The following is a 57,671-nucleotide window of genomic DNA, read 5'->3' as shown; positions in this document are numbered from 1 at the left end:
CTCACGGTCCAGGCCGGGCAGCAGACCTCACGCGGTGTCGAACTGTCCGGTCGCCTCCAGGTAACGCCGAAACTGCTGGCCGAGGCCAACTACGCCTATGTCGATGCGCAGTACGATGAGTTCAACGAGGCAGTAAACGGCAAGTCGGTGTCACGCAAGGGCAATGCACCGACCAACGTGCCGGCCAATGTCGCCAACCTGTGGCTGACCTACAGCCTGTCGTCGGCATGGTCGGTGGGCGCAGACGGGCGCTACGTGGGCTCGGTGTATGCCGACAACGCCAACAGCCTCAAGGCCCCGGCCTACACCCTGTTCGGCGCGTTCGCCCGCTACCGGCTGGATGAGCACACCACGCTGACCGGGCGGGTGCGCAACCTGACCGATGAGGTGTATGCCAAGCAGGCCTACAACAGCCAGTACTACATGGGGCCGCCGCGCACCTTGGAGCTGGCGCTGGACATGCGCTTCTAACCGCAAACCCGGTTCACTGTGGGAGCGGGCATGCCCGCGAACACCGGCGCAGCCGGTGCCATCTATCGCGTCGCCTGCTTCGCGGGCTTGCCCGCTCCCACAGTGATCGCGCCAGCTTCAGGTTTTGTGCAAGGCATTTGCGCCCACATTTCTCCACACAAACCATATAAAGCTCCCACGCATTTCGAGTAATAATGTTGGTTCTCATTACCGCCGGCATTGATGCACGGCTCAATCACATCAAGGAAGTTTCTGTGTTCAAATCGTTGTCTCCGGCAATCGTGGCCGCCGCACTCATCGCCATGGCGGGCTGCCAGAACCGGCCTGCCTCCGAGGCGGACAAACAGGCGCGCCAGACATTCGTCAGCGACATGCAACAAGCCCTGAAGCTGGGCATCGCCACAGCAGACACGGACAAGCAGATCGGCGTGGTCATGCTGGATGTCAAACTCGACCAGCATTCCGCGCCCATCAGTTGCAAAGCCAGCAAGGCACCGATCAAGTACGAAACCGTGCTGCCTGCCGACCTGCCCCGCTCGGACTTCAAGTCGCTGACCAGCGTGGTCGAGGCGCAATGCTGGAAAACCATCTATCCCGTGGTGCCCAAGTCGCTGCGCGACGAAGACGGCACGGTGGAAGTACGTGCGCCCCTGTTCGTGGTGCTGCCCGCTGCGGCCCAGGCGCCTGAAACAGCGCGGCGCAAGGCCAATGCACAACGTGAATTTTTCTGGCAGCACCTGTTCCGCGACCAGCCGGTAGACAGCATCGGCAGGGCCTCGCTTTATTATGAGGCGAATGCGCAGGGCAAGGTCCAAGGCTGCCTGGTGCAGATCTATCCCCACCCGAACCGGCCGGATGACTTTCGCCTCGATGGCAAGCTGCAGGCCGAAGTCAACAGCCGCTGCATGGCGCTTGACCTGAGCACGCTACCAGGCTTCAGCGCCGACGAGCACGGCCAGGCCAAGGGTTACAGTGAAATGGAATACGCCCCCTGGAAGGTGGGCCGGCTGTAAACCGCAACAGCGGTTGAATCAGGTATCCCGAGGTCGCCCTCGACAAAGCACCGTCCTGCGCCCGGTTATCTACTGGCAAGCACAACAATGATGGCGCGGCCCGACCGCGCCACTTTCATCATGGCTGCCAATGGAACCGGAGAGCCCCCGCATGTCCGCACCTCATGAGGTATCCCCCGCCACCCTGCGCAGGGTGATCGCCGCCTCGGCCATCGGCAATTTCGTCGAATGGTTCGACTTCGCCGTGTATGGCTTTCTCGCCACCCTGATCGCCAGCCAGTTCTTTGCCAGCGAAGACGCCAGCGTGGCTTTGCTCAAGACGTTCGCGGTGTTCGCCGTGGCCTTCGCCCTTCGCCCGCTGGGCGGGATCGTGTTCGGCGCGCTGGGCGACCGTCTGGGGCGCAAGCGCATCCTGTCGCTGACCATCCTCTTGATGGCAGGTTCCACCACCCTGATCGGCCTGCTACCGACCTACGCCAGTATCGGCCTGGCAGCCCCCGTGCTGCTGACCCTGGCGCGCTGCCTGCAAGGTTTTTCTGCCGGCGGCGAGTACGCGGGGGCCTGCGCCTACCTGATGGAGCACGCGCCCAACGACAGGCGTGCCTTCTACGGTAGCTTCGTGCCGGTCTCGACCTTTTCCGCCTTCGCCTGCGCCGCCGTGATCGCCTATGGGCTGGAAGCCAGCCTGTCGGCCGAGGCGATGAATGCCTGGGGCTGGCGCGTTCCTTTCCTGATCGCCGCACCGCTGGGGTTGGTTGGCCTGTACCTGCGCTGGCGCATGGAAGAAACCCCGGCATTTCGCGAAGCCGTCGCCCAAGGCAAGGAGCATGAGCATTCGCCGCTCAAAGACACCCTGCGTCACCATGGCCGGGTCATTCGCAACCTGGGGGCGTTCATCTCGCTGACCGCCTTGTCGTTCTACATGTTCACCACCTACTTCGCCACGTACCTGCAACTGGTGGGCAACCTGACCCGCGCGCAGTCGCTGCTGGTGACCACCGTGGCGCTGCTGTTCGCCGCCGTCGGCTGCCCGCTGGCCGGGGCATTTTCGGACCGGGTGGGGCGGCGCAAGACCATTGGCTTTACCTGCCTGTGGGTGATGCTGTGCGTGTTCCCGGCGTACTGGCTGGCCAGCTCGGGCTCGATGTCCGGCGCACTGCTGGGGGTGATCCTGCTGGCGGTGGGGGCCTTGTGCAGTGGCGTGGTTACCGCGGCGTTGCTGTCGGAGAGCTTCCCAACCCGCACCCGCTATACCGCTTCGGCGATTACCTACAACGTGGCCTATACGCTGTTTGGCGGCACCGCGCCGCTGGTGGCGACCTGGCTGATCGGGCAGACCGGCAGCAGCCTGGCACCAGCGTTTTACCTGGTGGTGATTGCGCTGGTGGCGTTGGTGGGCGGGTTGGCGTTGCCGGAGACTTCGCGGATTTCGTTGCATGATGAGGTGGGACCGGATGCTGTACGGCCTGGAGTCCGTAGTACCATCTGAGATTTTTGGGGCTGCTGTGCAGCCCATCGCGACACAAGGCCGCTCCTACAGGGACCGCGTCGGCCGGAAGATGACGCGGTCCCTGTAGGAGCGGCCTTGTGTCGCGAAAGGGCCGCAAAGCGGCCCCAAATTCTCAGCCCTCCTGCTGCTCTTCCCGCCGATACGCCCACTGATACAACGCCGGCAACACCAGCAACGTCAACGCGGTAGAAGACAAGATCCCGCCAATCACCACCGTCGCCAACGGCCGCTGCACCTCCGCCCCGGTCCCGGTCGCCAAGGCCATCGGAATGAACCCCAGCGAAGCCACCAGCGCCGTCATCAGCACCGGTCGCAAGCGCGTCAGCGCGCCCTCCTCCACCGCCACCCGCAACGGGCGCCCTTCTTCGCGCAGGCTACGGATAAAGGCGATCATCACCAGCCCATTGAGCACCGCCACCCCCGACAAGGCAATGAACCCCACACCTGCAGAAATGGACAACGGAATGTCCCGCAGCCACAGCGCCAGCACCCCGCCGGTCAGCGCAAACGGAATGCCGGTGAACACCAGCAGGCCATCCCTGAGGTTGTTGAACATCATCAGCAACAATGCCATGACCAGCAGCAAGGCCACCGGCACCACCACCTGCAGGCGCTCGGTTGCCGACTGCAACTGTTCGAACTGGCCACCCCAGCGCGTCCAGTAACCCGGCGGAATCTGCACCTGCTGGATCAGGGTCTGCTCGGCATCCTCCACAAACGAGCCCAGGTCACGCCCTCGTACGTTGGCACTGACCACCACCACCCGCTTGCCATCCTCGCGGCTGACCTGGTTAGGCCCCAGTTGCAGGTTCAACGTGGCCACCTGCGACAGCGGGATAAAGCCGATTTGCGCAGCGCCCGCGGCGGCACTGGCCGGTACCGGAATCAGCAGGCTGGAAAGCCCGTCCACATCCGTACGCAAGGTTTCGGGCAGGCGCACCACCATGTCGAAGCGCCGGTCGCCTTCATACAGCGTGCCTGCCGTGCGGCCACCCACGGCAATCGCGATGGCGTCCTGCACGTCGCCTACGTTCAGGCCATGGCGGGCCGCCTTGTCGCGGTCGATGTCGATGGTCAGCACCGGCAGGCCGGTGGTCTGCTCGACCTTCACCTCGGACGCACCCGCTACACCCTGCAGGCTGCTGGCGATCTGCGCGGCGGTGCGGTTGAGCACGTCCATGTCATCACCGAACAACTTCACCGCCACATCGCTGCGCACCCCGGAAATCAGCTCGTTGAAACGCAACTGGATCGGCTGCGACAGCTCGTAGTTGCTGCCCGGTACGCTGGCCGCAGCACGCTGTACCTCGGCGATCAGTTCGTCACGTGGCTTGCCCGGGGCCACCCACTGCTCGCGTGGGCGCAACATCACATAGGCGTCGGAGATGTTAGGGGGCATCGGGTCGGAGGCGATCTCGGCGGTACCGGTACGGGCGAACACCCGCTCCACTTCCGGCACCTGGGCGATGATTGCCTGCTCCAGGCGCTGCTGCATGTCTACCGACTGCGTCAGGCTGGTACCGGGCACGCGCAGGGCCTGCAAGGCAAAGTCGCCCTCGCTGAGGCTGGGGATGAACTCGCTGCCCATGCGGCTGGCCATGACCCCGGACAGCACCACAAGCGTCGCCGCGGCGGCAAACGCCAGCTTGCGCCGGCCCAGCACCCAGGCCAGCACCGGGGCATAGCGCTGACGCGCGGTGCGCATCACCAGGCCTTCTTCTTCCTTGACCTTGCCGGTGACGAACAGGGCAATGGCCGCCGGCACGAACGTGACCGAAAGAATCATGGCGCCGAGCAGGGCCATGACCACGGTAAAGGCCATGGGGTGGAACATCTTGCCCTCGACCCCGGTCAGGGCAAAGATCGGCAGGTACACCACCATGATGATCAACTGCCCGTAGATCAGCGGCCGGCGCGCCTCACGGGCGGCGGCGAACACTTCATGGAAGCGCTCGCTGCGGGTCAGCATGCGGCCGTGGCGCTGCTGGGCATGGGCCAGGCGGCGGATGGCGTTTTCCACGATCACCACGGCGCCGTCGACGATGATGCCGAAGTCCAGTGCCCCCAGGCTCATCAGGTTGGCGCTGACCTTGTTGCTGAACATGCCGGTGAAGGTGAACAGCATCGACAGCGGGATGACCATGGCGGTGATCAGTGCGGCGCGGATGTTGCCCAGGAACAGGAACAGCACGGCGATGACCAGAATGGCGCCTTCGATCAGGTTCTTCTTCACCGTGGCGATGGCTTTTTCCACCAGGTTGGTGCGGTCGTACACGGTCACCGCTACCACACCCTTGGGCAGGTTGCGGTTGATCTCGACCAGTTTGGCGGCGACTGCCTGGGACACCGCGCGGCTGTTCTCTCCAACCAGCATGAACACCGTGCCCAGCACCACTTCCCGACCGTTTTCGGTGGCCGCGCCCGAGCGCAGTTCTTCGCCCAAGCCAACCTCGGCCACATGGCTGACGCGGATCGGCGTGCCATCAGCGCTGGAAATGACAATATTGGCGATGTCTTCGGCCGAGGCCAGCTGGCCCGGCGCCCGGATCAGCAACTGCTCGCCATTGCGTTCGATGTAACCGGCGCCGACGTTACCGTTGTTACGCTCCAGCGCCGCGATCAGGTCGTTGAGGGTGAGCTTGTAGGCCGCCAGCCGCTTGGGCTCCGGTGCAATCAGGTACTGCTTGGCATGGCCGCCGATGCTGTTCACTTCGGCCACCCCCGGCACATTGCGCAACTGCGGCTTGATGATCCAGTCCTGGATCACCCGCAGGTCGGTCAGGGTGTATGGGGTGCCATCCTCCTTGAGTGCGCCCTGTTCGGCCTCCACGGTCCACAGGAAGATTTCGCCCAGCCCGGTGGAGATCGGCCCCATGCCCGCCTCCATGCCCTCGGGCAATTGCTCACGGGCCACTTGCAGGCGCTCGTTGACCAGCTGGCGGGCAAAGAACAGGTCGGTGCCGTCCTCGAAAATCACCGTGACCTGCGACAGGCCCGAACGCGACAGCGAGCGGGTCTGCTTCAGCCCAGGCAGGCCGGCCATGGCGGTTTCGATGGCAAAGGTGATGCGCTGCTCGGTCTCCAGCGGCGAGTAGCCGGGCGCGGCGGTGTTGATCTGCACCTGGACGTTGGTGATGTCCGGTACAGCGTCGATCGGCAGTTTCTGGTAGCTGTGAATACCCACCGCGGCCATCAGGACCACGGCCAGCATCACCACCAGGCGCTGCTCGATGGCAAATTGGATCAGGCGTTCGAACATGCAGGTGTCCCCGTGATCAATGGCTATGCTCGGCCGAGCCTTTGCCCAGCTCCGACTTGAGGACAAAGCTGCCGGCGGCGGCCACCTGGGTACCGGCCGCCAGGCCGCTGGTAATTTCTACATGGCCGGCGTCGCGGCGGCCGGCCTTCACCGGGCGGGCCTCGAAGCCTTCCTCGGTGCGGGCAAACACAACAGTCTGTTCTTCCCAGGTTTGCAAGGCGCTTTCCGGCACCACCACGGCCGCATTGAAGCGCTCGACGCTGACCGCGATATTGACGAACAACCCGGGGCGCCAGGCGCCATTGGGGTTGGCCAAAGTGGCGCGCACCGTGGCGGCGCGGTTCTGCTCGCCGAGCAGGCTGCCGACGTAGTTGACCTTGCCCTCGACCTGGGCGCCCAGGTCCGGTGCGCTGACCGTGACATTGCGGCCGGTCACCACCTTGTCCAGGTCACGCGGGGCCACGGCGAAGGTGGCCCAGACCCGGCTCAGGTCAGACAAGGTAAAAGCGTTGCTGCTCTCGTCGACCACCTCGCCCACAGTCAGGTGCTTTTCCACCACCACCGCATCGAACGGTGCACGCAGCTCAAAGCGGTTGCCTGCGCCGGCCGGGCCCACGGCGGCGACCTTCTGCCGGGCGTTGGCCAAGGCAATTTCGGCCTCCTGCAGTACCTGGCGCGCCTGCAGGTAATCCTGCTCGGCGCTGATGCGCTCCTGCCACAGCTGCTGTTCACGCTGGAAGGTCAGGCGCGCCAGCTCCAGGCGGCGCTGGGCGGCCTGTTGCTCGCTGCGCAGGTCAGAAATCTGCTGGCTGGCGATCACCGCCAGTACCTGGCCGCGCTTCACCGACTGGCCCAGTTCGGCTTGCACTGCCTCGACCACCCCGGGTACACGCGGCACCACGTGAGCCGTGCGGTCTTCGTCGAAGCGGATTTCCCCCGGGAAGCTGAAGGCGGTGCCCAACTCACGAGGGCCGGCGGCAGCCAACTGCACGCCGGCGGCCTCGATCTGGGCGATGGACAGGTGCAGCTGGCCCTCTTCTTCGCCGTGACCTTCCTCTGCATGGCCTTCGGCGGCCTTCTCGGCAGCATGACCGTGGCTGTCTTCGCCATGGTCGTCGTGCCGTGCCTGCGCATTCGACGGCTGGCCGAGGTTGCCGGTCCAGGCCAGCCCACCCAGGCCGAGTGCGGCCATGGCGGCGACCAGAAGGGCTATCTTGCGTGGGTTAGTCATTGTTGCTCCTGCTGTTCAAAGGGGTGCTCAGGGCATCGAGGTCGCCATAGATCCGCTCGACCTGCGCCCGCGCGTCGGTCGCCGCAGTCAAAGCCTCGAGGTACAGCCCGCGGGCCTCGATCAGCGTGCGCTGGGCGTCGAGTACATCGAGGAAGGCGAACTTGCCCATTTCGAAACCACGGGTGGCGGTGTCCACGGCCTGTTGCGCAGAGGGCAGGATGGTGCGGTCGTAGGCGTCCACCTCCTGCATCGCCGTGTGCCACTGGCTGACGGCGCTGCGGGTTTCACTGCGCAGGCGCAGCTCCACGGCATTACGCAGGTCACGCGCCTGGTCGGCACGGCGTGCAGCCGCCAGCACGTTGCCCTGGTTGCGGTCGAACAGCGGCAATGGCATGGACAGGCCAACCACATTCACCCGCTCGCGGTCCTCGCGGCTGTACTGGCTGCCGAGGCTGACGGTGAGGTTGGGAATACGCTGGGTCTTTTCCGAGCCCAACGACGCATCGCCGCGCTCGACCTGGGCAGCAGCCAGGCGCCATTCGGCCGTATGTTCGACCCGGTCGAGCAAGGTGTCGGCGTTGGGCGCGACGCCAGGCGAAAGGTTGGCGGCCTGCAACGGGTCGAAGCTTGCCAACGGGCTACCGGTCAGGCGTGCCAGCGCCTGGTAGGCCACGCCGCGCTGGGTTTGCGCACGCCGCACTTCAGCCTGGGCCTGGGCCAGTTGCACTTGGGCACGGGTGGCCTCCACGGGCGAGGACTGGCCAGCGGTCACCCGCCCCTGCACCACGCGCAGCCCGCGCTCGGTCAATGCCTGCGACTGCTGCGCCAGCTCCAGTGCGGTCTGCGCGCGCAAGGCTGCGTGAAAGGCCTGCACCACATCGGCACGCAGGCCATTGCGCTGGCGCTCCAGGCCAAGCTGGGCAATGGCCTGGCCGGTACCGGCCACGGCAATACGTGCGCCACGCTTGCCGCCCAGTTCCAGCGGCTGGCTGAGGGTGACGGTGGTGGTGCTGGTGTCGCGGCGGGTGTCCTCGACCTCCCAGGAGAGCTCTGGGTTGGGGATCAAACCGGCCTGACGCCGCTCGCCGTCGGCAATGCCGATTTCCCGGCCGGCTGCGGCCAGCTGCGGGTTTTGCGCAAAGGCGGCGGCAAGCGCCTGGGGCAGACTCAGGCTCTGACTGGCTTGAGCGCTGCTGGCACTGGCCAGCACCAGGCAGAGCAAGGCGATCTTGCGGGGGATAGGCACGAACAAATCCTCGTCGACGCGTGTAGGCGAGGCACTGTAGAAAGCCGTGGTTATCGTGGTGGTGGCGGGAAAATTACAATTCTGTAATGCACGCGTAGAGACACAGATCACTTGTAGGAGCGGCCTTTCAAGAGTTCGATAATCGCCCACTTTCCCGGTACGACGTTTTAGGCCAATTGACTAAACTAACCAGTCGGTACAAAACTAGGTGCATCCAACAACAACAAAGCGATGTCCGTCATGAAGCCCCTTATTCTCGTGCTCAACGGCCCCAATCTGAACATGCTGGGTACCCGCGAGCCTGCCCAATATGGCCACGAAACCCTTGCTGACCTTGCCCAAAGCTGTGCCGATACTGCCCATGGCCACGGCCTGGAAATCGAATTCCGCCAAACCAACCACGAAGGCGAACTGATCGACTGGATCCACGCCGCCCGCGGCCGCTGCGCCGGTATCGTGATCAACCCTGGCGCCTGGACCCACACCTCGGTGGCCATCCGCGACGCCCTGGTGGCCAGCGAACTGCCGGTCATCGAAGTGCACTTGTCCAACGTGCACAAGCGCGAGCCGTTCCGCCACCTGTCATTCGTATCGTCCATCGCCGTCGGCGTGATCTGCGGCCTGGGCAGCCATGGCTACCGCATGGCCCTCAGCCACTTCGCCGAAATGTTCCAGGAGCGCACGGCATGAGCCAGCACGCCATCCTCGCCGGCCTGATCGGCCGCGGCATCCAGCTGTCGCGTACCCCCGCCCTGCACGAACACGAAGGTGACGCCCAGGCCCTGCGCTACCTGTACCGTCTGATCGATGCCGACCAGTTGCAACTGGAGGACAGCGCCCTGCCCGGCCTGCTCGACGCCGCGCAACACACCGGCTTCACCGGGCTGAACATCACCTACCCGTTCAAGCAGTCGATCCTGCCGCTGCTCGACGAACTGTCGGACGAAGCCCGTGGCATCGGTGCGGTGAATACCGTGGTGCTCAAGGACGGCAAGCGTGTCGGCCATAACACCGACTGCCTGGGCTTTGCCGAAGGCTTGCGCCGCGGCCTGCCTGACGTGGCTCGGCGCCAGGTGGTGCAGATGGGTGCCGGTGGCGCCGGTTCGGCTGTGGCCCACGCCCTGCTGGGTGAAGGGGTCGAGCAACTGGTGCTGTTCGAAGTGGATGCGGCACGTGCGCAAGCGCTGGTAGACAACCTGAATGGCCATTTCGGCGCTGGTCGCGCCGTGCTCGGCACCGACCTGGCCACGGCCCTGGTCGAGGCGGACGGGCTGGTCAACACCACGCCGGTGGGCATGGCCAAGCTACCCGGCACACCGCTGCCGGTCGAGTTGCTGCATGCGCGCTTGTGGGTGGCGGAAATCATCTACTTCCCGCTGGAAACCGAACTGCTGCGCGCGGCTCGGGCACTGGGTTGCCGCACGCTGGATGGCAGCAACATGGCGGTGTTCCAGGCGGTAAAGGCGTTCGAGCTGTTCAGCGGTTGCGAGGCGAATGCGGCGCGGATGCAGGCGCACTTTGCCAGTTTTTCCTGACTGATCGGTGTTGGCTTTTTCGCGGGCTTGCCCGCTCCCACAGGTATTGCGCAATATTCACTGATTGCGCATTCCCTGTGGGAGCGGGCAAGCCCGCGAATAGGCCGGCACAGGCAATCACCCTTTCTCATCCAGCAGCGCCTGTATCACCTGTTCCTGCCCGCGATAATCCCCCTCGCCAAAGTGCACATGGCGCACCTGCCCCTTGCGGTCGACAAAGTAATGCGCCGGCCAGAACTGGTTGCCCCAGGCATCCCACACCTTATGGTCGTTGTCCACCGCCACCGGGTAACCGATACCCAGCCCGGCCACCTTGTTGCGCAGTGTGCCCACTTCACGTTCGTAGTCGTACTCCGGGGTATGCACGCCCACCACCACCAGCCCCTGATCGGCATAGCGCCGCGCCCAGTCGTTCACATGTGGCAGGCTGCGCTGGCAGTTGATGCAGTCCCAGGTCCAGAAGTCCACCAACACCACCTTGCCCTTGAGCGCTGGCCCATCCAGCGGTGTCGAGTTGATCCACTGGCTGGCCCCCGACAGCGACGGCATCGCGCCGTAGCTGTCACGGGCCATCAGGTGCCCTGCCAAACCCAGCCCCGTCAGGGCCAGGGCAATACCACCCACCTTCAGCATCAGGCGGCGATCAATTCTCATGGCAACCGCCGGTGGCGTAGGTGCGGTACTGCACGCTCTGCTGATGACCCTTGGAATCGAGGTAGTCCATGCGGGTGTTCACCAGCCCGCAGCCGTTGCTCTGGTCGTCCTGTACCGACAGCACTTTCTTCACATCCAGATGCTCACCGTAGCGGTACTGCATGGCACCGGTATCGCCCATGGGTGCGCTGGCGGCCTGGGCGGCAATGGCGCCGAAGCTGAGCACGGCGAACAGGCTGGCGCTGGCGAGGGTCTTGAAGTTCATGGCATCTCTCCTGTGTAACGCTTGGCGGTGGGGGGTGTTGTCCCCGGTCGAGAGCCATTTGACGCCTGCCAAGTATCCCTTATGTGTCGCTCACCACGCTCCTGTGCGTCCTCCTGTAGCTGCACGCCTGTCGGCCAAACCTCGTCAAATCCTAAAAAAGCTTTTGTAAGCAGGTAGTTAAAAACAAAGAAGGCGCCCACGAAGGGCGCCCGACTTGTACAAAGGGATACAATAGACTCAGGCAGTGATGGATGCATTCCAGAAAAATGTGCCAGCGCCCCGAATGAACAGGCAAATTGTTCTGAACATTGCCAAACAAACCGAAGTCATATCGCCCCCTCATGGCGCATCAAGGAAAACTGAAACCGACTTCGCCAGCGAAACAAACTAGCGCTTCTTGTCACTCGCAGGCTCAACTTTATCGTGACGGCTATATAACTCTGCCCTCGAAGCACGCTCTGTAAGCGCTCCTCTATTTTCACCCTTGCTGGAATTCTGAGTGGATTTATTGTCGCCATCACCCGAGCAGTTACCGCTTTGCGCGGTTTGCTTATCTTTCATAAATACCTCGATAGAGCCACCTGTTTCATTGGCTCATCATAGTTTCATCGATATGTGAAACGCAGCGCAAAGGGCTAGTGCAGCCAGGCGCTTCTCCAGGGGGTATGAGGGCCGTCAGAATGGCGACTGAATCTGGATGCATTTGAGGCCGAAGGCTTTTCCGCAGGCACTGGCTCAACCTCAGGAATAGTATCAGGATCAATGTAATCGTCCTGATCATCAGGGGTGGACTCAACAAAACTAGCATTGCCCAACGCTTGGCGATCCTGATCCATTTCCGGATCACTCTCCGGCGAGCCCGGTCCTGTCTGGTTTTTACCGTACATAGGCACCTCTCATAGGCCCAGATAATCTGAGCCCATTGAGTATGCGCCCTGCCCGAAGATTAAAAACAGGTATCAGACCACCGGGCACTCGTTACCACCGCTTCTGTAAATACTGGGAAATAACAAAGCCCGAACTGCGCCTGTATTTACTATCCTCATGATTCAAGTTCGCTTGCCAGACGGGCATCGCCAGGCGCTCGCGAGGCCTTCAACAATAAAGTAAAACTTCCGGTAAGCTGATGACGAAGCTCTTTGGGCATGATGAAAGCGAAATGCACGAGCCATGACCCGTCCCCGAGCAGAAAGCTCTCCCGGCGGTATTGAGTCACTTGTTGTTCAGAAATACCTATGCAAACGGCGATCACGCAGTCGCTTGGTTCTTCGGTCACGGGCGTGCCCCTTCAAAGTGGGTACTGAAGCGCTCGAATGCTGGTGCGCTCAGGAAGCAAAGCCGGCCATCACGGCTTGGCGGTACGCTCTTTGTGCCACTGAACTTTGGATACGCCATCCGGGGAACCGGTGACACCGCGTGCTACTTGCTGGATATGGCCGCCTTGCTGGAGGAACGCTTCGATCTGTTCGCAGAGGCGGTCGTGGGCTCTATGGGCTGGGCTGGGGTATGTCTGGTACATGCAGGCTACTCGGTAATGAGCCACTGAAATACAGTTACCCGAGGCGCCATTGTACGCTCTGCGCTGAAATCAGACGCTAAACCGGAGTAAAACCCGGCTTTTATCGGCCAGGCGGTCAATGCTCACCGTTTCGCTGCCTGCCCGAGCCACTCCAAACCACCTCATGCAGGGTCGTATGTCCCTGCCAGATACACTGCAATACAAACCCCGCAGGCAAGTGCGAATACGCCGGGTACACTGCGCCAACCCATTTGAACAGGAACGCTGCGCATGGAACACGTCGATCACATCCTGATCGTCGACGACGACCGCGAAATCCGCGAACTGGTCGGCAACTACCTGAAGAAGAACGGCCTGCGCACCAGCATCGTCGCCGACGGCCGGCAGATGCGCGCCTTCCTCGAAGCCAACAGCGTCGACCTGATCGTCCTCGACATCATGATGCCCGGCGACGATGGCCTGCTGCTGTGCCGCGAACTGCGCGCCGGCAAGCACCGCAACACGCCCGTGTTGATGCTGACAGCCCGCAACGATGAAACCGACCGCATCATCGGCCTGGAAATGGGCGCCGACGATTACCTCACCAAGCCGTTCTCGGCCCGCGAATTGCTGGCCCGTATCAATGCCGTGCTGCGCCGCACGCGCATGCTGCCACCCAACCTCACCATCAGCGAAAGCAGCCGCCTGCTGCGCTTTGGCCAATGGCGGCTGGACACCACCGCGCGCCACCTGCTCGACAACGAAGGCACCCTGGTGGCCCTGAGTGGCGCCGAGTACCGCCTGTTGCGGGTGTTTCTCGACCACCCGCAGCGGGTGCTCAGCCGCGAACAGCTGCTCAACCTGACCCAGGGCCGCGAAGCCGACCTGTTCGACCGCTCCATCGACCTGCTGGTCAGCCGCCTGCGCCAGCGCCTGGGCGACGACGCCCGCGAACCCAGCTGCATCAAGACCGTGCGCAGCGAAGGCTATGTGTTCTCGCTGCCGGTGCAACTGCTCGAGTCGCCGTCATGAAGTGGCCACGCACCCTGGCTTCGCGCCTGGCGCTTATCTTCTTCACCGGCCTGGTGCTGGCCTACGGCTTGTCGTTTGGCCTGCAGGCCTACGAGCGCTACATCAGCAGCCGCTCGATGATGCTCAGCAACCTGGAGCAGGACGTGGCCACATCGGTGGCCATACTCGACCGCCTGCCCGCGGCCGAACGTGCGGCCTGGCTGCCGCGCCTGGAACGGCATACCTACCGCTACCGTCTCGACCAGGGCCTGGCCGGCGAGGCGATGCCCGGCAGCGACCCGCCCATGGCCGCCGAGTCGATCGTCAAGGCCATCGGCAGCGACTACCGCCTGACCTTCCAGGACATCCCCGGCCCGAATGCCCACTTCCAGGTGCACCTGAGCCTGGCCGATGGCGCACCGCTGACCATCGATGTCACTCCATCGCCGTTACCGGTGGCCCGCTGGCTGCCCACGGTGTTGCTGATCCAGCTGGCCGTCTTGTTGTTGTGCACCTGGTTGGCAGTGCACTTGGCCATAGGCCCTCTCACCCGCCTGGCCCGCGCGGTGGACAACCTCGACCCAGACAAGCCCGGCGTACAGCTGGATGAAAGCGGCCCGCGCGAGGTGCGCTACGCCGCCGTGGCCTTCAACGCCCTGCAAGCGCGCATTACCGCCCACCTCAAGGAGCGTATGCAATTGCTGGCGGCCATCTCCCACGACCTGCAAACGCCGATCACACGCATGAAGCTGCGTGTCGAAGTGATGGACGAAGGGGTCGAGAAGGACAAACTGTGGAGCGACCTGGGCGAAATGGAGCACCTGGTCCGCGAAGGCGTAGCGTACGCACGCAGCATGGATACCAGCACTGAAGCCCCGTGCCGGGTCAACCTCGATGCCTTCCTCGACAGCCTGGTGTTCGACTACCAGGACAGCGGCGCCCAGGTGGAGCGCCATGGCAGCAGCGGCAGCCTGCTGGAAACCCGCCCGCATGCCCTGCGCCGGGTACTGGTGAATCTGGTGGACAACGCGCTCAAGTTTGCCGGTGCTGCCGAGCTTGAAGTGTGCCGCGAGGGCGGGATGACCGTGATCCGTGTGCTCGACAACGGGCCTGGCATTCCCGACGACGAGCTGGGCGAAGTGCTCAAGCCGTTCTACCGCGTAGAAGGGTCACGCAACCGCAGCACCGGTGGCACCGGGCTGGGGCTGGCCATTGCTCACCAGCTGATCCAGGCCATGGGCGGTCGACTGACCCTGAGCAACCGCGTCAGTGGCGGGCTTTGCGCCCAGATCGAACTCTCATGACAGGCTTTTGTGGGAGCGGCCTTGTGTCGCGATAGGGCTGCGAAGCAGCCCCAGGCTTTCAGCTTCGCAGCATGAATTGCCGGGGCCGCGTTGCGGCCCTATCGCGACGCAAGGCCGCTCCCACAAAGAAAGCGCGGATCGCCTGAGGCATGAGTACAAACCGATACACAACGCCATCTCCCCCGACACACTGCAGATACCCCACCCCGACACACTCCCGGTCACACAACCACTCCCCGGGAAACACATGACTACCTTGACCCGCACCCTGACCACCTTCGACCGCTTCGGCAGCTGGAGCGGCGACCTGCCGTTACGGCTGTTCCTGGCTTGGGAATTTTTCGAATCCGGCCTGGAGAAATTCAACGGCAGCAACTGGTTCGCAGACCTGCAAGGCAGCTTCCCGTTCCCGTTCAACCAGCTGCCAGCCGAGCTGAACTGGCAGCTGTCGATGTGGGCGGAACTGATACTGCCGTTGCTGCTGTTGCTGGGCCTGGGGACGCGGCTGGCATCATTGGGCCTGATGGTGGTGACCGTGGTGGCAATAGCGGCGGTGCACTGGCCGGCGCACTGGTCGAGCCTGGCTGAGCTGGCCCAGGGATATGCCATTACTGACCAGGGTTTTGGCAATTTCAAACTGCCCTTGATCTACCTGGTAGCGTTGTTGCCACTGCTGCTGAAAGGGGCTGGGCGATTGAGCCTTGATCATTGGCTTGCAATGCAGTTCAGCAGGTGATCGCCGGGGCTGCTCTGCAGCCCATCGCGACACAAGGCCGCTCCTACAGGTACAACGCCGCCAGTGATGCTGCGCCATACCTGTGGGAGCGGCCTTGTGTCGCGAATGGGGCGCAAAGCGCCCCCAATGCCCTCAAACTGTACCGATGATGACGCCCTGCTCGCGCAACCCCTCCAGCAATACCAGCCCCTGCTGCAAATCCCCTCCCAACGCCTCCAGCCGCGCCCGACCGATGCCCTGCTCCAGCGCCAGCAACCGATACGCCAGCGGCGCCAACCGCGCAAAGCGCACCTGCAACCCGGCATCGCGATAAACCAGCAGCAAGGTAGGCGTCTCGGGTGCAATCGTTGGCTGATAGTCCGCCCCAATGCGCTCCACCGGCCAACGATAGGCCAGCACCCGCGCCACACAAGACAACAGCGGCTCCCCGTTCAGCAGGTCACCCGCAGGGTCATGCACCTGGTCCTCGGCATCGCTCAAGTAGAGCTGCGACTCGATCCACTCATAGTGGGCCAGCTCCAACTGCCAGGGCGCATCCAGCTCGACGCTTTGCAGATAGTCGACGAACACTTCGGCAATCTCGGTAAACAAAGGGGTCTGGCTACGGTAGCTGGCATAGAAATCACGCACACGGGCATGCCAACGCTGTTCGCCCAAGGCCTGGCGCATCACCGGAAAGCTCCCGCCCAGCAGGCCCTCGATCGCACCATAGAACAACTCACGGTAAACCTTGAGGCGACGTGCCTCCACGCCGGGCGGCGGGGCATTGTGCTGTGGGTCGCGCAGGTACCGGGCCAGGGTGTGTTGCTGTTCACGCAGGGTCTCATTCATCCACTTCGCCTCCCGAACGATGCTGTATATCGCGGATACGCGCCGCCTCGGCCAACAACTCGGCCAGTGGCGGGTAGTTGAAGTCACGTTCGAGCACAGTCGGCTGCACACCAAAGCGCGCACAGGCGACCGCGTACAGCCCCCACACATCTTCCTTGACCGGCGCGCCATGGGTATCCACCTTGAGGTCCGGTGCTTCATCGTAATGACCAGCCACGTGCATGCCGGTAACCCTCGCCGGGGGCAACCCTGCAAGAAAAGCCCTGGCGTCGTAACCGTGATTGCAGGCATTGACGAAGACGTTGTTGACGTCCAGCAGCAGGTCGCAGCCCGCTTCATCGAGCACTGCCAGGAGGAAGTCGAGTTCGCTCATCGCCTGGTACGGTGCGGCGTAGTAGCTGATGTTTTCCACGGCAATGCGCCGTTCCAGGTGCTCTTGCGCCTGGCGTATACGCGCGGCCACATGGCGCACGGCTTCATCGGTAAACGGAATGGGCATCAGGTCGTACAGGTGCCCGTCATCACTGCAGTAGCTCAGGTGTTCGCTGTACAACTGCACCTGGTGCCGATCAAGAAACTGGCGGGTCTGGTTGAGAAGGTTCCTATCCAGCGGCGCACTGCCCCCCAGCGACAACGACAACCCGTGGCAGGTAATGGGAAAACGCTCGGCCAGCTGGGCCAGGCCTTTGCCATAAGCACCGCCAACGGCAATCCAGTTTTCCGGTGCACATTCGAGAAAGTCCACTGCACTGGCATTCATCGCCAGCAATTCAGGCAGCAGGCCGCGACGCAGGCCAAGCCCGGTATTCAACGTCGTAAGGTGCATAAACAGGCCTCCAACAGGCACAACGCCCCGCCTGACCAGCAGGAGGGACGTTGGGTCACGTCAAGGTAAGTGGGTCAGGGTTTGCCGGCCAGGTGACTGAACAGCCCCTCGGGCATGGCCTTGCCGTTAGCCTGGTAGATCGCCTTCAGGTGATCCGCCGCTTCCTGTTCAGAGATGAAGCCATCATGGTTATGGTCGATCTTGTCGAAGTCACCGGCACGGTCCTTGGCCACCGCGAGAAACTCTTCCCGCGAAACCTTGCCATCGTGGTTGCTGTCGGTCTTGGCGAACGAGGCGTCGCCGCATTTGCCCTCTGCCCCCGCCTTGGCGCTGGCACCGCATTTACCCTCACCGCATTTGCCTTCACTCTGGGTGGCCTTGCCGCTGCCGCCGCATTTGCCTTCACCACACTTGCCCTCACCGGCCACCTTGGCCGATGCCAGTTGATAACCCTGGGCCAACGGTTCAACTGCGAATGCACTGCTGGTCAAGGCCATGCTGCCGATCAGGGCGGCGCCCAGCAGGCCGATGGCGTTTCGTACTTGAGTCATGATGCAGCTCCACTGTGGTTGGAAAGTGGAGCCATTAGGCCGTTGCGCTGTGTCGTGGTTGTATCGAGCAGCCTGCGGTTTTGTATGGGAGTGGGTCTGTGGTGCAGCCGGATACAATGCAATACACACCACTGAAAGGCAGCCCCGGGGGCACCGGGGCCGATGCAGGGGTTCAGTCTTCCAACGGCTTTGGCGGCGCAGCCGGCTTGGCAGGCTTGGCTGGCTTGCTTTCCTTGGCCTTGGGTTCCGGCGCCGCCGCTAGTGGCTCAGGTGCGGCCACGGCCTTTTCGGTTGCGGGCAGTTCATCGACCGCCTTCAGGATCGCCTGCGGGTCGATGGCCTCGCCAGACTCGTCGTCCTTGAGTATGTGCCGCTCGCCGTCCTTGCCCACCAGGATCACCTTAGTGCCCTTGCTCGCGCCCAGTTTCAGCTCACGAATCAGCGCCATGGTGGTCTGTTGTTCGAGATTCTTGTCCTCGCGCTTGCCCATCATGTTGGCGACGCTGTACAGCACCAGGTTGCGCTCCTTGAAGGCGGCCTGGGTGGCCGGGTCCTCGAGGGCCTTGTTCAATCCGCGCAAGGTTGGGTCTGCGCTGCTGGGCGCGATGACCACCAGGGGCCTGGCCTTGCCCACTTCCTTGGCCAGCGGTGCGTCACTGTCGGCCGCCAGCAGCGGGCCGGCGACAGCGAGCAAGGTAGCGAGGGTCAGTGACCGGACGAGCATGCGTATCTCCTTATTCTCTCGATAAACCAAAGACTACAGATCATGGAGAAAGATCCGACGCGGGAGCCTAAACCAACAGCCACAGACGTGCTCGGCACAAAGGTAACTTCCGATTTCCATGACCGGCCGGCAATATCTGCGCAAAAATCACCGCACAGTCTGAGCATAGCGCAAAGCCGCTGGCGCTACGCGGGTCTGACCAAGGTCTGAACAGCTAGGGGAGCAGACGCGGCGGCGAATGCCTGTCCAGCGCTTCCAGCGTCAACTGCAGCAACACCGCGTGCTCCCGTTGCTGATTGCTGATGTGCAGCCGTGCGATTTCCTCCTCCCGGCCACCCAAGGCCATCAGCCGTTCCAGCTCAGCGTGCAGATGACGCGGCACTTGCAGGCGAACCGGGAAGGTCTTGTGCAGGTAATCCTGCCAGAACCACTTCCGTGACAGATACTGAGCAATGCCTTCCCGGGTCTGCCCCGCCAGGACGGTTTCACGGGCCACGCGAACGTCCTGGTTGCTCAGCGCAGCAATACCTGGATAGAGCATTGCGTCTGGCTGAGCGGGTAAGTCCAAAGCCCTGCGCAAGGCGATCCGGTATGCCAGGGCGAATTCGATCGACTCGTTGCCCGCACCCAGCCGCTGGGCATGTTCAGCGGCAATCTGGTCGAGCAACGCCAACCGCCACAACCGACCACCGAGCCATAGCAATGCCCGCTCAGGCTGCCGGGCAAACTCGCCGCGTCGCGCACGCCATATCATCATCCGCAGTTCCAGGTCAGCGAAACGGGCAGTGGCGTTATCCTGGCAATCGGTGGCTGCTGCATGTTCGAACAGCTCACGCTTGAGCGCGTCATCCTCATTCATCGCACGGAACATTGCGAGCACACGGGAAGCGAGGTCGGACGCGGTCGACGAGAACCTGAATGCTCCCGATGCCGTCAGCACCGACAGGGTGTTGAAGAAGTCAGTCGATTGTTCCTCTGCTTCAAGATGGACCCACAGCGCGGCCATTTCGTCTCGATCCCCGACTGCCAATACGTCCAGATAACGCAGCCGGTAGGGAACGCGGCTTGCCTCAAGCCAGTGCCACGCAGAAAGCGCCTCAGGCGCAGCCGCCAGCAGATTGCCGGAAAGCTCGACCCTGCCAGAGCGCCACAGTTGAGACCGGTGAAAACCCTCGGGCAACTCGGTAATACTGTTGCGGCAAAGGTCCAGCGTGTGCAGATCTGGCACCTCCATAACCCCGTAAGGAAACTCGGGCATCTGGGTGTGTGACAGGTGCAGGGCATTGAGCTCGGTCATGGCGAAGACCGAAAATGCCCTGCCCAAAGGGTTGTCCGAAAGGTTCAGATACACCAGCGAACGACAACCCGCCAGGATCAGCGCCTGGCTTTCGTCGAGAACGATCTGGTTACCCGACAGATCAAGCACTTCCAGCCGTTGGGCAAGCATCAGAGGCAAAGGCAAACGCCTGAGGCGACACTGGGTGATTTCCAGGTTGCGCAAGTTGGGAAATGCCCGCAGAAACTCATCCGGAATCTGCTCCAGGCGCATGTCACGCAAGGCCAGGATCGAGACGTGGGGAAAAGTTACTTGCGCCGGCAGTGCAGGCAGTTGCTGCAAGCGGCTGCGGGTCTGGGTCAGCATGAAGCGTGCCCCCTCCACCGTCATATCCTCTTGAAGTTCGGGGACAAGGCAGCGCCAGCAGTCGACAAGGCCCTTTCTGAACTCACGCCGGGCGGCCAGTTCCGGTGTGGGAAAAGCATTGCGTACCCATCTGTTGAGGTGGGTGCTGAGCAGTGCGTATTGCTGTTCCAGCATGCGCAACCTGGCCTGCGCGTTGTCTGACGCCAGCCAACGGCCGATCTGTTCATCACTGAGGGCTGGGTACAGGTCTCGAAGCCGTGCCTGAAATGCCCTCGGCCTGGACAGCCCCAGCGCGGCCCATAACCTGCCGCCAGCCAGGGGGTAGCCAATCCGGCCATCATCGAGCCGTTGCGGCGCGAGAAACGAGCCACTCGGCCGATCCAGCCTGAGCACATTTACCACCGCCTGCCTTTGGCCACTTGCAACATGTGCCAGGGCCTGGCGCAGTGCAGGCACGAAAGCGTGACCCTGGCCGATGGCCGCCTGAGACGGGTCGTCATAAGCCGCAGCCAGCGTCTCGAACAACTCGCCCGCCTCACTGGTCAATGACCGCGAAGGATCACGCAAGCGGAACACCCCATGCTGGTGAAGCAGGTCAAACGTCTGCCCCGCGCCCTCGATCGTGAGCAGCGGTTCGCTGGCATCACCGTCGAACAAGTGCCACCCGGGCCCGCCTGCCCCCCGCACGTGGACCAGCAGGTTCAGTACCACCCGCGCCAGGTCGAGGTTTTGCGGCGTATCGATGCTCAGCGCCTCATACACCCTCGCGATGCGAATCCGCGCGACCTGCAACCTTGCCGCCTCGGCCATGAACAGCGGCACGCGCCCGGTCTCGCGAAGCTGCTGCAGCTCATCCTCGCTGACATCGCGCAGCACCTCATCCGCCGCCAGGCGGTGCAGGCTGGCAAAAGCCCGGCGCAAGGGGCGGCCAGTTTCCGTATCGGGGTTCTGCTCTTCGTACAAACTCTGGAACAACTCCCGTCGCCCTGCCCAGGCCACATCGGCCAGCGCTGTCCCGCCCTTGCCGGCTGCCTGGGGTAGATTCATCACCCGCTCCAGCAGCTGCGGATCGGCGGTGGCCACGCCCTCACGCAACTGGTTGGCCAAGGTGCCGATCCGGCCGGCGAGGACCACGCGGTCGACGGTGTCGACCAGCACGGCTTCCGGCGGCCGGCCATACACATGCCATGCCCGCAAATGCTGGTCGTCAAGACCCTGAATCGCCAGCGACCGGTCGATCTGGGCGTCATCGAGGCCGCTGAATGGCCTGCCCAGGCGACGGAACAGCTGGTGGGTGTCATCCCACTCGGCTGGCTGCTCGCACCACAGCCGCCATGCACCGGCACCATTGTGACGTAGCGGCGGCGCGTAGCCCTGATAGGGGAGCAGTTGCCACTGTTCATCGGCATCGCACCAACCCACCTCATACCAGTGACCATCCATGCTGATCCAGCGACGCTCGCCCAGGTGGTACACACGCTCCATGTCCCGCGTTGCCGTGTCCGGCGGGCTTTCGCAGCGATAAGGCTTGAGGTCTGCGTTCCACAGTTTTTCCTCGCCGCCAGCCAGCTGCGCCGGTACCAGCTTGTCCACCTCGCTCCAGGCGCGACGGGCCGTAGCGACTACAGCAACGGTTGCCCCGACAGCCAGCAGCCCTTTGCCCACATTCAGCAGATGCGCCAGCGCCGCATTGCGCTCGTTGTCCTGCCAGTCCCCTACAGCCTGAAACGTCTGCTCAAGCAGCTCCCAGGCCATCACCCCCAGCAACACCGCGCCGATACCGGGCACGAAGAACCCTGCAATACCCAAAAGGGTCCAGCCTTCAGCACGCAGACGGCGGCCATGCTCGGCCTGGACCTCGCGATCAAGCTGGCCCACCGGTGGGGCAATGATCGCAGCATCATCCTTGATCCGGGCGACCCAATCGTCAGCGAGGTGTTCGAACAGCGGCAAGCTGTAGGCGAAGGTTTGCTCATCGAGGTCCCTGGTTGCCCAGGCGGCAATGTCATCAAACCGCTCGCTGACCGCAGAGAAGAATCGCTGGCTATCGCGACGAAGCACGAAGCGGTTGAAGAAACGCCGGTAGTCATCTTCGCGCAGGCGCTTGCCAAGTACCCGGCGGGCATAATCTTCCAGGTCGCTGCGCACGCTCCAGGGGCCGTGCGGGTCCCCCGGCACATAGACCAGCACGCGCTTGCTGGTGTTGTACAAAACACCCTCATCGACCACGTCCAGCACCACGATCTGCTGCAAACTGCAACCGAACAACGCCAACTGCCGGACGCGAACAGGTGCGCCTTCGAGCTGGCCCAGGGTACCCTGAAGGCACAACTGCACCACCCACTGCATCTGGCCTGCGCTCAATACGCCTTGCGCCCTGGCCTGCAGGGCATCCACCAGCATGCTGTAGCGTTCCCGTCGCGCCAACAATCCCCTGACTTCGGGCTGCAGAACAGAGTCCAGATGCGCCTGGTACTTCTGGCCAAGGTCCAGCTCTCGACACAATTTGGCGAAGCGTGGTGCGGACAGTTCACTACGCAGTGCGCCGAGCTCATCGACCAGGCAATTGCCACGGGGCTGGTCGCGCTGCTGTTCTGCTGTGAAATTCCCCAAAGCGGCTTCGAGCACCGGGAGGTCGTAGTAGTCGCTGTCGACAACGGGAAGCCTGCTGGTGACATAACTGACAGTGGGCGAGGTGAAGGTGTACCACTGGCGAAAGAACAGGCGATCAACGTCGAGTTCGCCGTGGGCGCCAAGCGCTTCGTGCAACAAGGGCCGGGTAAATGCATCCAGGTTGTCTAGCCGCGCCAACGCTGCCGACAAGCCTTCGCGGCAGGCCAACAGTTCCATCAGCGCACCGCTCAGGAGGGTGAATTCTGCCACGCTCAGCCGCATCATCCAGGACGGCAGCCGCTGCGCGATGTACTGGTCCTGGCATGCTTGCGCCATGCTAAGGGTGTCGGCCGCAGCCGCTTGTTGACTGCTATTGTTGAGCATCTCTGCCTCCGCGATGACGTGGAGGTGCGAGTCTGAAGATTGTTGCGTCGTGCTGACGCCTAGCTATCTACTACCCGTTCAGAACAGCAGCAACTGATGGTCGGTAAGACGAGCAAAATCATCGCCGACAAAGGGCAGGATGGCATCTGCCACCGGCTGTAGCTGACGGCTGATGTAGTGATCGTAGTCGATCGGTGCCTGCAGGTTTTCCAGTGGCTCAGGGCCGACGGTGGTGATCACGTAGCTGATCCAGCCGCCGCGCTGGTATTGCAGGGGGCGCTTCAGGCGCTTGTTGTATTCGTCGGCAAGGCGTGCGGCACGCACATGCGGCGGCACGTTGCGCTGGTAATCGGCCAGCGGCCTGCGCAGGCGCTTGCGATACACCAGCAGCTGGTCCTGCTCGCCCGCCAACGTCCGCCGCACATACTCGCAGACATAATCACGGTAGGGTTCGCCGCGAAACACACGGCCGTAGAGCGCCTGCTGAAACTCCCGGGCCAGCGGCGACCAGTCGGTGCGTACCGACTCCAGGCCTTTGTAAACCATCTCTTCAGAACCATCAGCCCGCTGCACCAGGCCGGCATAGCGCTTCTTGCTGCCTTCATCGGTGCCGCGGATGGTTGGCATCAGGAAGCGCCGGTAATGCACCTCGAACTGCAGTTCGAGAGCGCATTGCAGGTTCATGGTTTCGTGCAGGTGTGCTTGCCACCATTGGTTGACCTCGGCCACCAGCTCGCGGCCGATGCGCGCCGCGTCTTCCTCGGCATGGGCACCCTTGAGCCAGACGAAGGTGGAGTCGGTGTCGCCATAGATCACGTCAAAGCCGCGAGCCTCGATCAGCGCCCGGGTCTGGCGCATGATCTGGTGCCCACGCATGGTGATGGACGAGGCCAACCGGGGGTCGAAGAAGCGACAACCACTGGACCCCAGCACGCCGTAGAACGCGTTCATGATGATCTTCAATGCCTGCGACAACGCCGCGTTGCCGTCACGTTTGGCGGCTTCCCTGCCCTGCCACACCCGCTCGACGATGGCCGGCAGGCAATGCTGGCTTCGCGAAAAGCGCCCACCGCGAAAGCCTTCCACCGAATGCTCGTCATCGGGAACGCGCAAGCCTTCCACCAACCCCACCGGATCGATCAGGAAGGTACGAATGATCGACGGGTACAGGCTTTTGTAGTCCAGCACCAGCACCGAGTCGTACAGGCCAGGGCGCGAGTCCATGACGAAGCCACCGGGGCTGGCTTCGTCGGGGCGGCTGCCAAGGTTGGGGGCAACAAAGCCCATACGGTGCATCTGCGGCATGTACAAGTGGCAAAACGCAGCCACCGATCCGCCGCTGCGGTCTACCGCCAGGCCGGTGACCGACGACCGCTCCAGGAGGAACTCGAGCAGACGGGTGTGGGCAAAGATGCGCGTAACCAGCTCACAGTCCTTGAGGTTGTAACGCGCCAGGGCCAGTTTGTCCTCGGCGAAGCGCCGGTTGATCTCGTCCATGCGCTGGTAAGGCGTGTCGATGGCTTTGCCTTCACCGAGCAACGTCTGCGCAACGCTCTCGAGGCTGAACGACGGGAAGCTCCAGGTTGCCGAGCGCAGCGCCTCGATGCCGTCGATCAACAGTCGCCCCGGGGCGTCGGCGAACACGTGGCCACCACCGGCATGGCTACGCAATGTCATAAGCGCACCTTTACGCCCCAACGCCAGCGGCACCTGCAGCGCTTTGGCGTGTTCATGCAACAGGCGCAGGTCGAACTGCACCAGGTTCCAGCCGATGACTGCATCCGGGTCATGTTCGGCCATCCACTGGTTGAGGCAGGCCAGCAGCGCAGCGCGATCGGCGCAGTAGTGCAGGTCAAAATCGAGGCCGTCGGCCGTGCCATTGGCCGGGCCGAGCATGTACACCTGACGCTGGCCACAGCCTTCAAGGGCGATGCTGTACAACTCGCCGCGCTCGCTGGTTTCGATGTCCAGGGACACCAGGCGCAGCGGCGGGCGATAACCTGGTAAGGGCTTGAGCTGGGCCTCGCAGAGGACGCCCTGGGCGTCGGGTTGGCCTGTGAACTGGACCGGGGCAGTGATGAAGCGCTCCATCAGGTAGCGTTCGGGTGGGCGGATATCCGCTTCGAACACCTCGATACCCGCCGTGCGCAGGCGTTGTTCCAGTTGCATCAGTTGCCGGTGCTGCCGGCAGTACAACCCCAGCACCGGGCGCTGGTCGAAGTCTTTCAGGCGCAGTGGCCGCAGCTCGACGCCGGGCTCGTTGGCCAGCAACACCCGCGCATGCGCCTCATGCGCCTGCGGGATGAACGCCACCGAAACCTGTGGCGCCAGGCGTAGCTGCCGTGGCCCCTGATCGGTTGCCAGCCAGAATTCCACGCAGGTGCCTTCGGGCGTGTCATGCCAATGACGGGTCAGGACAAAACCCTGCTGCAACTCCACTGCGTCGACCTCTGCTGAAAAACGCAATTCTACGCTAGCGCGCTCCTGCCACGAAGCCACTTCTACGTGCTACCAAGGCCAGCAGCCAAGCCATCGCGATCAACACCAGCACTACCCCGCCAAACTTCCACCCCCGCCCCGCTCAGCAGCAATCCGCCAATGATCCCGCCCAGGGCAATGGCGCTGTTCCACACGGTCACCAGCATCGACTGCGCCACATCCCCGCCCTCACCCGCCGCATCGGCACAGGCGGTCTGCAGCAGGGTCGGTGCGCCACCGTAGGTCAAGCCCCACAGGGCGATGCTCAGGTACATCAACCACGACGACGCCTGCCCCAACGCCAGTGTGGCCAAGGCAAAACCGGCCAGGCTCAGCAACACCAGCGTGCGCAAATACCGATCGACCAGCAGCCCCACCAGGCCGATCCCGGCCAGCGCCGAAATGCCAAACACCATCAGCACCGGGCCAATGTCCGCAGCCATGCCGGCCGCCGCCAGCAGCGGCACAATGTAGGTGTAGAGGATGTTGTGGCCAAGGATCCAGGTCAGGATCACCAGCAGCACGCTCAACACCCCCGGCGTGCGCAGCACCTGCATGGCCGCCGGGCGCCTGCCAGCGGCATGCCCCGGGTACTCCGGCACCGACCGCAGCACCCACACCACCAGCAGCAACGCCACCAGGGTGACCAGCACAAACGTTGCACGCCAGCCCAGCCCTGCGCCCAGCCAGGTGGCAATGGGCAGCCCGAGCGACAAGGCAATCGGCTGCCCGAGCATGGCCAACGCCATGGCCCGGCCCTGCTGCGCCACCGGCACCATCCGCCGGGCATGGCCCGCAATCAGGCCCCAGGCCAGCCCGGCGGCAGCGCCGGTGAAAAACCGCAGCACCAGGGTCAGGCTGTTGGAGGTCGACAAGGCCGTCAGCCCGTTGAACAGCACAAAACCGATGATCGCCAGCAACAGAGCCCGCCGGCGATACCAGCCCTGGGTCAGGGTCACCAGCGGAATTGCCGTCAGTAACGAGCCCAAGGCGTAAGCCGTGACCCACTGCCCGGCCATGGCCTGGCTGATGTGCATGCCGTCGGCAATCTGGTCGAGCAAGCCCGCCGGCAGGGTTTCGCTAAGGATGGCGATAAAGCCGGTCATGGCCAGTGCCAGCAGCCCGCTGAGGGGCAGGCGTTCGCTACTGGTGTCCAGCAACGGTGGGGAGGATGTCTGGGACATTACAATTGCCTTGAGTGGGAAAACAAGGCGGACAGTCTGCAAGCAAGGCCACTGCGGAAAAAGACGGTTACAATGCCGCTCACCCAGGACATTTATGTCCGCAATCAGGAATACAACATGGACAGCCTCAGCGGCTTCGTGGTGTTCAATCGGGTGGCCGAAACCCGCAGTTTCGTCGCCGCCGGCCAATCGCTGGGCATCACTGCCTCGGCCGTGGGCAAACGCGTGGCGCGCCTGGAAAGCCGCCTGGGTGTGCGCCTGTTCCACCGCAGCACACGCAGCATTACCCTTACCGCCGAGGGCACGCTGTTCCTCGAGCGCAGCCGACGCATCCTGGCCGAAATCGAGGCCACCGAGCAGGAGCTGTCCCAGGCCAGCGAAACCCCGCGTGGCCGCTTGCGTGTCAGCATGCCGCAGGTCACAGCGCTGGTGATGCCGGCGCTGGCCGAGTTCATGGCGCTGTACCCGCAGGTGGCGCTGGACCTGGACTTTTCCGACCGCATGGTGGATATCGTCGGCGAGGGCTTCGATGTGGTGATGCGCGGCGGGCAGCCAGTGGATTCGCGGCTCAACGCCAAGTTCCTGGGGCACTTCCAGCACCGCCTGGTGGCCTCGCCCGAGTACCTGCGCGAACGCGGCACACCCCTGCACCCGCGCGACCTGGCGGCACATACCTGCCTGCACTATCGCTTCCCCAGCAATGGCAAGCTGGAAACCTGGCCGCTGCGACAGGAGCATCCCGAGCAAGCCTATGACATCCCCATCTCGATGGTCTGCAACCACGTCGAAACACGCGTCTGCTTTGCCTTGAACCACCGCGGCATTACCTGTCTGCCGGACTTCAACGTGGGCCGTGAATTGGGCAATGGCTCGCTGGTCAGTGTCCTCGACGACTTCATGGAACGGCGCGGCAGCTTCTATCTGCTGTGGCCGTCCGGGCGGCAGATGCCGCCGAAGTTGCGGGTGTTCATCGATTTCATGCTCGAGCGGGTGTTCAACCGTACAGGTAGTTGATGTCCTTGTAGGCCAGCGGTGGAACCTGGCCCAGCAGGAAGTCACGCAGCTTGTGCATTTGCCGCGCTTTTGGGCTGGCCTTTAGCCAGGTCATGTAGTAACCGTCGCCGGTGGCCACGGCATGCTTGAAGGGCGTGACCAGGCGCCCGGCGGCCAGGTCGGTGCTGGCCAGTACCAGATCGACCACTGAAATGCCCAAGCCTTGCTGGGCAGCCGAAATACCCTGGTCGAGGGTATCGAACACTTGCCCCTGGTCGATGCTGATCTCCAGTGCGTCCATCCGCGCCAGCCAGCGCCGCCAGTCGCGTCGGTCGGGTGACGGGTGCAGGAACTCGCATTGGGCCAGGTCGGCCAAGGCCGGTTGAGCCTGTGGCATGTAATCCGGGTGGCACACCGGGATCAGCCATTCATCGAACAGCTTGAAACTTTCGATATCGGCGGGGAAACGCCCGCTGGCCAACAGAATGGCGCAGTCGTAGGGCTCGGAGTAGAAGTCCACGCTGTCGATGTCCATCCACACGCTGGACAACTGCACGCTGCAGTTGTCATCGGCCTTCTTGAACGCATCCAGCGCCCGCAACAGCCAGCGCATGGTGAGCGTTGACGGCGCCTTCAGGCGCAGGCCGTAGCGGTCCTGACGCAGCAACGCGCAGGCATTTTCGATGATCTTGAAGCCAACCTTCAGCTCTTGCGACAGCAGGCGCCCGTGCTCGGTCAGGCTCAGTTTCGGGCCACGCCGCTCGAACAGGTCGCAGCCAAACAGGGCTTCCAGGGTCTTGATGTGATGGCTGACCGCCCCTTGGGTCAGGGCCAGTTCTTCCGCCGCACGGGTAAAAGAGCCATAGCGAGAGGCCACCTCGAAGGCACGCAGGGCGTGCAAGGCCTGAATCCGTTCCGACATGGCGACGTCCCGAGCATGAACAAGACTAATAGTAGGTCATAGTTCCACGCGTTTTACAACGTCGAGAGCGTCTCGGAAAATGCAGGTAAATAATAAACATAACCAAGATCCTGCCTGCATATGACTGGAACGTTCACTTAATTAACGCCTGGGGAAATCATGTTTACGGGATATGGAAATTGCTATCGCCTGGATGCGCTAGAGCTGGCCGTTGAACATGGATGCAATACGCAACACTGGACCTTCAAAACCATAGAACACTTTCGCAGTATCCTCGCCAACCCCGACTTCCCTTGCCTGTTCGGCCGCAAGGCGGTCAACGGCGAAACCTGTCACATACTCTTCGCCCGCGCCGAGCAACTGGCCGATGACATCGCCCAGGGCCTTGCCGACTACGTGTGCACCGTCGCCCCGATCACACCCAAACAACGCATCGGCAGCCCACTGGTGGTGTTTCTCGAAACCGCCACCGATTACACCCTGGCCGAACAACAGGCACTGGCCTGGAAGGTGTTGCGTGGCGTGCATGCGCGCGACCCGCACCCCTGGCCGCAGGGCATCCCCACCGACCCCGACGACAACGGCTGGTCGTTCTGCTATGCCGGCATGCCCTTGTTCATCAACATGAACTTCCCCGGCCACCAGCAGATGAAAAGCCGCAACCTGGGGCATCACATCACCTTCGTCATCAATCCACGGGCGAACTTCGATGAAGTGGCCAACGCCAACACCGAGAGTGGCAAACGCATCCGCGAGCGCATTCGCGAGCGCGTGCACCACTACAACGACGGCGTCATGCCCGACACCCTGGGCTTTTTCGGCGATACCGACAACTACGAATGGAAGCAGTACCAACTGCAGGAAACAGGCTCGCTCAACCCGTCACGCTGCCCGTTCCACGCACATGCCGCACATGCCGCACACCCGGCTACACCCGACTTACTGATCGAGAACTGACCGTGAATACCGCACTCACCTTCACCTACGCCCTCACCGTCCTGCTGCTCATCGCCACCCCCGGCCCGGTGGTGGCATTGATCGTCAACACCGCGGCTGCCTCCGGCGCGCGCAAGGCCATGTTCACCGCCGTCGGCACCAACTGGGCCTCACTGGTGCTGATCGGCGCCGCAGCCTGGATCATCCTCACCAGCGCCGCCATCGACAAGGCATGGCTCAGCACCATGAGCCTGCTGGGTTGCCTGTTCATCGGCTACATCGCCGTGGGCACGCTGAGGGACGCCCTGCAGGCGCCAGCCACGAAAGCGGCGAGCGAGGCCCCCAAGGCCGGGCGTGGCGGGCTGCTGCAAGGCTTCATGGTGGGCATTTCCAACCCCAAGGACATCATTTTCTTCATCGCCTTCTTCCCGCAGTTCATCCAGATCACCGAGTCGTTCGGCAAAAGCATGGTGGTGCTGTCGCTGCTGTGGGTGGCCATCGATTTCGCCGTACTCAGCCTGTACATCTTCGCCATCGGCAAGATCGCCTCGCAGCGCAGCAACCGCGTGATCAGCCTGGCTTCGGGCGTCGCCCTGCTGCTGATCGCCGCCGGCGGCCTGCTGTACAACTTCAACGAACTGGCGGCCTGAGCTTGATGCGAAGCGCCTGGTGCAACAGAAGGAAAGACCATGACAGCGACTGATACGAGCCCGTCTCCTTCGCCGTTGCAACAGGACTACCAGCGCTTTCTGCTGCTGGGCAGCCGCCGAGCGCCACACACCGTGCACGTGCATGAAACCGGCTACCGGTCTGGCACCATCAACACCGATGCCCTTGGCCTGCGCTACAGCCATTGCGCCGGCAAGCGCTTTTCGGCGGCCGAACGCGGCGGCGCTTCACGTATCAACCTGCTGGTCGGCGGCTCCACGGCCCTGGGTATCGGCGCCAGCTCCGACGAACACACGGTGGCCTCGCACCTGTCGGCGCTCACCGGCGAGGTCTGGCTGAGCCTGGCCGGTTGCGGGCTCAATGCCGGCCAGGAACTGCTGATGTTTCTGACTCACCAGCACCGCCTTGGCCAACTCGGCCACGTGGTGGTGCTCAGCGGCCTCAACAGCCTGGCCCACGAAGCGCTGTGCGAAGTCCTCGCCAGCCCCAACGACCCACAGCACGCCAAGGCCTACCAGGCCTTTCTCAACAGTTTCAGCGAAGGCATGCAGCCTGCCGCACCACCCCGCCGGCAGTCACTCTGGCGGCGCATCGGCCAGGCCTTGAGCACGCCTGCGGTCGAAGCCCCGCTCAGTTGGCCGCTGTCGCCGCCGGAAAAGCGCCTGGCTCGCGCTGCCGACAGCATTGGCCGAACCTTGCGTCAGTGGGACCGGCTGCTGGCAGACAGCCACGCCACCCTCACCTTCATCCTGCAGCCGTTGCTGCCCTGGTGCCGGGATACCCTGCCGGCTGGCGAGCAGGCCATGCTGGCCGCGCTGGAGCAGCAACCGGCCAACTTCGACCGGCTGCTGGACGGCGCATTCGACAGCCAGTTGCACTCGGCCTTTTTCCGCCGCATCAAAAGCCAGGCCGACCCGGTGCCCTGCTACGACATGAACAGCATGCTCAGCAGCTCGCCGGTGTTCGGCGCAGACCTGTTCATCGACCGCCTGCACCTCAATGATTTGGGTAACAACGCCCTGGCCAAGGTGATTACCGCCAAGCTTGGCCTGGCCCAGGAAAAACACGCTCAACGCAAGGTCACGCCGATCAAGCTCGTCTGACAGTTGTCGACTGGTCTTCCGGCCACCCCCCTTGGGTGGCTAGAATAGGCCGTCGTTCCGATTTTCCCGAGGCGTACGCTTGACCGCGATTAACATCGAAACCGTCCATCTTTGCCTGGCCGCCCCTGGGGCTTGCCTGTGAGCCGCATGCGACGCCTGCCCCCGCTGTTGGTCGCCCTGATGCCGCTGGCTGCGCACGCGCTGGAGGTGAGCATCGACCCCCACGCCGACCTGCTCTACCGCCAGGCCTTGCCGCTGCTGGAGCAGGCCGACAACCAGGGCGCCGATACCAGCACCCTGCGCACCGCCGTAGGCGCCGACCCCGAGCTTAGCCGCCAGGGACAGGCCATGGCCCACACCCTGCCGACAGCGGTTGCGCTGTTGAAAAAGTCGGTAGAGCTGGGCCACCCGGTCGCGCAGTACCGCCTGGCGCTGTACTACATGACTTACCTGCCCGCCGCGCAAATTCCGGATGCCGCCTGCCCGTTGCTCGAAGCCAGCCTCAAGCAAGGCTTTGCCGCACCCGCACCCGCTATCGCCACCTGGTGCCGGCCCTACAGTGCCAGCAGCGAGTACCGCGAAGCGCTGGAGGCCATCCCCAGCATGGCCACCGTGTACGCCCCCTACTACCCGCAACCGGCCACCCGCCTGGCCTGCAGCCGCAGCCGGCCACAAGGCCTGGAAATGCTGTGGGGGCGCCAGCGCGACTACCAGGCCGAGGTGTACCGCCTGCTTAGCGACCTGGACCCAGCGCACCGCCTGAGCCTGCTGCAGAAAGCCGTGGACATCAACGGCTGCGTGACGGCGCAACAGCATCTGACCCGCCATCCGTAATACACCGAGCTAACGCGCCCCCTGTGTAGGAGCGGCCTTGTGTCGCGATCGGGGCGCGCAGCGGCCCCAAGATTTGAGCTTCGCAGCCAATATTGCCGGGGGCGCTATGCGCCCCGATCGCGACACAAGGCCGCTCCTACAAGGGACTGCGCTCGACAGCCCACAGATCAGCAAGATCGTTCAAGCCATCCCCCGCCCCGTCTGGCATGCTGGCCTGCCTCGTACACGCATTGCAGCCATCATGCCCCACATCGCTCGCCAAGCCTTCCTCCACGGCGCCATCGCCATCATGCCGTTGTCCCTGGCCGTCGCCCCCTGGGGCCTGCTGGCCGGGTCCATGGCCATCGAGGCCAACCTCAGTGCCTGGCAGGGGCAAGGGCTATCGGCCATCGTCTTCGCCGGTGCCGCGCAACTGGTTGCCATTGGCATGCTCAAGGGCGGCGCCAACCTGGCGTCGATCCTGCTCACCACCCTGCTGCTGACCTCGCAGCACCTGCTGTATGGCCTGTCGATGCGCCCGGTGCTGTCCAGCCAGCCATTGCGCTGGCGGTTGGGCCTGGGCTTTCTGCTGACCGACGAGTTCTTCGCGTTGACCAGCAAGTACGACCAGCAGCAATTCAACCGCTGGTATGCCCTGGGGGTAGGCCTGACGTTCTACGTCGCCTGGAACCTGTTCACCCTGGCTGGCATCCTGCTCGGCCAAAACATTCCCCACCTCGATCAACTCGGCCTGGACTTTTCCATCGTCGCCACCTTCGTCGCCCTGATCGCGCCGCTGGTGCGCAACCTGGCTACCGTGGTGTGCGTAGCCGTGTCGCTGTTCTGCTCGGTGCTGTTCAGCTACTGGCATTGGGAGGCCGCCCTGGTGGCCGCAGGCTTGCTGGGCATGAGCGCCGGGTTTATCTGCCAAAAATTTGCCGGAGCACGTACATGACCTGGATCCTGATTTTCGCCATGGGCGCCATCGTGTTCCTCAACCGCTACGCGTTCCTGGAGCCACGCCTGCCCTTGCGCCTGAGCTCCAATGCCCGGCAGTTTCTCGGCTTTGCCGTGCCCGGCATGCTCACTGCCATCTGCGGCCCGATCATCTTCATGCCCGACCACCAGCTCAACCTGAGCCTGCTCAACCCCTACCTGCTGGGTTCACTGGTGGCCATCGCCCTGGTGCTGTTGACCCGCAGCGTGTTGCTGAGCATGCTGGTGAGCATGTTGATCTTCTTCCTTCTGCGCAGCTGGCTGGCATGACCACGCCCCTGCGCGAGCAGACACACCTCTGGCAAGCGCCGGCCCTGGGCGACGTCGAGATGCTGCACGCGCGCTACTTCCAGCAGCGCTTCGCCCCGCATGTGCACGAAGGCTATGTGTTCACGGTGATCGAATCCGGCGCCCAGCGCTTCTGGCACCGCGGCAGCGAGCACCTGGCGCCGGTCGGCAGCATGGTGCTGATCAACCCCGACGAGCTGCATACCGGCGCCACCGCCCATGAGGCGGGCTGGCGTTATCGCGGCTTCTACCCCGAGCACGAGCGGGTCACCGGTGTACTGGACGAACTGGAACTGGGCCGCCACGGCATGCCCAGCTTCAAGGACAGCGTGATCCACGACCCGGCCCTGGCCATCGCCTTCAGCCAGCTGCATCAGTTGTCCGAAAACGGCGCCAGCGCCCTGCAGCAACAGACCGCCTGGCGCCAGGCAGTGCTGGCCCTGGTGCAACGCCACGGGCAATGCGCCGAACCCTCGGCCCCCGGCCACGAACCACTGGCCGTGGCCCGCGCCCGTGAACTGCTCGAAAGCCAACTGGCCGACCCGCCCTCGCTCGAAGCGCTGGCGGCGGCCGTCAACCTGTCGCCCTTCCACTTCGCCCGGGTGTTCCGCCAGGCCACCGGCCTGCCGCCACATGCCTGGCTGAAGCAGCGGCGCCTGGCACGCGCCCGGGAAATGCTGAAAAGCGGCCTGGTTGCTTCGGAGGTGGCGTTCGACCTTGGTTTTGCCGATCAGAGCCATTTGAGCCGACAGTTCAAACAGGCGTATGGGGTGACGCCGGGGGCGTATCGGCAGGCATGCGCTCAATCTGTATTACCCGCCTGAAGCCTTCACCTCTAGAGCAGCCAGCTGTCGTAACGCCCCTTGCAAAGGCAGCAGGAGCCCCGCCTACCCTCTGCTACACTGTCAAGGCTGAATGGAGGATCCTGCCATGTCCGAAAGAGAGCTCACCACCCTCCTGTCGCTGATGAACCAGCGCCAGGCCTGCCTGAACAGTGCCTGCAAGGAGATTGCCGACTGGATCGACCGGCAGGGCGATGTGCCCGCCGCCGGCAAGATCCGCGCCAGCCTGAAGGCACTGGAGGCCGATGAGGCCCAGGTTCGAAAGACCCTGACGTCGCTGACACTCGACAGGCCGCTGCCGCGCTTTCGTAGCTGAAAGACGCAGCTGAAAGGCACAGCTGAAAAAGAAAAGGGCCGCTAAGCGCGGCCCTTTGGTCTGTCAGTGCTTCATGTGCATGTGGTCATGCCCACCGCCAGCCTCGGCGTTTAGCGGTCGCACTTCTGCCTGCACGTCCAGTGTTTCCTTTGCCCCTTTGGCATCTTCGATGGTCAGGGTCAGGGGCACCTTGTCGCCTTCCTTCACCTGATCGTTCAGGCCCATTAGCATTACATGCAGGCCATTCGGGTCCAGGGTCACGGCTTTGCCGGCCGGCAACTCGACGGCCTTGACCTCACGCATGCCCATCACGTCGCCGTTCATGGTCATCTCGTGCACCTGCACGGTCTTGGCCACGGGCGAAGCCACGCTCACCAGCTTGCTGTCGCTGCTGGCGGTCAGGGTCATGAAGGCACCGGTGGACTGCTGGTGCGGCACACTGGCACGGACCCAGGCATCGCTCACAGTGGTCTGGGCCAGGGCCGGCAGGGCCAGGCCCATCAGTGCCAGGGCAGCCAGGCCGCGTTTGATCGGTTGCATCGACATTCAGCAGATCTCCATCAGGGTGACCAGGTCTTCGGCGCATTCCTTGGCATTCAGGGAATGGCCCAGGCTCAGGCGCAGGGTGCCACGCGTATCGTAGACGTAGCTGGTGGACGAGTGAGAAATGGTATAGGTGTCACCGGCCGGGACCTTCTCGTAGAACACCTTGAACTCCTTGGCCACTTCCGCGATTTCTTCGGGGGTGCCAGTGAGTGCAGTGAACGACGGGTCGAAGGCCTTGACGTAGGCATCGAGCACTTCGGGGGTGTCGCGCTCCGGGTCCAGGGTGATGAACACCACCTGGAACAGGTCGCGGTCACGACCGCGCAGCAGCTTGCGGATTTGTGCCGCGCGCGCCAGGGTAGTCGGGCAAACCGCCGGGCACTGGGTGAAGCCGAAGAAGATCATCGGCATGCTGCCGTAGAAGCTCGACAGGGTGCGCACATTGCCTTGGGGGTCCTTGAGGCGGAACTTGCGCCCAAGGATCTCGTTGCTCATGTTCTTGCCGTACTTGAACTCGAGCCCACGGGCCGGGCTGCAGCCTGCCAGCAGGCCAAGCCCGAGAACGCCCATCCCGGCGACAACCGCGCGCCGGGTAAATAGATCATTCATGAAACCATCCTTTACAGGGAAGGTGCCGGCCCTCGGGACGGGCCGGCTGAAAAACCGGGGCATTCTTGCATGACACCCAAAGCGGTTCTACCCGACGAACGCGGGTAAGGCCTGCAGCCCTTTGAATACGGGCTGCGGCCAGTTGTCGCAGGGGTTGAAACCGTAACAGTTTGTTGCTAAGAGAGCCGCCCTTACACAAACCCTGTAAGAGCGCCACAGCCTTAGTAGTAGGCGTTCTCTTTCTGGGTGTGGTCAGTCACGTCACGCACGCCCTTCAGCTCTGGAATACGCTCGAGCAACGTGCGCTCGATGCCTTCCTTCAGGGTGACGTCGGCCTGGCCGCAGCCTTGGCAACCACCACCGAACTGCAGCACTGCAATGCCGTCGTCGACCACGTCCACCAGGCTGACCTGGCCACCGTGGCTGGCCAGCCCGGGGTTGATCTCGGTCTGCAGGTAGTAGTTGATGCGCTCGTTGATCGGGCTGTCTTCGTTGACCATCGGCACCTTGGCGTTCGGTGCCTTGATGGTCAGCTGGCCACCCATGCGGTCGGTGGCGTAGTCGACCAGTGCGTCTTCCAGGAACGGCACGCTGACGGCGTCCAGGTAAGCGGTGAAGCTCTTCAGACCCACGGCGGTGTCGTCAGGCTTCTCTTCGCCCGGCTTGCAATAGGCAATGCACGTCTCTGCGTACTGGGTGCCCGGCTGGGTGATGAAAATTCGAATGCCGATGCCAGGCGTGTTCTGCTTGGAAAGCAGATCGGCCAGGTAGTCATGGGCGGCGTCGGTAATGGTTATATCGCTCATGTAGGTTCCTCACAGACTTGCCGCCAAGTGTACGCCAACCGGCTCCTCGAACAAAGTCCTAGCATTTGACTCGGGAAAGCGCATATTCCGCGGCCTGGCCCCGTGGCGCCGCCAGCCAGGCCTGCATGCGCCGGTACAGGCCGCGCTCCAGCCACTGGTAGCTGAACCACGACATTAGTCCAATGGACGGCACGCACAGGGCGAACACCAGATACGGGTTCAAATGCAGCCGCTGGCTGGCGAACCAGCCGGCGTACAGCACCAGCACATGGATCAGGTACACCGAATACGAACAGTCGCCCAAGGCCTTGAGCAGCCGGTTGCCCTGGAAGAGCGGTTCCAGGGCGATGAAGGCCAGCACGATCATCGCGCTTGGCACGCCCCAGTGCAGCAAGCGCTGGGACGCATCCAGGTGATAGATGGCCAGGCCCGCCACCCCCAGCAGCACCAGCGGCAGCCAACGCCCCTGGCGGATCAGGCCACGGCGGTACAACACACCCAGGCCGATGCCGAGCAGGAACTCGTAGATGATGTCGTTGTTGTAGAAGCGGCTGAGCACACCCAGCCGGCCCAGCACCTCGCTGACCAGTAACAGTGCGACGGTAACCAGCAGCAGGTGATGCCGCTGCCGAACCAGGAAGGCCAAACCGAACAGCAGGTAGAAGAACATTTCGAAGTTCAGCGTCCAGCCCACGTTCAGGGTCGGGTACAGGCCATAGCCACCGGGGTTTTCCGCCGGGATGAACAGCATCGACAGGAACAGGTGATGCCAGGCGAATTCCTGATGCGGCATCCATTGGCTGAAGGCCAGCAGCAACGTGGCCATCAATACTGTGTAGAACCAGTAGGCAGGGACGATACGCAGCACCCGATTGAGCAGGAACTGGCGCGGTTCGATGGTTTTGTCGCGGGTCGACAGGTAGATGACCAGCCCGCTGATGACGAAGAAGATGTCGACCCCCACGGCGCCACGGTCGGTGAGCAGTTGGCCGACAGGGCCGGTGGCGTGGAAATCGAAGAAGATCTGCATGAAATGGTGGCAAACCACCACCCAGGCGGCGAACGCCCGCAGTGCCTGAAGCGAATACAGCATGAAATACCCTGCGCTTGCCGGTGTATTGAGGCCCTGCGAGCGCATTGCGCTCGTTCGCGGGCTTGCCCGCTCCCACAGGGCTCATGCCGTACCCGAAAGCACCACATATCCTGTGGGAGCGGGCAAGCCCGCGAATGGGGCTGCAAAGCAGCCTCCGGACCACCCACCATCTCCGACCGCAGGGTACTCGGAAAGGTCAGCCTACCCGATCAGAGGTTCTCATAGCGGTTCATGTCCAGCACGCCCGCCTCCACCGGTGTGGTCTGCTTGATGAAGCTGTTCAGGTCATGGAAGTAGCGCCAGAACTCAGGGTGACTGCGGCGCACGCCCCAACGCATGACAATGCGCTCGAACCTGGCTGCATCGTCTTTCGCATACTCCATGTCCTCGACGAACTCCGCCACATCCGTGGTCGGAACGTTGAAGATGAAGTTGGGGTAGCTGCTGAGCACGCCCGGGTACAGGGTCAGGGTATCGAGCCCCGGCTGGTAGCGGTACGCCTCCCCCAGCAGGAATGCCACGTTGCTGTGCGCGCGGTTGCGCAGCAGGCTGTACACCTGGCGCTGGCCGCCCTGCCCTTCGATGCGCAGCATGGTCGCTTCGGGCAACTGGTTGATCACCTTCAGCCCGGCGGCCGGGCGCGACACCAGGCGGCTGAGCGACTGCTCGGCATTGCGGAACTCTTCGCTCATCTGCGGCCGTGAACAGAACGCACCCTGGCAGCGGTTGATCGGGTCGGGCGAGGCATTCAGGCTGCCGGTGCGCTGCACCAGCTTCAGGCCGAAGTCGCGCTTGGGGTCGCGCGCGTCGAGCGTGATGCCACTCGGGGTGTCGGTGTCGATGTCTTCATAATCCATCCACATCTTCACCTTGCCGCTGTTCTGGTACCAGTCGCTGAGAATCGCCTGGCGATGGTCAGCCGGCATCAGGCGCAGGAAGTTGACCTCGGCGCCATTACGGATCAGGTCGAAGTACAGCCGCGTCTGCAACTGGTGCGAAACGTTGCCGAACACGTCGAAGTTGACCGCCAGTTGGTAATAGGTGCGCTCCAGCAGCGGGTAGTCGAACAGCCACACGGTCTGCGGCACGTCACCGATCAGGCCTTTGGTGACCGAAGCGCTGTCGAAGTGGCGGAAGATGCTCAGCAGCGCGTTGTCGTTACCGGCCCACAAGGTCGACCAGCCCGGCGCCGGCATGTCGGCATAGGCGTCGCGGCGCAGCTTTTCATACGCGTTGCGCTTGTCGCGGTAGGCATGCCACAGGCTCAGCACACTGCCCACGTCATCGATCTGCCCGGGCATGGCCAGCAGTGGCGTGGCCTCGCCACGGTACCCGGCATCGGTGACGTAGCGGTCGAAGGCCGGCTCCTGGAACAGCGCCCAGAAGTTGTCGCGGATCACGTCGGTAGCGATCTGCCCGCGGCACACCGGGCCGCGGATGAAGGTACGCACAAAGTACTCGGCGTTATCCAGCATGAACTGGTAGCGGGCCACGGCCGGGATGGCCTCGAAGGTTTCGAACGGGTTGGCCCGGTGACGCGGGCCGTAGCCTGGCAGCGCGGTGGCATGCCAGTCGCCGGCGTAGAACAGTTGCTTGACCCGCTTGAGCTTCTGCGGCCCCATCGGGTAGGTGATGTGCGTCTTGTGCACGATCACGCCCTGCACCGGTATCAGGCGGTAATAAAAGTCGGTGCCGGGTGGGTCATTGGGGCGACGCGTGGCAATGATGTCGGCAGGCTGGCCGCTGGGCGTGCGTGAGCGCACCCACTGGAAGTAGTGGCCCTGCTCGCCGCCGACGAAGTAGATGTGCGCCAGGAACAGATGCTCGTAAAGCCAGCGGCCGACCAGCGCCTCGGTGGAACCCGGGCGGTTGAGCAGTTCTTCCCAGTCGGCGATCTGCCTGGTTTCGGTATCACTTGGCTTGATCGGTTGGTACTCCACCGGCGCACCGGCCGCCAGCCAGCGGCGCATGGTGTCGTATTCCTTGTCGGTCAGCCCGGTCACCGCCAGCGGCATGCCCTCCTTGGGGTGGGCACCGGCATAGGCGTCGAACTCATGGGGCAACGGGCACATGTTGTTGCGGCTCAGGCCCAGGACGATTTCCTCAGGCAGCTTGGCATTGGGCGTGAGCGGGGTCTTGTGGCCCAGCTCCAGCATGCGCGCCATCAGCGCGGCCTGGCTGCCCTGGTTGTCGAGCACCGAGTAGAAGCCTTTCTTGCGCCATTGCTCTTCGCTATGGGCATCGTAGAACAGCCGCGTGGTGGGTACCGCCTGGCTGCGATCGCCCTCGTAAACCGGGACCTTGCTGGCCCCGCGCACCGCCCCTTCCGGGCTTTCCAGCTTTAATTGGCAGGCAGCGTCGTTGCAGGCGTGGCAGGCCACGCATTTCTCGGTGAAGATCGGCTGAATGTCCCGGGTGTAGGAAATAGCCGGGCTCGACTGGGGGGCTTGCCCGAACACCACGCCGCTGATGAGCAGGGCGAAGGCGCCGGCAAGAATACGATGCACCATGTGCGAAAAGTCCTGGTTCTTGAAAGCCATCACGATTGTTGCCTGGTCGTTCGTGGGTGCTGGTAACCGCGCCAGTAACATGAGCAGTTTTCATGCAAATGGGCGATGCGCCTAAAAACCGCGCAACTTTGTTATGATTCCGCACCTTCTGATATTTGCCCGACCAGGTAGTTCCTATGTCCGACCGCAGCGCTCGTCTCCAAGCACTCCAGAACGCCCTCAAAGAGCGCATCCTGATCCTCGACGGCGGCATGGGTACTATGATCCAAAGCTACCGTCTCGAGGAACACGACTATCGTGGCACGCGCTTTGCCGATTGGCCAAGCGATGTAAAGGGTAACAACGATCTGTTGCTGCTCAGCCGCCCGGACGTGATCGCTGCCATCGAGAAAGCCTACCTCGATGCCGGGGCAGATATTCTCGAAACCAACACCTTCAACGCCACGCAGATTTCCCAGGCCGACTACGGCATGGAGTCGCTGGTTTACGAGCTGAACGTGGAAGGCGCGCGCATTGCCCGCCAGGTGGCCGATGCCAAGACTCTGGAAACGCCCGACAAGCCGCGTTTCGTCGCAGGCGTACTCGGCCCTACCAGCCGCACCTGCTCGATTTCCCCGGACGTCAACGACCCCAGCTACCGCAACGTCACCTTCGATGAGCTGGTAGAAAACTACATCGAGGCCACCCGTGGCCTGATCGAGGGCGGCGCCGACCTGATCCTGATCGAAACCATCTTCGACACCCTCAACGCCAAGGCGGCCATTTTTGCCGTGCAGCAGGTGTTCGAAGACGACGCGGTCGAACTGCCGATCATGATCTCCGGCACCATCACCGACGCCTCCGGCCGTACCCTGTCGGGCCAGACCACCGAAGCGTTCTGGAACTCGGTGCGCCACGCCAAGCCGATTTCCGTGGGCCTGAACTGCGCGCTCGGCGCCAAGGACCTGCGCCCTTACCTGGAAGAGCTGTCGACCAAGGCCGACACCCACGTTTCTGCCCACCCCAACGCCGGCCTGCCGAACGCCTTCGGCGAGTACGACGAAACCCCGGCCGAAATGGCTGCGGTGGTCGAGGAATTCGCTGCCAGCGGCTTCCTCAACATCATCGGCGGTTGCTGCGGTACCACCCCGGGCCACATCCAGGCCATTGCCGAAGCCGTGGGCAAATACAAGCCGCGCGAGATCCCGGAGATCGCCAAGGCCTGTCGCCTGTCCGGCCTGGAACCGTTCACCATCGATCGCCAGTCGCTGTTCGTCAACGTGGGTGAGCGCACCAACATCACCGGTTCCGCCAAGTTCGCCCGGCTGATCCGTGAAGAGAACTACACCGAAGCCCTGGAAGTCGCCCTGCAGCAGGTCGAGGCCGGCGCCCAGGTGATCGACATCAACATGGACGAAGGGATGCTCGACTCCCAGGCGGCCATGGTCCGTTTCCTCAACATGATCGCTGGCGAGCCGGACATTTCCCGCGTGCCGATCATGATCGACTCCTCCAAGTGGGAAGTGATCGAAGCCGGCCTGAAGTGCATTCAGGGCAAGGGCATCGTCAACTCCATTTCCATGAAGGAAGGCGTCGAGCAGTTCAAGCACCACGCCCGCCTGTGCAAGCGCTACGGTGCCGCCGTGGTGGTGATGGCTTTCGACGAGGTCGGCCAGGCCGACACCGCCGCGCGCAAGAAGGAAATCTGCAAGCGCAGCTACGACATTCTGGTCAACGAAGTGGGCTTCCCACCGGAAGACATCATCTTCGACCCGAACATCTTCGCCGTTGCCACGGGCATCGAAGAGCACAACAACTACGCCGTCGACTTCATCGAGGCCTGTGCCTATATCCGTGACCACCTGCCCCATGCGCTGACCTCTGGCGGTGTGTCCAACGTGTCGTTCTCGTTCCGTGGCAACAACCCGGTGCGCGAGGCGATCCACTCGGTGTTCCTGTTCCACGCCATCCGCAACGGCCTGACCATGGGTATCGTCAACGCCGGCCAGCTGGAGATCTACGACGAGATCCCGGCCCAGCTGCGTGAAAAGGTCGAGGACGTGGTGCTCAACCGCACGCCGGAAGGTACCGATGCCCTGCTGGCCATTGCCGACGACTACAAAGGCGGCGGCGCCATCAAGGAAGTCGAAAACGAGGCCTGGCGTTCGCTGCCGGTCGGCAAGCGCCTGGAGCACGCCCTGGTCAAAGGCATCACCGCGCACATCGTCGAGGATACCGAGGAGTGCCGCCAGCAGTGCGCACGCCCCATCGAGGTCATCGAAGGCCCGCTGATGAGCGGCATGAACGTGGTGGGCGACCTGTTCGGTGCAGGCAAGATGTTCCTGCCCCAGGTGGTCAAGTCGGCCCGTGTGATGAAGCAGGCCGTGGCGCACCTGATCCCGTTCATCGAAGCCGAAAAAGGCGACAAGCCAGAAGCCAAGGGCAAAATCCTGATGGCCACGGTAAAAGGTGACGTGCACGACATCGGCAAGAACATCGTCGGCGTGGTACTGGGCTGCAACGGTTACGACATCGTCGACCTCGGCGTGATGGTGCCGGCCGAGAAGATCCTGCAAACCGCCCGCGAACAGAAGTGCGACATCATCGGCCTGTCCGGCCTGATCACCCCGTCGCTGGACGAGATGGTGCATGTTGCCCGCGAAATGCAACGCCAGGGCTTCGAGCTGCCGCTGATGATCGGCGGCGCCACCACGTCCAAGGCGCACACCGCAGTCAAGATCGAACCCAAGTACAGCAACGACGCGGTCATCTACGTCACCGACGCCTCGCGTGCAGTCGGCGTGGCCACCCAGCTGCTGTCCAAAGAGCTCAAACCAGGCTTCGTCGAGAAGACTCGCCTGGAATACGTGGATGTGCGCGAGCGCACCGCCAACCGCAGCGCCCGCACCGAGCGCCTGAGCTACGACAAGGCCATCGCCGCCAAGCCACAGTACGACTGGGCCGGCTACCAGCCAGCGGTGCCCTCCTTCACCGGCGTCAAGGTGCTGGAAGACATCGACCTGCGCACCCTGGCCGAATACATCGACTGGACCCCGTTCTTCATCTCCTGGGACCTGGCCGGCAAGTTCCCGCGCATCCTCACCGACGAAGTGGTCGGCGAGGCTGCCACCTCGCTGTACAAGGATGCCCGCGAGATGCTCGACAAGCTGATCGACGAGAAGCTGATCAGCGCCCGCGCAGTGTTCGGCTTCTGGCCGGCCAACCAGGTGGCCGATGACGACATCGAGGTGTACGGCGAGGACGGCCAGGCGCTGGCCACCCTGCACCACCTGCGCCAGCAAACCATCAAGCCGGACGGCAAGCCCAACTGGTCGCTGGCCGACTTTGTTGCGCCAAAAGCCAGCGGCGTCACCGACTATGTGGGCGGGTTCATCACCACCGCCGGCATCGGTGCCGAGGAAGTGGCCAAGGCTTACCAGGACAAAGGCGACGACTACAGCTCGATCATGGTCAAGGCCCTGGCCGACCGCCTGGCCGAAGCCTGTGCCGAGTGGCTGCACGAGCAGGTGCGTAAAGAGCACTGGGGCTATGCCCGCGACGAGCACCTGGACAACGAAGCGCTGATCAAGGAGCAGTACAGCGGCATCCGCCCGGCACCGGGCTACCCGGCCTGCCCCGACCACACCGAGAAGGAAACCCTGTTCCGCCTGCTCGACGGCACCGCCATCGGCGAAACCGGGCCAAGCGGGGTGTTCCTGACCGAACACTTTGCAATGTTCCCGGCGGCGGCGGTCAGCGGCTGGTACTTTGCCCACCCGCAGGCGCAGTACTTTGCCGTGGGCAAGGTCGACAAGGACCAGATCGAACGTTACAGCGCGCGTAAAGGCCAGGATGTGAGCGTGAGCGAGCGCTGGCTGGCGCCGAACCTCGGGTACGACAACTAAGACTATTGGGGCCGCTTTGCGGCCCCAATGGCCACCTACACTGTCCCTGATTGCCTCTGATTCTTCAGGAGCCACCATGGACGATTCCAGCCAGGGCAAACCCCCGACCTTCTGGCAGATGCTGCACAGCATCCTCGCCGCCGCCTTTGGCGTGCAAAGCGGCAAGAACCGCGCCCGCGACTTCACCCACGGCAAGGCCAGCCATTTCATTGCGCTGGGGACGCTGTTCACCCTGGTGTTCATTGCTGTGCTGATCGGTTTGGTGCAACTGGCCCTACACCTTACTCGCTAGCCTGTGCTGGCCTCATCGCCGGCAAGCCAGCTCCCACAGGTACATCACTGCCCTTGAGGCATACGCTACACCTGTGGGAGCTGGCTTGCCGGCGATGAGGCCAGTACAGGCAGAACAAAAACGCCTGCGGGATTCCCCCCCGCAGGCGCTCTGGTTGCATCACGGTCTTGAAACTAAGGCTACTGGTGGCTGACCCAATACACGGCAGTGACCACCACCAGGACGATCAGGCAGAGGATCGCCCAGGCATCGACGCTGCTGTCAGCTTTGCGGACCTTGGTTGAGTTTCCCATTGCATTGCCTCTTGTAGTGGTTATGGGAATGCACTTCACAACCAGCAGTTAAGACGAGCAATGCCCTTCCCTCAAGCAGGGGCTTTCAATAGTCGACCGGTGACGTCAGGAACGGGTACTGGTAACTGGCCGGCCGCCCTTCGGCGCTGTAATGCAGAAAATCGACGCCATAGTCGGGCCGCTCCAGCAGTTTCAGCCACCGCCTGGCCTTGGCCTGGTCGATTGCCTGCAATACCGGAGCACTGTGCACGCGCGGGCCGCCGCGGTTCAGCGCCACCCCCTGGGCATCGTCGTGCAACATCACCATGGCCCAACCGCCAAGGGTGAAATGCCCGCCCATCAGCGCGCTCAAGCGCCCATCGATGCGCGCACGCAAGGCCTCTGGCGAACTGTTGACGGCGCCGAACAGCACGTCACGCCCCGGTGTGTGCCCGGCCTCCTCGAACGCCTGCATGGCGCCAAAGACCATCTCGTCATTGGCTGACCACACCAGCCGGGTGGCCGGGTACCGCTCCAGCAATTGCTGCGCCTGCTCATAGGCGCGCTCGCGACTCCAGCCGCCATATACCACCTGGCGCAGGCGTACCTGAGGGAAGTCGGCCAGGGCGCGGCGCATGCCCTCCTCGCGCAACTGCGAGGCCGGTGTGGTCTTGAACCCGGCAAAGGCCACCAGGTCCACCGCCCCTGCGTCGCGAGGCAGTTGTGCGACCATCAGGTGCAACATCTGGAAGCCCGCCTGCTCATCGTTGCTCATCAAGGTACCCAAAGGCTCGGCATACTTGTCGGGCTGGGCCTCGATGCTGCGGGCCTGGCTGGCAGTCAGGCCATTGTTGACCAGCAGCAGCTTCACACCGGTGCCACGCGACAGGCGCAGGATTTCCGGTGCCACGTACTGCTCGTTGACCAGCACAAGGTAATCCGGCCGCTGCGCCCCACTCAAGATCGCCCTGGCCTGGGTCAGCGCCAGATCGGCGCGGCGCTCGCTGTATTCCACGCGCAAGGACATGCCCAGTTCGTCCGCAGCGGCCTGCATGAAGCGGGTGTAGCTGGTCCAGAACGTCTCGGTGGACAGCCCCGGGTTGAGGAACACCACCGAGGCCGCCTGCGCATTTGCTGCCAGTGGCAGGGCAAGACACAAGCTTTGGCACAGGGCCTTGAGCATGGGGTCACATCTCTGCGAAGCAAACGCCGGATTATAAACGCCTGGCTACGGCCAGCGCACAAATGGCAGTCAGTCTCACATAGTTCATTTGGTTCTTTTCATATGCAAAAACATCACTTTAGCGCATAACCGCACTCTGATATCGTTCCCCGGCTCCGTACCGGAGTGCGCGGCCGTGCGCGCGAATAGCTGCATGCCTGAGACAGGACTTTTATGTACGTATACGACGAGTACGATCAGCGGATCATCGAGGACCGCGTCAAGCAGTTCCGTGATCAGACCCGCCGCTACCTGGCCGGTGAGCTGAGCGAAGAAGAATTCCGCCCTCTGCGCCTGCAGAACGGCCTCTACATCCAACGCTTCGCGCCGATGCTGCGTGTCGCCGTGCCGTACGGCCAGCTGAGCGCCCGCCAGGTCCGCACCCTGGCGAAGATCGCTCGCGACTACGACAAGGGCTACGCGCACATTTCCACCCGCCAGAACGTGCAGTACAACTGGCCGGCTCTGGAAGACATTCCGGACATTCTCGCCGAACTGGCCACCGTGCAGATGCACGCGATCCAGACCAGCGGCAACTGCCTGCGCAACACCACCACCGACCAGTTCGCCGGTGTGGCCGCAGACGAAATCATCGACCCGCGCCCGTGGTGCGAAATCGTCCGTCAGTGGACCACCTTCCACCCGGAATTCGCCTACCTGCCGCGCAAGTTCAAGATCGCCATCAACGGCTCGCAGGAAGACCGCGCCGCCATCGAAGTGCACGACATCGGCCTGGAGCCGGTGCGCAACGCTGCTGGCGAACTGGGCTTCCGTGTACTGGTCGGCGGCGGCCTGGGCCGTACCCCGGTGGTCGGCTCGTTCATCAATGAATTCCTGCCGTGGCAAGACCTGATCAGCTACCTGGACGCCATCCTGCGCGTGTACAACCGTTACGGTCGCCGTGACAACAAGTACAAGGCGCGGATCAAGATCCTGGTCAAGGCACTGACGCCTGAAGTGTTCGCCGAGAAGGTCGAGGCCGAAATGGTCCACCTGCGCGGCGGCAGCACCACACTGACCGAAGACGAAGTACTGCGCGTATCGCGCCATTTCGTCGACCCGGAGTACCTGGCCCTCGAAAACATCGACTACGCCGCCCAGGACGCCGAAAACCCAGGCTTTGCCCGTTGGCGCTCGCGTAACATCCGTGCCCACAAGCGCCCTGGCTACGTCGCTGTAACCCTGTCGCTGAAGCCTACCGGCGTTGCCCCGGGCGACCTCACCGACAAGCAGCTGGACGCCGTGGCCGACCTGGCCGAGCGCTACAGCTTCGGCTTCCTGCGTACCTCGCACGAACAGAACATCATCCTCGCCGACGTCGAGCAGCGTCAGCTGCACGCGCTGTGGCTGGAACTGCGCGAAGGCGGCTTCGCCACCCCGAACATCGGCCTGCTGACCGACATCATCTGCTGCCCGGGCGGTGACTACTGCTCGCTGGCAAACGCCAAGTCGATCCCGATCGCCGAGTCCATCCAGCGCCGTTTCGACGACCTGGACTACCTGTTCGACATCGGCGAAATCGACCTGAACATCTCTGGCTGCATGAACGCCTGCGGCCACCACCACGTGGGCCACATCGGCATCCTCGGCGTGGACAAGAAGGGTGAGGAGTTCTACCAGGTATCGCTGGGCGGCAATGCCGCGCGCGGCGCGAGCCTGGGCAAGATCCTCGGCCCGTCCTTCGCCCAGGATGCCATGGCCGATGTGATCGAGAAGCTGATCGCCGTGTACGTCGAGCAACGTACCGAGGAAGAGCGTTTCATCGACACCTACCAGCGTATCGGCATCGACCCCTTCAAGGAACGCGTCTATGCAGCGAATCATTAAGAACAACCAGATCGTCGACGAAACCTGGCACCTGCTGCCCAAGGAAACCTCGTTCGACGAGCTGACCAACTGCGACGACTACATCGTGCCGCTGCAGCTATGGCGTGACCATGCCCACGTGCTCAAGGCCCGCGACGGCGGCCTGGGCGTGTGGCTGGACAGCGACGAAGAAGCGGAAGAAATCGGCGAAGACGTGCAGTACTTCCAGGTCATCGCACTGAACTTCCCGGCCTTCACCGACGGGCGCAGCTACTCCAATGCGCGCCTGCTGCGTGACCGCTACAAGTTCAAGGGCGAGCTGCGCGCCATCGGCGATGTACTGCGCGACCAGCTGTTCTTCATGGCCCGTTGCGGTTTCGATGCGTTCGCCATCCGTGCCGACAAGGACCCGGAAGACGCGCTGCAAAGCCTCAAGGACTTCTCGGTGACCTACCAGGCCGCCACCGACGAGCCGCTGCCGCTGTTCCGTCGCCGCTGATCGTCCCGCTCCAGCGAACAGCCCGCCTCTCGGCGGGCTGTTTCGTTCATAGGCCCTGGCGCTGAATGGCCTCAGCACTCAACTCAAGTAAAAGCTGCCGTTGCGCTACCTCACGCTCTGCACTGATTTGCTCGGTTTGCATGAGATAGTCGGTATCGCCCAGCGTTTTCGATTGCTCGAACAACGCATCCAGACGCTGCTGGAAAGGCTCGTCCATGCGGCTAAATCGCGCGGCCTGATGCTCGTTCAGGTAGGCCTGCCAATACGTTCGGTCTGCCAAAGACTGAGCCAGGGTTTGTGGCGTTTCCTCCTGCAGAACCTCGCTGCGTGCCAAGTCCAGGTCTTCACGGTCAACCCCGCTGAAACTCGCGTACGACAGATGGTCGGGCTGCGCAGGGAGGTCGAGACTGTCCGCCAGCTTGACACGGTAGGTCAGGTAAACCTCGACGGGGTCGTCCGAAAACTGTTCGGCAACATGCCGGGCCGCGATCGCGTTTACCTTGTCCAGGCGGGACAAGGAACGCCCCAGCCTCACCAGCGCTCGCTCCGTCTGCAACCCATCACCGGCGGCTCCAGCCCTGGCAACCATCGCACCCACCTCCAGCTCGCTGAGCGTCAGCAGCAACTCGTCACTGCAACTACGCGGCCGACTGGCCTGTTCGAACAAGCGCGTGCGCACCTCGGCATGCTGTTCACAGGCCTCGAGGATCTGCCATACACGCGCCCGAAGGTCACGGGGTTGGGTGTGGTATTCAGTGGTGTCGCGCAGGTCCGAGATAAAGCGAAACAAATCGCTTGCGCCGTCCTCCTGGCGCAGACGATTCCAGCGCGTCAACCGCAATTCGCGCTGGGTGGAGGTAAAGCCTGACAACCAGGGGGCCGCAGCACTCGGGCTCGGTGAAGCGTGGGCCAGCGCTCGACGCTCCGGCGTACCGGCAGCCGCTCTGGCCAATTGCAGGCGCTGGAGGGTCTCGTCCGAGATCGGATTTTCGTGCAACTCCAGGCCCTGCAACAAACGTAGCGGCACCACAGACAGTGCTTCGGGCAACGTCTGAATCTGATTATCACGCAAGTCCAGCAATTCCAGATTGCCGTGCCTGGCCAGATCAGCGGGCAAGGCGCCCATGCCCGTGTTACGCAATGAAAGCCGGCGCAACAGCGGGAAGGATGCCAATGGCGGTAGCAGCCCCACTGGGTTGCCGTTCAGTTCAAGCCAGCGCAGACCCGTAAGTTGGCTTAGCCGCAGGTTGTCAGCGTTGGACAGTACTATCTGGTTGCCGCCAAGCTGCAGGTTTCTCAATTCGGCCAGATGCTCGATACCCGGCGGAAGGCGTGTCAACCGGTTGCCGCGCAAGTCCAGGTTGCGCACCTTGCTGAAGCGGCCTAGGAAGCCCGGCTCCAGGGTGGTCATCTGCATGTCGCGCAGGGTCAGGTGTGTGATGTGGTCGAACGCCACGTTGTCAGGCAAGGCCGGCAGATCACCCACCCGGTCACCCACGATGGTCAGGTGGTAATCCCCCGCCACCTCCCCGGGAGACAAGCGCCGCCAGCTCGACGTAATGCGCCTGGCAACCTTGATGCGACTCAAGCGGCGAATAATGTTCAACCCCGGTTCATTGCGCCAGGTGTGCAATGCCTGCTTGAGGCTGCCCTTGGCCTGCAACAGTTGGCTGACATGGTCCCACGGCTCCATTCCCCGTTGAGCCAGGTCTTGCAGGTATGACTCCAGCTGCTCGCTACTCATCAGCGGGAACACATGATTCAACGTGCGCCGCAGTGCCTGGCGGGTACCCGACAGGTGGCCACTGAGCGGGTAGCCCAGACGCCCATCGAACAACCGCAAAGGAGGGCGTATCCCCTGCCCTACCGGTGCCAGCCCAATCAGTCGGGCTGCCGCCTCTCGGTCGGCAAAGGCATCGGCCAGGCCCCCCTGCGTGAGCTTTTCGGTATCACCATTTACCGCAGCGCACTGGCGCAGCCCTGCACAGGCGCGATCAATCCGGCTGTCGCGCACTGCCCAACGTGCACGCTCCGCCAGGGTGAGCGGCACCCGACCCGCGTCGTTCAGGCTCTCGAGTTCGATACTATTCGCCTGCTCGACAATTTCCCGTGCGCAGCGGTGGGAGAGGCTGGGGAAATCCCGCATCAGCACCCGGTCCGCAGCCTGCGGGTTGACCTGCCGCTCGCTGAATACCTCCTCGAATGCCTCACCCCGCAGCGCCGGGAAATCATTGTGCAGTTGCCAGCGCTCGATGGCATCGAGCAAACGCGCCGGCGGTGGTGCGTTCTCCAGAAGTAGCCGGCGCAGCTGGTCAGCATCGTAGCCTGTGACCTGCAAGGCGACGGCTGACGCCTCGTCGGAAACCGCCGCCGTGCGGCTGCTAAGGCGGCGAACCATGTAGGCGGCGTCCTGCCAGCGCTGCGGCTGCTCGAACTCATGCACCCATCCCCCGGCACCATTGTGCTCAAGCGCCGGTACATAAGCCCCCGGCCTCGATGGATGATGAATACGCCATGCGCCATCGTCGCCTTCGCTTACCTCATAGACAGCGTCGTGCAGGCGCCTCAGCGAACGGCCATTTTCATTGATGGCCTGCCCTACCATCAGCTCGACGTCATCAAGCTGATAAACCGACAAGCCCGGATCACACAGGCGCAACTGGCCATCCGCGAGGCTTACCGGCACCAGGGCATCCACATGTGCCACTCGCTGAGCAAGCTTGCCGAGCGCCGCCGCCCCGGTAGCCGTCACCGCCCCCATCGCCACCGTTTCGGCCACGTTGAACAGGTGGCCCAAAGCAGCGTTGCGATCACCCAACTGCCAATCCTGGTAGCCTTCGTATACCTCGCCCGCCAATTGCACTACGGCAAGCCCCAGCATGGCCTGGCCTAACACGGGCACAAACAGCGCTGCCAGGCCTGCCACGCTCAGACCCAAGTCCAGGTAGCCCTGCAGGCGAGCGCGGCGGGCGGCGATATCCTCATCCTCTGTTGATACCGCCAATACCCGTGCGTCATCCAGCATCTTGTCGAGCTTGGCTTCGCGCAGCGCGGCAAACACCTCGCCCTCGATCGCAAAACAGCGGCCATCCAGCTCGAGCGGTAACACCGTATTACCGTGGCTCAGCAGCGCGTTTAGAGCCGTGTAGAGGGCGACGCGATCACGCTCTGCGACGAAGCGCTGGAAGTACTGGCGATACGCCTCACTACGCAAGCGCATGCCAAGCGTCATGTACAACAGGTCCCAGCTGGCATGCCAACTCACGGGGGCATAGAGGTCCTCGGGCAACCACGCGATAACGCCAAGCAGACGGGCGTTCTGACGCACTTCGATCGCCAATGCGCCAATCACCTTCTTGCCCAGCAGCCTCAGGGTATGGCACTTCAACACGGTGTTGTCAGCGGGCGCTGAAGGTGCTGTGTTCACAATGCGGTTGATACGCTGATAGGTCAGCTCATCAATTTCACCCTTGACCCTGGCGACCACCGCAGCAACCTCCAGGTTGGCGCTCAACGCCTCCTCCACGATGGCCTCGACCGCCAGGCCGGGCATCCTTTCGGCTTCCAGCTGCGACCTCAAATGGCTTTGATAATGCCGACCGATGTCGAGGCTGCGACAGAGGTGGACAAAAACCTCCGCGCTCACTGGCAGCCGCTTTCCGCTTGCATTGACCAACTTCGAGCCTGTGGCGAACCAGCCTGGTTGAGTTTCAATTTCGTGGAAGTTGTGGAGCGCCGCCGAAAGCAGCGACTGGGTGCTTTCAACCCGAGTCGAAGGGGATGGCAAGGTAGGCGATATCGGCGGGTTTGGCCGCAGCGTCACCAAATTGACCTGGGCCAGGCGCAGGTCTGTCTGCGTAATCGAATGTGCCGCGAGCGCGCTTTTGAGCAACGACTCGGCGAACTCATCCAGGGGCAGGATGGCCTGCAATCTGTCGCTGAGCTGGTCCTGCGCCCGTTGCTGACGCAGGGAAGCTGCGCGCAGCAATGTCATGTGCTCGGTAGAAGCACCTTTGAGCCAACCTGGCAGCTGACGGGCAATCAGCGCATCGATGGAGTCAGCAGGTATTACTGAAGTGGTCATGGTCAGCCTGTCCGCTTGATAAAGGCGCCAGCTGACCAAGTTTTCAACCTGTTCTGGCCATACTTATGTAACGAAGGCACAGCTTGAAAAATGATTCTTGCCTACCGTTCAAATGACTTTGACGCAGCAGCCGCTTATTCGCTGCCTTCTGAACCTGCACACTGGTCGTCACATGATCCTCCCCCACCTTTCTGGAGTAACTCCATGAACGTTCCCTCCTTCGGCCTCGGCACATTCCGCCTCACCGGCCAAGCGGTTATCGACTCGGTCAAATCGGCCCTGGCGCTGGGCTACCGCGTCATCGACACCGCACAGATCTACAAGAACGAAGCCGAAGTCGGCCAAGCCATCGCCGAAAGCGGCGTGCCGCGCAGCGAGCTGTTCATCACCACCAAGATCTGGGTCGACAACTATGCGGCCGACAAGCTGATTTCCAGCCTGCGTGAAAGCCTGGAAAAACTGCGCACCGACCACGTCGACCTGCTGCTGATCCACTGGCCGGCGCCGGGCAACGGCGTGGAGCTGCGCGAGTACATGACTGCGCTGGCCGAAGCGAAGAAGCTGGGGCTGACCCGCCAGATCGGTGTGTCCAACTTCAACATCGACCTGACCCGCCAGGCCATCGACGTCGTCGGCAAGGGCGAAATTGCCACCAACCAGATCGAACTCAGCCCGTACCTGCAGAACAGCAAGCTGGCCGCGTTTCTCAAGGAGCAGGGCATTACCGTCACCTCGTACATGACCCTGGCCTACGGCAAGGTGCTGAAAGACCCGGTACTGGCCGAAATCGCAGCCAAGCACAAGGCCACAGTCGCCCAGGTTGCACTGGCCTGGGCCCTGCAGTTGGGCTACGCGGTGATCCCCTCGTCAACCAAGCGTGAGAACCTGGCCAGCAACCTGCTCGCCCGTGATCTGAAGCTGGACGCCGACGACATGGCACGCATCGCCACGCTCGAACGCAATGGCCGCGAGGTCAGCCCTGACGGCCTGGCGCCGGCCTGGGACTGATGTAAGCCGGTACAGAGGGACTGCGCCAGGCATGAAATCATGCATTGTTCCACGCGCTGCAATTATGAAGTGCCTGGCGCATCCATTCTCTCATTCGGGCATCGGCGGCTAATCTGCTACACGTAAACCGACCCGAGGAGTACCGCGATGTCCCGCCCACCCCTTCCGCCCTTCACCCGCGAAAGCGCCATCGAAAAGGTCCGCCTGGCCGAAGATGGCTGGAACGGCCGCGACCCGGCCAAAGTTGCACTCGCCTATACCCCTGATACGGTCTGGCGCAACCGCGCCGAGTTCCCCCGTGGGCGTGCCGAGGTCGAGGCATTCCTGACCCGTAAATGGAACCACGAACTGGAGTACCGCCTGATCAAGGAACTGTGGGCCTTCACCGGCAACCGCATCGCAGTGCGCTATGCCTACGAGTACCACGACGACAGCGGCCAGTGGTTTCGTGCCTATGGCAACGAAAACTGGGAGTTTGCCGAAGACGGGCTGATGCAGAACCGCCATTCGAGCATCAACGAACACCCCATCAGCGAAGGCGAACGCAAATTCCGCTGGCCGCTTGGGCGCCGCCCGGATGACCACCCCGGGCTCAGCGAGCTGGGCCTCTGATCAACCCAGTGGCAGCACGACCCTGGCTTGCAAGCCGCCACCGGGGCGGTTGCTCAGGGTCAGGCTGCCGCCTTGCTCCAGCACGATGGCCCGTGCGGCGGGCAGGCCCAGCCCCACACCGCCAGTGTCGCGGTTGCGTGAGCCTTCGATACGGTAAAACGGCACAAATACCTGCTCCTGCAGCGCCGGCGCAATGCCCGGGCCGCGGTCCTGCACGGTTATCTCGATCTGCCTGGCACTTACCGCCAACACCACCGATGGCTCGCGGCCGTACTTGGCGGCATTGTCGATCAAGTTGACCAACACCCGCTTGATACCCACCGGCCGCCCTGTATACACACAACGGCGCGGCCCGCTGAGGCCGACCTCGACACCCGCATCCTTGAAATCGTCTACCACGGTGAGCAGCAACTCGCCCAGGTCGAATACGGTCGTCTGTTCCAGCCGCGCATCATCACGGAAAAACGCCAGCGCGGCGTCGACCATCGCCTGCATCTCGTCGACGTCCTTGAACAACTTGGCCTGTAGCTGGGCATCGTCGATGAACTCGGCGCGCAAGCGCATGCGCGTTAGCGGTGCGCGCAAGTCGTGGGAGATTGCCGCCAGCATCTGGGTACGGTCGTTCAGGTAATGCTTGAGCTGGGCCTGGGTGGCATTGAACGCAAGAATGGCCTGACGCAGGTCGTGCGGGCCAACCACCGGAATCGGCGGGGCGTTGAAGTCCTTGCCAAACCGGCGTACCCCCTCGGCAAAGCGCTCCAGCGGCTTGGCCAGATAGCGCGTGGCCAATAGTGCGACGGCCAGGCTGGAAACCAGCATCAACACCAGGACAATCAAGTTGCGCGGCAGCTCGTCCAAGCCCCAGCTGCGGTCTGTGGCGCGAAACAGCACCCACGACTTGTCGGTCAGCTCGATCATCAAGGCATAGCCTCGTTCAGAGGTATATTCCGGCATGTCGGACGGCTCGAACGCTTCGACCCTGGCATCCGGGCGCTTGAGCAATGCACGCAGGATAGGCGTGCCCTCGCGGAATTCGGCATCGACCAACGCTGGCACCCCCGCCTCGTCATGGCGTCGCAACCATCGCACGGAATAAGAGCCATCACCCGCCGCGCTGGCGATAGTGGCACGCTGCGCCATGGGCGCGGCATCGAGGATGCGGGTCACCGCTGCGACCTTCTCGATCACCCCGCTCTCCAGCAGCGGTGGTTGCGCCCACACGCTCAGCAGCAGGCTGAACAGCCCCTTGAGCAGCAGCAGGAACAGCATTGCCGTCAGCGTGGTCAACGCAATCCACCGGGCAATGGTGATTCGGGGTTGCGGCAGGGCCTGGCGAGCCCTGGCAAACAGGCTCATCGCTTCGCGACCGTGGGGGTGAACAGGTAACCGGCGTTGCGCAGTGTACGGATCAAGGGTTCATGGCCATTGTCGGTTTCAAGCTTACGGCGCAGCCGGCTTACTTGCACGTCAATGCTGCGGTCATAGGCGTCGTAGGCATCGCCACGGGCCATGTCCAGCAATTGCTGGCGGCTGAGCACTCGGCGCGGGTGTTCGGCAAACACCAGCAGCAGTTCGAATTCGCCATTGGACAAGGGGATCATGACGTTGTCCGGCGAGCGCAACTCGCGACGCACCACGTCCAGTTGCCAGCCGGCAAACTCAAGGCTGCCACTGGAGTGGCCCGCCGTGCCCACTGCGGTTTCGCCGGCCCGACGTAAAACCGCCCTCACGCGTGCCAGCAGTTCGCGGGCAGCAAACGGCTTGGTCACGTAGTCGTCAGCCCCCAGCTCCAGGCCCACAACCCGGTCGCTCAACTCGCCCATGGCCGTGAGCATGATCACCGCCACCTTGTGTTCGGCCAGCAGCCGCTGGCACAACACCAGGCCGCTGTCGCCGGGCAGCATTACATCGAGGATGACCAGGTCAGGTACCCGCCGGTCAAGCGCTTGCCACAGCCCCTGGCCATCCCGGGCCACGTCCACTTCGTAACCATGCTGGCGAAAAAACTTCTGCAGCAGGTCAAGCACCTCGACATCATCGTCGACTATCAGCAAATGGCTCACGAACACGCACCACAAACGAGGTAAACAACCCGTACTTTAAGGCCATGCCCCCGCAGTCGTCATATATTTCAACCCGGAAACAAAGTGTCAGTGCCGAGACGATTCAGACATTACCGGGCAACGAACATTGCGCAGCATCGCCGCCAGTTCTTGCCAGGAATGACTTATGTCCCGTTCATCATCCACCTCACGCTCGGCGCGCTCTGCTGCGCTGGTATTGTCGCTGCTCGCGGCCGGAGGCTGTAGCCAACGCGCACACGCCACCAGCGCCTGCGGCAATCTCGCCTATCAGGTCAGTGACCCGCTGGAGCCGGCCAACCGCGCCGTATTCGCCTTCAACCGCACGGTCGACGACTACCTGCTGGCCCCTGTCGCCCGGGGCTATGGCACGCTGCCCGGCTTCGCCCGGCAGGGCGTGCACAATTTTGCCAACAACTTCGGCGAGCCCAAGGTGTTCGTCAATGACCTGCTGCAGGGCAACGGCGAACGGGCAATGACCAGCCTTACACGCTTCATCTTCAACACTACCCTGGGTGTGGCGGGGGTTGTCGATGTGGCAGGCAACATGGGCTTGAGCCAGCACAGGTCAGACTTCGGCCAGACCTTCGGGGTTTGGGGCGTCGCCAATGGCCCCACCGTCGAACTGCCGCTGTTGGGTACACACAACCTGCGCGACGCAACGGGCAGCGTGTTGAGCCTGGCGGTGGACCCGTTCGGCGACAACAGCGATACCGTCGACACCCTCAGTACCGTGGCCACCGCTGGGCACGTGGTGGACAGCCGTGCCGCCGCGCTCCCGTTGACCGACCTGCTACAAACCTGGCCCGATTATTACCTGGCGCTGCGCGACTACACCGCGCAGCAACGCCGCCATCTCGTAGCAGAAGGCAAGGCCGGCAAGCCCGGAACGTGGCAAGCCAACTGCCCGCAGGTAATCGGCCATGAATGACGCCCAGGCCGCCATGCTGCTGTTCCGGCGCCTGGAGGGCGCCGCCCGGCAACCGCTGTTGCTGCACGAACTGGAGGCCAGGTTGTCTGCCGACGGCCGTAACCTGGTCCTCAGCCGCTATCGCGAACGCTATACCGCCGAAGGCAAACCTTACCGGCACGAGGCTCACCGCAGCGTGCCGATCGCAGCACTGTTACGCTGGATGGCGCGGCACGAGCGATGAATCTGAAGCAAGCCGGGTATTGATCTTTCACCGCGATCAACTGTAGGGGCGGCCTTGCGTCGCGAAAAGGCTGCATAGCAGCCCCATCGATTTGTGCATCAATGCTGAAATCCCGGGGCTGCCATGCAGCCCTTTCGCGACGCAAGGCCGCTCCTACAGGGAGATCACTAGCCTCAGGTGTGGGAGCAACTGTCTTCTTGTGGAAGCTGGCCTCGCCGGCGATGGGGGGCGTAGCGCCCTAGGCCCGGCTGTGCCGGGCAACGCCAGCAAGGCTTGCTCCTACGAGTGAGCTATTTGCTCCTTCCAGGGCGTTCCGGTCTTGAGCATCGCATTTAGCCGCACTATCAAT

The 57,671-nt window shown here is 63.0% G+C and carries 48 protein-coding genes and 1 pseudogene (1 of these 49 running past the window's edge); 25 read left to right on the top strand and 24 right to left on the bottom strand.

Translation table 11 applies throughout. The features are described from left to right. The 3 genes from AK81_RS20890 to AK81_RS20880 form a co-directional block, all read left to right on the top strand. A protein-coding gene (locus AK81_RS20890) for a TonB-dependent receptor (protein WP_043202052.1) crosses the window boundary here: on the top strand, positions 1 to 471 show its final stretch. It extends 1,680 nt beyond the left edge of the window; the window shows 471 of its 2,151 coding nt (coding positions 1,681–2,151); the start codon falls outside the window, past its left edge; it ends in the stop codon at positions 469 to 471. Between the two features lie 254 nt (positions 472 to 725). Continuing rightward, complete coding sequence (locus tag AK81_RS20885; RefSeq protein WP_043202070.1) at positions 726 to 1,484, top strand: hypothetical protein; 759 nt, start codon at positions 726 to 728, stop codon at positions 1,482 to 1,484. A 151-nt stretch (positions 1,485 to 1,635) separates the two neighbouring features. Next, a complete protein-coding gene (locus AK81_RS20880; protein ID WP_043202049.1) occupies positions 1,636 to 2,973 on the top strand; it encodes an MFS transporter in 1,338 nt (445 codons plus the stop codon). A gap of 133 nt (positions 2,974 to 3,106) precedes the next feature. Here the strand turns inward: AK81_RS20880 and AK81_RS20875 are convergent, their stop codons facing one another. The 3 genes from AK81_RS20875 to AK81_RS20865 are packed head-to-tail and all read right to left on the bottom strand — an operon-like array spanning position 3,107 to position 8,730. Then, entirely contained in the window at positions 3,107 to 6,253 is a 3,147-nt protein-coding gene (locus tag AK81_RS20875; protein ID WP_043202046.1) for an efflux RND transporter permease subunit, read from the bottom strand. A 16-nt stretch (positions 6,254 to 6,269) separates the two neighbouring features. Further along, positions 6,270 to 7,484, bottom strand: a complete 1,215-nt coding sequence (locus AK81_RS20870) for an efflux RND transporter periplasmic adaptor subunit (RefSeq protein ID WP_043202044.1) — start codon at positions 7,482 to 7,484, stop codon at positions 6,270 to 6,272. Continuing rightward, positions 7,477 to 8,730 carry a TolC family protein gene (locus AK81_RS20865; protein ID WP_043202042.1) on the bottom strand — a complete coding sequence of 418 codons (1,254 nt, stop codon included), beginning with the start codon at positions 8,728 to 8,730 and terminating at the stop codon, positions 7,477 to 7,479. Before AK81_RS20865 ends, AK81_RS20870 begins: the two co-directional genes overlap by 8 nt. A 240-nt stretch (positions 8,731 to 8,970) precedes the next feature. Between AK81_RS20865 and aroQ the strand changes: the two genes are divergently transcribed. Both aroQ and AK81_RS20855 read left to right on the top strand, forming a co-directional pair. Then, entirely contained in the window at positions 8,971 to 9,420 is a 450-nt protein-coding gene (gene aroQ / locus AK81_RS20860) for a type II 3-dehydroquinate dehydratase (RefSeq protein ID WP_043202039.1), read from the top strand. Then, entirely contained in the window at positions 9,417 to 10,265 is an 849-nt protein-coding gene (locus AK81_RS20855; protein ID WP_043202037.1) for a shikimate dehydrogenase, read from the top strand. The genes aroQ and AK81_RS20855 overlap by 4 nt, the downstream gene beginning before the upstream one ends. Positions 10,266 to 10,382: 117 nt before the next feature. Here AK81_RS20855 and AK81_RS20850 read toward each other — a convergent pair whose 3' ends face one another. From AK81_RS20850 to AK81_RS30270, 4 genes are all read right to left on the bottom strand, one after another. Beyond that, positions 10,383 to 10,898: a thioredoxin family protein gene (locus AK81_RS20850; protein WP_043202035.1), complete on the bottom strand. Its 516-nt coding sequence runs from the start codon at positions 10,896 to 10,898 to the stop codon at positions 10,383 to 10,385. Between the two features lie 10 nt (positions 10,899 to 10,908). After that, the gene (locus AK81_RS20845; RefSeq protein ID WP_043202033.1) at positions 10,909 to 11,184 is read right to left on the bottom strand and encodes a DUF2790 domain-containing protein; all 276 of its coding nucleotides are present in this window, start codon (positions 11,182 to 11,184) and stop codon (positions 10,909 to 10,911) included. A 1,042-nt stretch (positions 11,185 to 12,226) separates the two neighbouring features. Then, positions 12,227 to 12,460 (bottom strand): hypothetical protein, encoded by a 234-nt coding sequence (locus AK81_RS28605; protein ID WP_081042123.1) that lies wholly within the window; start codon positions 12,458 to 12,460, stop codon positions 12,227 to 12,229. Positions 12,461 to 12,529: 69 nt separating this feature from the next. Next, positions 12,530 to 12,703 (bottom strand): hypothetical protein, encoded by a 174-nt coding sequence (locus tag AK81_RS30270; RefSeq protein ID WP_176393862.1) that lies wholly within the window; start codon positions 12,701 to 12,703, stop codon positions 12,530 to 12,532. A 270-nt stretch (positions 12,704 to 12,973) separates the two neighbouring features. Between AK81_RS30270 and AK81_RS20840 the strand changes: the two genes are divergently transcribed. The 3 genes from AK81_RS20840 (at position 12,974) to AK81_RS20830 (ending at position 15,733) form a co-directional block, all read left to right on the top strand. Then, positions 12,974 to 13,714: a response regulator gene (locus AK81_RS20840; protein WP_019471113.1), complete on the top strand. Its 741-nt coding sequence runs from the start codon at positions 12,974 to 12,976 to the stop codon at positions 13,712 to 13,714. Continuing rightward, entirely contained in the window at positions 13,711 to 14,997 is a 1,287-nt protein-coding gene (locus AK81_RS20835) for a sensor histidine kinase (RefSeq protein WP_043202027.1), read from the top strand. Before AK81_RS20840 ends, AK81_RS20835 begins: the two co-directional genes overlap by 4 nt. A gap of 247 nt (positions 14,998 to 15,244) precedes the next feature. Beyond that, on the top strand, positions 15,245 to 15,733 hold the full coding sequence (locus tag AK81_RS20830) for an HvfX family Cu-binding RiPP maturation protein (protein WP_043202026.1): 489 nt from the start codon (positions 15,245 to 15,247) through the stop codon (positions 15,731 to 15,733). Positions 15,734 to 15,865: 132 nt separating this feature from the next. On the opposite strand, the gene AK81_RS20825 is transcribed toward AK81_RS20830, so the two are convergent. The 7 genes and pseudogenes from AK81_RS20825 to AK81_RS20795 form a co-directional block, all read right to left on the bottom strand. Then, on the bottom strand, positions 15,866 to 16,564 hold the full coding sequence (locus AK81_RS20825) for an HvfC family RiPP maturation protein (RefSeq protein WP_043202025.1): 699 nt from the start codon (positions 16,562 to 16,564) through the stop codon (positions 15,866 to 15,868). Further along, entirely contained in the window at positions 16,557 to 17,390 is an 834-nt protein-coding gene (locus AK81_RS20820; protein WP_043202024.1) for an HvfB family MNIO-type RiPP peptide maturase, read from the bottom strand. Before AK81_RS20820 ends, AK81_RS20825 begins: the two co-directional genes overlap by 8 nt. A gap of 74 nt (positions 17,391 to 17,464) precedes the next feature. Next, positions 17,465 to 17,941: an HvfA family oxazolone/thioamide-modified RiPP metallophore gene (locus AK81_RS20815; RefSeq protein ID WP_043202023.1), complete on the bottom strand. Its 477-nt coding sequence runs from the start codon at positions 17,939 to 17,941 to the stop codon at positions 17,465 to 17,467. 172 nt (positions 17,942 to 18,113) lie between these two features. Then, on the bottom strand, positions 18,114 to 18,665 hold the full coding sequence (locus tag AK81_RS20810; protein WP_043202022.1) for a DUF4174 domain-containing protein: 552 nt from the start codon (positions 18,663 to 18,665) through the stop codon (positions 18,114 to 18,116). Positions 18,666 to 18,879: 214 nt separating this feature from the next. After that, positions 18,880 to 23,304 carry an NEL-type E3 ubiquitin ligase domain-containing protein gene (locus AK81_RS20805; RefSeq protein WP_043202021.1) on the bottom strand — a complete coding sequence of 1,475 codons (4,425 nt, stop codon included), beginning with the start codon at positions 23,302 to 23,304 and terminating at the stop codon, positions 18,880 to 18,882. 78 nt (positions 23,305 to 23,382) lie between these two features. After that, positions 23,383 to 25,743: a DNA polymerase II gene (locus AK81_RS20800; protein ID WP_043202068.1), complete on the bottom strand. Its 2,361-nt coding sequence runs from the start codon at positions 25,741 to 25,743 to the stop codon at positions 23,383 to 23,385. A 34-nt stretch (positions 25,744 to 25,777) separates the two neighbouring features. Then, positions 25,778 to 26,966 (bottom strand): annotated as a pseudogene (locus tag AK81_RS20795) (MFS transporter). 117 nt (positions 26,967 to 27,083) lie between these two features. Here AK81_RS20795 and AK81_RS20790 point away from each other — a divergent pair. After that, the gene (locus AK81_RS20790; RefSeq protein WP_043202066.1) at positions 27,084 to 27,980 is read left to right on the top strand and encodes a LysR family transcriptional regulator; all 897 of its coding nucleotides are present in this window, start codon (positions 27,084 to 27,086) and stop codon (positions 27,978 to 27,980) included. On the opposite strand, the gene AK81_RS20785 is transcribed toward AK81_RS20790, so the two are convergent. After that, on the bottom strand, positions 27,961 to 28,881 hold the full coding sequence (locus tag AK81_RS20785; protein ID WP_043202018.1) for a LysR substrate-binding domain-containing protein: 921 nt from the start codon (positions 28,879 to 28,881) through the stop codon (positions 27,961 to 27,963). The two genes, AK81_RS20790 and AK81_RS20785, sit on opposite strands and share 20 nt — an antisense overlap. 159 nt (positions 28,882 to 29,040) lie before the next feature. Between AK81_RS20785 and AK81_RS20780 the strand changes: the two genes are divergently transcribed. The 8 genes from AK81_RS20780 to AK81_RS20745 all read left to right on the top strand — a co-directional run bounded on the left by AK81_RS20780 (position 29,041) and on the right by AK81_RS20745 (position 34,844). Beyond that, a complete protein-coding gene (locus AK81_RS20780; protein WP_043202016.1) occupies positions 29,041 to 29,838 on the top strand; it encodes a YqcI/YcgG family protein in 798 nt (265 codons plus the stop codon). A gap of 2 nt (positions 29,839 to 29,840) precedes the next feature. Continuing rightward, entirely contained in the window at positions 29,841 to 30,467 is a 627-nt protein-coding gene (locus tag AK81_RS20775) for a LysE family translocator (protein ID WP_043202014.1), read from the top strand. 39 nt (positions 30,468 to 30,506) lie between these two features. Further along, entirely contained in the window at positions 30,507 to 31,589 is a 1,083-nt protein-coding gene (locus tag AK81_RS20770) for a hypothetical protein (protein WP_043202010.1), read from the top strand. A gap of 147 nt (positions 31,590 to 31,736) precedes the next feature. Beyond that, a complete protein-coding gene (locus tag AK81_RS20765; RefSeq protein WP_043202006.1) occupies positions 31,737 to 32,423 on the top strand; it encodes a hypothetical protein in 687 nt (228 codons plus the stop codon). 241 nt (positions 32,424 to 32,664) lie between these two features. After that, positions 32,665 to 33,357 (top strand): AzlC family ABC transporter permease, encoded by a 693-nt coding sequence (locus AK81_RS20760; RefSeq protein ID WP_043202064.1) that lies wholly within the window; start codon positions 32,665 to 32,667, stop codon positions 33,355 to 33,357. Continuing rightward, positions 33,354 to 33,668 carry an AzlD domain-containing protein gene (locus AK81_RS20755; protein ID WP_010953340.1) on the top strand — a complete coding sequence of 105 codons (315 nt, stop codon included), beginning with the start codon at positions 33,354 to 33,356 and terminating at the stop codon, positions 33,666 to 33,668. The genes AK81_RS20760 and AK81_RS20755 overlap by 4 nt, the downstream gene beginning before the upstream one ends. After that, entirely contained in the window at positions 33,665 to 34,510 is an 846-nt protein-coding gene (locus AK81_RS20750; RefSeq protein WP_043202003.1) for an AraC family transcriptional regulator, read from the top strand. Before AK81_RS20755 ends, AK81_RS20750 begins: the two co-directional genes overlap by 4 nt. A gap of 106 nt (positions 34,511 to 34,616) precedes the next feature. Then, positions 34,617 to 34,844 (top strand): hypothetical protein, encoded by a 228-nt coding sequence (locus tag AK81_RS20745; protein ID WP_016500485.1) that lies wholly within the window; start codon positions 34,617 to 34,619, stop codon positions 34,842 to 34,844. A gap of 63 nt (positions 34,845 to 34,907) precedes the next feature. On the opposite strand, the gene AK81_RS20740 is transcribed toward AK81_RS20745, so the two are convergent. The 5 genes from AK81_RS20740 to AK81_RS20720 all read right to left on the bottom strand — a co-directional run bounded on the left by AK81_RS20740 (position 34,908) and on the right by AK81_RS20720 (position 40,408). After that, positions 34,908 to 35,390, bottom strand: a complete 483-nt coding sequence (locus AK81_RS20740; protein WP_043202000.1) for a copper chaperone PCu(A)C — start codon at positions 35,388 to 35,390, stop codon at positions 34,908 to 34,910. Continuing rightward, entirely contained in the window at positions 35,391 to 35,999 is a 609-nt protein-coding gene (locus AK81_RS20735) for an SCO family protein (protein ID WP_016500487.1), read from the bottom strand. Between the two features lie 221 nt (positions 36,000 to 36,220). After that, positions 36,221 to 36,805, bottom strand: coding sequence for a Fe-S biogenesis protein NfuA (gene nfuA / locus AK81_RS20730; protein ID WP_016500488.1), 585 nt, complete (start codon positions 36,803 to 36,805; stop codon positions 36,221 to 36,223). A 58-nt stretch (positions 36,806 to 36,863) separates the two neighbouring features. Further along, positions 36,864 to 37,898 (bottom strand): acyltransferase family protein, encoded by a 1,035-nt coding sequence (locus tag AK81_RS20725; RefSeq protein WP_043202060.1) that lies wholly within the window; start codon positions 37,896 to 37,898, stop codon positions 36,864 to 36,866. 209 nt (positions 37,899 to 38,107) lie between these two features. Beyond that, a complete protein-coding gene (locus AK81_RS20720) occupies positions 38,108 to 40,408 on the bottom strand; it encodes a fatty acid cis/trans isomerase (protein ID WP_043202058.1) in 2,301 nt (766 codons plus the stop codon). 176 nt (positions 40,409 to 40,584) lie between these two features. Between AK81_RS20720 and metH the strand changes: the two genes are divergently transcribed. Together metH and AK81_RS20710 are read left to right on the top strand one after the other, a co-directional pair. Next, complete coding sequence (gene metH / locus AK81_RS20715; protein WP_043201997.1) at positions 40,585 to 44,292, top strand: methionine synthase; 3,708 nt, start codon at positions 40,585 to 40,587, stop codon at positions 44,290 to 44,292. Between the two features lie 76 nt (positions 44,293 to 44,368). Beyond that, on the top strand, positions 44,369 to 44,584 hold the full coding sequence (locus AK81_RS20710; RefSeq protein ID WP_043201995.1) for a DUF2970 domain-containing protein: 216 nt from the start codon (positions 44,369 to 44,371) through the stop codon (positions 44,582 to 44,584). A 378-nt stretch (positions 44,585 to 44,962) separates the two neighbouring features. On the opposite strand, the gene AK81_RS20705 is transcribed toward AK81_RS20710, so the two are convergent. Next, complete coding sequence (locus AK81_RS20705; RefSeq protein ID WP_043201993.1) at positions 44,963 to 46,039, bottom strand: ABC transporter substrate-binding protein; 1,077 nt, start codon at positions 46,037 to 46,039, stop codon at positions 44,963 to 44,965. Positions 46,040 to 46,252: 213 nt separating this feature from the next. On the opposite strand from AK81_RS20705, the gene AK81_RS20700 reads away from it, so the two are divergent. Continuing rightward, positions 46,253 to 47,905: a nitrite/sulfite reductase gene (locus AK81_RS20700; protein ID WP_043201991.1), complete on the top strand. Its 1,653-nt coding sequence runs from the start codon at positions 46,253 to 46,255 to the stop codon at positions 47,903 to 47,905. Next, positions 47,889 to 48,383, top strand: coding sequence for a DUF934 domain-containing protein (locus tag AK81_RS20695; RefSeq protein WP_016485947.1), 495 nt, complete (start codon positions 47,889 to 47,891; stop codon positions 48,381 to 48,383). The genes AK81_RS20700 and AK81_RS20695 overlap by 17 nt, the downstream gene beginning before the upstream one ends. Before the next feature lie 46 nt (positions 48,384 to 48,429). Here AK81_RS20695 and AK81_RS20690 read toward each other — a convergent pair whose 3' ends face one another. Beyond that, positions 48,430 to 52,467 (bottom strand): NEL-type E3 ubiquitin ligase domain-containing protein, encoded by a 4,038-nt coding sequence (locus AK81_RS20690; RefSeq protein WP_043202055.1) that lies wholly within the window; start codon positions 52,465 to 52,467, stop codon positions 48,430 to 48,432. A gap of 204 nt (positions 52,468 to 52,671) precedes the next feature. Here AK81_RS20690 and dkgB point away from each other — a divergent pair, with 204 nt between their 5' ends. After that, the gene (gene dkgB / locus AK81_RS20685; RefSeq protein WP_043201989.1) at positions 52,672 to 53,475 is read left to right on the top strand and encodes a 2,5-didehydrogluconate reductase DkgB; all 804 of its coding nucleotides are present in this window, start codon (positions 52,672 to 52,674) and stop codon (positions 53,473 to 53,475) included. Between the two features lie 147 nt (positions 53,476 to 53,622). Next, complete coding sequence (locus tag AK81_RS20680) at positions 53,623 to 54,087, top strand: DUF1348 family protein (protein WP_043201987.1); 465 nt, start codon at positions 53,623 to 53,625, stop codon at positions 54,085 to 54,087. Here AK81_RS20680 and AK81_RS20675 read toward each other — a convergent pair whose 3' ends face one another. Both AK81_RS20675 and AK81_RS20670 read right to left on the bottom strand, forming a co-directional pair. Beyond that, positions 54,088 to 55,443, bottom strand: a complete 1,356-nt coding sequence (locus AK81_RS20675; protein ID WP_043201984.1) for an ATP-binding protein — start codon at positions 55,441 to 55,443, stop codon at positions 54,088 to 54,090. Continuing rightward, complete coding sequence (locus tag AK81_RS20670) at positions 55,440 to 56,150, bottom strand: response regulator (RefSeq protein ID WP_043201982.1); 711 nt, start codon at positions 56,148 to 56,150, stop codon at positions 55,440 to 55,442. Before AK81_RS20670 ends, AK81_RS20675 begins: the two co-directional genes overlap by 4 nt. 166 nt (positions 56,151 to 56,316) lie before the next feature. On the opposite strand from AK81_RS20670, the gene AK81_RS20665 reads away from it, so the two are divergent. Both AK81_RS20665 and AK81_RS20660 read left to right on the top strand, forming a co-directional pair. After that, entirely contained in the window at positions 56,317 to 57,099 is a 783-nt protein-coding gene (locus tag AK81_RS20665) for an MlaA family lipoprotein (RefSeq protein WP_043201979.1), read from the top strand. Continuing rightward, on the top strand, positions 57,092 to 57,322 hold the full coding sequence (locus tag AK81_RS20660; protein ID WP_043201977.1) for a hypothetical protein: 231 nt from the start codon (positions 57,092 to 57,094) through the stop codon (positions 57,320 to 57,322). Before AK81_RS20665 ends, AK81_RS20660 begins: the two co-directional genes overlap by 8 nt. Positions 57,323 to 57,671: the final 349 nt, after the last annotated feature.

The organism is Pseudomonas putida W15Oct28, assembly GCF_000708715.2.
Lineage (GTDB): Bacteria > Pseudomonadota > Gammaproteobacteria > Pseudomonadales > Pseudomonadaceae > Aquipseudomonas > Aquipseudomonas putida_R.
The sequence above is the reverse complement of the archived record's forward strand: the minus strand, read 5'-3'. Positions and strand labels throughout refer to the sequence as shown.

Coding starts and splice junctions, on each gene's coding strand:
- AK81_RS20880 (WP_043202049.1), top strand. CDS start 1,636: ATGTCCGCACCTCATGAGGTATCCCCCGCCACCCTGCGCAGGGTGATC.
- AK81_RS20875 (WP_043202046.1), bottom strand. CDS start 6,253: ATGTTCGAACGCCTGATCCAATTTGCCATCGAGCAGCGCCTGGTGGTG.
- AK81_RS20870 (WP_043202044.1), bottom strand. CDS start 7,484: ATGACTAACCCACGCAAGATAGCCCTTCTGGTCGCCGCCATGGCCGCA.
- aroQ (WP_043202039.1), top strand. CDS start 8,971: ATGAAGCCCCTTATTCTCGTGCTCAACGGCCCCAATCTGAACATGCTG.
- AK81_RS20855 (WP_043202037.1), top strand. CDS start 9,417: ATGAGCCAGCACGCCATCCTCGCCGGCCTGATCGGCCGCGGCATCCAG.
- AK81_RS20850 (WP_043202035.1), bottom strand. CDS start 10,898: ATGCTGAAGGTGGGTGGTATTGCCCTGGCCCTGACGGGGCTGGGTTTG.
- AK81_RS20845 (WP_043202033.1), bottom strand. CDS start 11,184: ATGAACTTCAAGACCCTCGCCAGCGCCAGCCTGTTCGCCGTGCTCAGC.
- AK81_RS30270 (WP_176393862.1), bottom strand. CDS start 12,703: ATGTACCAGACATACCCCAGCCCAGCCCATAGAGCCCACGACCGCCTC.
- AK81_RS20840 (WP_019471113.1), top strand. CDS start 12,974: ATGGAACACGTCGATCACATCCTGATCGTCGACGACGACCGCGAAATC.
- AK81_RS20835 (WP_043202027.1), top strand. CDS start 13,711: ATGAAGTGGCCACGCACCCTGGCTTCGCGCCTGGCGCTTATCTTCTTC.
- AK81_RS20830 (WP_043202026.1), top strand. CDS start 15,245: ATGACTACCTTGACCCGCACCCTGACCACCTTCGACCGCTTCGGCAGC.
- AK81_RS20825 (WP_043202025.1), bottom strand. CDS start 16,564: ATGAATGAGACCCTGCGTGAACAGCAACACACCCTGGCCCGGTACCTG.
- AK81_RS20820 (WP_043202024.1), bottom strand. CDS start 17,390: ATGCACCTTACGACGTTGAATACCGGGCTTGGCCTGCGTCGCGGCCTG.
- AK81_RS20815 (WP_043202023.1), bottom strand. CDS start 17,941: ATGACTCAAGTACGAAACGCCATCGGCCTGCTGGGCGCCGCCCTGATC.
- AK81_RS20810 (WP_043202022.1), bottom strand. CDS start 18,665: ATGCTCGTCCGGTCACTGACCCTCGCTACCTTGCTCGCTGTCGCCGGC.
- AK81_RS20805 (WP_043202021.1), bottom strand. CDS start 23,304: ATGCTCAACAATAGCAGTCAACAAGCGGCTGCGGCCGACACCCTTAGC.
- AK81_RS20790 (WP_043202066.1), top strand. CDS start 27,084: ATGGACAGCCTCAGCGGCTTCGTGGTGTTCAATCGGGTGGCCGAAACC.
- AK81_RS20785 (WP_043202018.1), bottom strand. CDS start 28,881: ATGTCGGAACGGATTCAGGCCTTGCACGCCCTGCGTGCCTTCGAGGTG.
- AK81_RS20780 (WP_043202016.1), top strand. CDS start 29,041: ATGTTTACGGGATATGGAAATTGCTATCGCCTGGATGCGCTAGAGCTG.
- AK81_RS20770 (WP_043202010.1), top strand. CDS start 30,507: ATGACAGCGACTGATACGAGCCCGTCTCCTTCGCCGTTGCAACAGGAC.
- AK81_RS20765 (WP_043202006.1), top strand. CDS start 31,737: ATGCGACGCCTGCCCCCGCTGTTGGTCGCCCTGATGCCGCTGGCTGCG.
- AK81_RS20760 (WP_043202064.1), top strand. CDS start 32,665: ATGCCCCACATCGCTCGCCAAGCCTTCCTCCACGGCGCCATCGCCATC.
- AK81_RS20755 (WP_010953340.1), top strand. CDS start 33,354: ATGACCTGGATCCTGATTTTCGCCATGGGCGCCATCGTGTTCCTCAAC.
- AK81_RS20750 (WP_043202003.1), top strand. CDS start 33,665: ATGACCACGCCCCTGCGCGAGCAGACACACCTCTGGCAAGCGCCGGCC.
- AK81_RS20745 (WP_016500485.1), top strand. CDS start 34,617: ATGTCCGAAAGAGAGCTCACCACCCTCCTGTCGCTGATGAACCAGCGC.
- AK81_RS20740 (WP_043202000.1), bottom strand. CDS start 35,390: ATGTCGATGCAACCGATCAAACGCGGCCTGGCTGCCCTGGCACTGATG.
- AK81_RS20735 (WP_016500487.1), bottom strand. CDS start 35,999: ATGAATGATCTATTTACCCGGCGCGCGGTTGTCGCCGGGATGGGCGTT.
- nfuA (WP_016500488.1), bottom strand. CDS start 36,805: ATGAGCGATATAACCATTACCGACGCCGCCCATGACTACCTGGCCGAT.
- AK81_RS20725 (WP_043202060.1), bottom strand. CDS start 37,898: ATGCTGTATTCGCTTCAGGCACTGCGGGCGTTCGCCGCCTGGGTGGTG.
- AK81_RS20720 (WP_043202058.1), bottom strand. CDS start 40,408: ATGGTGCATCGTATTCTTGCCGGCGCCTTCGCCCTGCTCATCAGCGGC.
- metH (WP_043201997.1), top strand. CDS start 40,585: ATGTCCGACCGCAGCGCTCGTCTCCAAGCACTCCAGAACGCCCTCAAA.
- AK81_RS20710 (WP_043201995.1), top strand. CDS start 44,369: ATGGACGATTCCAGCCAGGGCAAACCCCCGACCTTCTGGCAGATGCTG.
- AK81_RS20705 (WP_043201993.1), bottom strand. CDS start 46,039: ATGCTCAAGGCCCTGTGCCAAAGCTTGTGTCTTGCCCTGCCACTGGCA.
- AK81_RS20700 (WP_043201991.1), top strand. CDS start 46,253: ATGTACGTATACGACGAGTACGATCAGCGGATCATCGAGGACCGCGTC.
- AK81_RS20695 (WP_016485947.1), top strand. CDS start 47,889: ATGCAGCGAATCATTAAGAACAACCAGATCGTCGACGAAACCTGGCAC.
- AK81_RS20690 (WP_043202055.1), bottom strand. CDS start 52,467: ATGACCACTTCAGTAATACCTGCTGACTCCATCGATGCGCTGATTGCC.
- dkgB (WP_043201989.1), top strand. CDS start 52,672: ATGAACGTTCCCTCCTTCGGCCTCGGCACATTCCGCCTCACCGGCCAA.
- AK81_RS20680 (WP_043201987.1), top strand. CDS start 53,623: ATGTCCCGCCCACCCCTTCCGCCCTTCACCCGCGAAAGCGCCATCGAA.
- AK81_RS20675 (WP_043201984.1), bottom strand. CDS start 55,443: ATGAGCCTGTTTGCCAGGGCTCGCCAGGCCCTGCCGCAACCCCGAATC.
- AK81_RS20665 (WP_043201979.1), top strand. CDS start 56,317: ATGTCCCGTTCATCATCCACCTCACGCTCGGCGCGCTCTGCTGCGCTG.
- AK81_RS20660 (WP_043201977.1), top strand. CDS start 57,092: ATGAATGACGCCCAGGCCGCCATGCTGCTGTTCCGGCGCCTGGAGGGC.